Annotated in this window: 49 protein-coding genes and 1 pseudogene (2 of these 50 cut by a window edge); 28 read left to right on the top strand and 22 right to left on the bottom strand. The window is 68.6% G+C overall.

The genetic code is table 11. From position 1 onward, the window contains the following. A protein-coding gene (locus EV648_RS06745) for a cell wall metabolism sensor histidine kinase WalK (RefSeq protein WP_158293919.1) crosses the window boundary here: on the bottom strand, nt 1–134 show its 5' end (the start). The gene continues 1,174 nt to the left of window position 1, outside the view; 134 of the gene's 1,308 nt are visible here — the first part of the coding sequence; it begins with the start codon at nt 132–134; the stop codon falls past the left edge of the window. Nucleotides 135–146: 12 nt separating this feature from the next. Next, nucleotides 147–824 carry a response regulator transcription factor gene (locus tag EV648_RS06740; protein ID WP_132286244.1) on the bottom strand — a complete coding sequence of 226 codons (678 nt, stop codon included), beginning with the start codon at nt 822–824 and terminating at the stop codon, nt 147–149. Between the two features lie 99 nt (nt 825–923). Here EV648_RS06740 and EV648_RS06735 point away from each other — a divergent pair, with 99 nt between their 5' ends. From EV648_RS06735 to EV648_RS06725, 3 genes are read left to right on the top strand one after another with little or no spacing between them, the layout of a single operon-like run. After that, on the top strand, nt 924–1,655 hold the full coding sequence (locus tag EV648_RS06735) for an ABC transporter ATP-binding protein (RefSeq protein ID WP_132286241.1): 732 nt from the start codon (nt 924–926) through the stop codon (nt 1,653–1,655). Then, nucleotides 1,652–2,452 (top strand): ABC transporter permease, encoded by an 801-nt coding sequence (locus tag EV648_RS06730; RefSeq protein ID WP_132286238.1) that lies wholly within the window; start codon nt 1,652–1,654, stop codon nt 2,450–2,452. Before EV648_RS06735 ends, EV648_RS06730 begins: the two co-directional genes overlap by 4 nt. Continuing rightward, a complete protein-coding gene (locus EV648_RS06725; protein ID WP_132286235.1) occupies nt 2,449–2,928 on the top strand; it encodes a hypothetical protein in 480 nt (159 codons plus the stop codon). Before EV648_RS06730 ends, EV648_RS06725 begins: the two co-directional genes overlap by 4 nt. Before the next feature lie 29 nt (nt 2,929–2,957). Here EV648_RS06725 and EV648_RS06720 read toward each other — a convergent pair whose 3' ends face one another. The 3 genes from EV648_RS06720 to EV648_RS06710 all read right to left on the bottom strand — a co-directional run bounded on the left by EV648_RS06720 (nt 2,958) and on the right by EV648_RS06710 (nt 7,683). Further along, on the bottom strand, nt 2,958–3,743 hold the full coding sequence (locus EV648_RS06720) for a hypothetical protein (RefSeq protein WP_241994937.1): 786 nt from the start codon (nt 3,741–3,743) through the stop codon (nt 2,958–2,960). A 223-nt stretch (nt 3,744–3,966) separates the two neighbouring features. Further along, a complete protein-coding gene (locus tag EV648_RS06715; RefSeq protein ID WP_132286232.1) occupies nt 3,967–6,873 on the bottom strand; it encodes a M36 family metallopeptidase in 2,907 nt (968 codons plus the stop codon). Between the two features lie 417 nt (nt 6,874–7,290). Beyond that, a complete protein-coding gene (locus EV648_RS06710; protein ID WP_132286229.1) occupies nt 7,291–7,683 on the bottom strand; it encodes a VOC family protein in 393 nt (130 codons plus the stop codon). 123 nt (nt 7,684–7,806) lie between these two features. On the opposite strand from EV648_RS06710, the gene EV648_RS06705 reads away from it, so the two are divergent. Continuing rightward, the gene (locus tag EV648_RS06705) at nt 7,807–8,697 is read left to right on the top strand and encodes a sigma-70 family RNA polymerase sigma factor (protein WP_132286753.1); all 891 of its coding nucleotides are present in this window, start codon (nt 7,807–7,809) and stop codon (nt 8,695–8,697) included. Here EV648_RS06705 and EV648_RS06700 read toward each other — a convergent pair. Then, nucleotides 8,694–9,875, bottom strand: a complete 1,182-nt coding sequence (locus EV648_RS06700; RefSeq protein WP_199234454.1) for an MFS transporter — start codon at nt 9,873–9,875, stop codon at nt 8,694–8,696. The two genes, EV648_RS06705 and EV648_RS06700, sit on opposite strands and share 4 nt — an antisense overlap. Nucleotides 9,876–10,028: 153 nt before the next feature. On the opposite strand from EV648_RS06700, the gene EV648_RS06695 reads away from it, so the two are divergent. Then, entirely contained in the window at nt 10,029–10,442 is a 414-nt protein-coding gene (locus EV648_RS06695; RefSeq protein WP_132286226.1) for a metalloregulator ArsR/SmtB family transcription factor, read from the top strand. Further along, the gene (locus EV648_RS06690; RefSeq protein ID WP_132286223.1) at nt 10,439–11,473 is read left to right on the top strand and encodes a cation diffusion facilitator family transporter; all 1,035 of its coding nucleotides are present in this window, start codon (nt 10,439–10,441) and stop codon (nt 11,471–11,473) included. The genes EV648_RS06695 and EV648_RS06690 overlap by 4 nt, the downstream gene beginning before the upstream one ends. Nucleotides 11,474–11,535: 62 nt before the next feature. On the opposite strand, the gene EV648_RS06685 is transcribed toward EV648_RS06690, so the two are convergent. Together EV648_RS06685 and EV648_RS06680 are read right to left on the bottom strand one after the other, a co-directional pair. Next, nucleotides 11,536–12,738 (bottom strand): RNA polymerase sigma factor, encoded by a 1,203-nt coding sequence (locus tag EV648_RS06685; protein WP_132286220.1) that lies wholly within the window; start codon nt 12,736–12,738, stop codon nt 11,536–11,538. Then, the gene (locus tag EV648_RS06680) at nt 12,735–13,079 is read right to left on the bottom strand and encodes a YciI family protein (protein WP_132286217.1); all 345 of its coding nucleotides are present in this window, start codon (nt 13,077–13,079) and stop codon (nt 12,735–12,737) included. The genes EV648_RS06685 and EV648_RS06680 overlap by 4 nt, the downstream gene beginning before the upstream one ends. A gap of 159 nt (nt 13,080–13,238) precedes the next feature. Here EV648_RS06680 and EV648_RS06675 point away from each other — a divergent pair, with 159 nt between their 5' ends. From EV648_RS06675 to EV648_RS06660, 4 genes are all read left to right on the top strand, one after another. Continuing rightward, complete coding sequence (locus tag EV648_RS06675; protein ID WP_199234453.1) at nt 13,239–13,616, top strand: hypothetical protein; 378 nt, start codon at nt 13,239–13,241, stop codon at nt 13,614–13,616. Further along, nucleotides 13,606–14,187: a carboxymuconolactone decarboxylase family protein gene (locus tag EV648_RS06670; RefSeq protein WP_132286214.1), complete on the top strand. Its 582-nt coding sequence runs from the start codon at nt 13,606–13,608 to the stop codon at nt 14,185–14,187. Before EV648_RS06675 ends, EV648_RS06670 begins: the two co-directional genes overlap by 11 nt. A gap of 64 nt (nt 14,188–14,251) precedes the next feature. Next, nucleotides 14,252–15,325 (top strand): alpha/beta fold hydrolase, encoded by a 1,074-nt coding sequence (locus tag EV648_RS06665; protein ID WP_132286211.1) that lies wholly within the window; start codon nt 14,252–14,254, stop codon nt 15,323–15,325. A 163-nt stretch (nt 15,326–15,488) separates the two neighbouring features. Continuing rightward, nucleotides 15,489–16,361, top strand: coding sequence for an alpha/beta fold hydrolase (locus EV648_RS06660; RefSeq protein ID WP_158293918.1), 873 nt, complete (start codon nt 15,489–15,491; stop codon nt 16,359–16,361). 85 nt (nt 16,362–16,446) lie between these two features. Here the strand turns inward: EV648_RS06660 and EV648_RS06655 are convergent, their stop codons facing one another. Beyond that, nucleotides 16,447–16,959 carry a copper chaperone PCu(A)C gene (locus EV648_RS06655; RefSeq protein ID WP_132286205.1) on the bottom strand — a complete coding sequence of 171 codons (513 nt, stop codon included), beginning with the start codon at nt 16,957–16,959 and terminating at the stop codon, nt 16,447–16,449. 399 nt (nt 16,960–17,358) lie between these two features. Between EV648_RS06655 and EV648_RS06650 the strand changes: the two genes are divergently transcribed. The 4 genes from EV648_RS06650 to EV648_RS06640 all read left to right on the top strand — a co-directional run bounded on the left by EV648_RS06650 (nt 17,359) and on the right by EV648_RS06640 (nt 21,421). Continuing rightward, on the top strand, nt 17,359–18,039 hold the full coding sequence (locus EV648_RS06650; protein ID WP_206751929.1) for a sensor histidine kinase KdpD: 681 nt from the start codon (nt 17,359–17,361) through the stop codon (nt 18,037–18,039). Between the two features lie 126 nt (nt 18,040–18,165). Beyond that, nucleotides 18,166–19,899: an alpha-amylase family glycosyl hydrolase gene (locus EV648_RS06645; protein ID WP_132286199.1), complete on the top strand. Its 1,734-nt coding sequence runs from the start codon at nt 18,166–18,168 to the stop codon at nt 19,897–19,899. A gap of 204 nt (nt 19,900–20,103) precedes the next feature. After that, nucleotides 20,104–20,733 (top strand): hypothetical protein, encoded by a 630-nt coding sequence (locus tag EV648_RS42460; RefSeq protein ID WP_158293916.1) that lies wholly within the window; start codon nt 20,104–20,106, stop codon nt 20,731–20,733. Beyond that, complete coding sequence (locus EV648_RS06640; protein ID WP_158293915.1) at nt 20,711–21,421, top strand: DedA family protein; 711 nt, start codon at nt 20,711–20,713, stop codon at nt 21,419–21,421. Before EV648_RS42460 ends, EV648_RS06640 begins: the two co-directional genes overlap by 23 nt. Nucleotides 21,422–21,506: 85 nt before the next feature. Here the strand turns inward: EV648_RS06640 and EV648_RS06635 are convergent, their stop codons facing one another. The 4 genes from EV648_RS06635 to EV648_RS06620 all read right to left on the bottom strand — a co-directional run bounded on the left by EV648_RS06635 (nt 21,507) and on the right by EV648_RS06620 (nt 26,392). Then, entirely contained in the window at nt 21,507–22,370 is an 864-nt protein-coding gene (locus EV648_RS06635) for an aldo/keto reductase (RefSeq protein ID WP_132286193.1), read from the bottom strand. A 51-nt stretch (nt 22,371–22,421) separates the two neighbouring features. Next, nucleotides 22,422–22,676, bottom strand: coding sequence for a hypothetical protein (locus EV648_RS06630; protein ID WP_132286190.1), 255 nt, complete (start codon nt 22,674–22,676; stop codon nt 22,422–22,424). Between the two features lie 268 nt (nt 22,677–22,944). Beyond that, nucleotides 22,945–25,473, bottom strand: a complete 2,529-nt coding sequence (locus EV648_RS06625) for a GAF domain-containing protein (RefSeq protein WP_132286187.1) — start codon at nt 25,471–25,473, stop codon at nt 22,945–22,947. 235 nt (nt 25,474–25,708) lie between these two features. Next, complete coding sequence (locus EV648_RS06620) at nt 25,709–26,392, bottom strand: DNA-3-methyladenine glycosylase (protein ID WP_132286184.1); 684 nt, start codon at nt 26,390–26,392, stop codon at nt 25,709–25,711. A 121-nt stretch (nt 26,393–26,513) separates the two neighbouring features. Here EV648_RS06620 and EV648_RS06615 point away from each other — a divergent pair, with 121 nt between their 5' ends. Beyond that, nucleotides 26,514–27,641 (top strand): alkaline phosphatase family protein, encoded by a 1,128-nt coding sequence (locus EV648_RS06615; protein ID WP_132286181.1) that lies wholly within the window; start codon nt 26,514–26,516, stop codon nt 27,639–27,641. 10 nt (nt 27,642–27,651) lie between these two features. Beyond that, entirely contained in the window at nt 27,652–29,283 is a 1,632-nt protein-coding gene (locus EV648_RS06610; protein WP_199234452.1) for an ATP-dependent DNA helicase RecQ, read from the top strand. A 16-nt stretch (nt 29,284–29,299) separates the two neighbouring features. On the opposite strand, the gene EV648_RS06605 is transcribed toward EV648_RS06610, so the two are convergent. Further along, a complete protein-coding gene (locus EV648_RS06605; RefSeq protein ID WP_132286178.1) occupies nt 29,300–30,211 on the bottom strand; it encodes an SDR family oxidoreductase in 912 nt (303 codons plus the stop codon). Between the two features lie 90 nt (nt 30,212–30,301). On the opposite strand from EV648_RS06605, the gene EV648_RS06600 reads away from it, so the two are divergent. From EV648_RS06600 to EV648_RS06585, 4 genes are all read left to right on the top strand, one after another. Next, nucleotides 30,302–30,862, top strand: a complete 561-nt coding sequence (locus tag EV648_RS06600) for a TetR family transcriptional regulator (RefSeq protein WP_132286175.1) — start codon at nt 30,302–30,304, stop codon at nt 30,860–30,862. A 148-nt stretch (nt 30,863–31,010) separates the two neighbouring features. Continuing rightward, entirely contained in the window at nt 31,011–31,991 is a 981-nt protein-coding gene (locus tag EV648_RS06595) for an ABC transporter ATP-binding protein (RefSeq protein ID WP_241994936.1), read from the top strand. Continuing rightward, nucleotides 31,988–33,346 (top strand): ABC transporter permease, encoded by a 1,359-nt coding sequence (locus tag EV648_RS06590; protein WP_132286172.1) that lies wholly within the window; start codon nt 31,988–31,990, stop codon nt 33,344–33,346. Before EV648_RS06595 ends, EV648_RS06590 begins: the two co-directional genes overlap by 4 nt. Before the next feature lie 3 nt (nt 33,347–33,349). Further along, nucleotides 33,350–36,112, top strand: coding sequence for an alkaline phosphatase family protein (locus EV648_RS06585; protein WP_132286169.1), 2,763 nt, complete (start codon nt 33,350–33,352; stop codon nt 36,110–36,112). A 71-nt stretch (nt 36,113–36,183) separates the two neighbouring features. Here EV648_RS06585 and EV648_RS06580 read toward each other — a convergent pair whose 3' ends face one another. The 3 genes from EV648_RS06580 to EV648_RS06570 form a co-directional block, all read right to left on the bottom strand. Then, nucleotides 36,184–36,495, bottom strand: coding sequence for a hypothetical protein (locus EV648_RS06580; RefSeq protein WP_132286166.1), 312 nt, complete (start codon nt 36,493–36,495; stop codon nt 36,184–36,186). A 67-nt stretch (nt 36,496–36,562) separates the two neighbouring features. Continuing rightward, the gene (gene ftsH, locus EV648_RS06575) at nt 36,563–38,524 is read right to left on the bottom strand and encodes an ATP-dependent zinc metalloprotease FtsH (RefSeq protein ID WP_132286163.1); all 1,962 of its coding nucleotides are present in this window, start codon (nt 38,522–38,524) and stop codon (nt 36,563–36,565) included. A gap of 102 nt (nt 38,525–38,626) precedes the next feature. Further along, a complete protein-coding gene (locus EV648_RS06570) occupies nt 38,627–39,286 on the bottom strand; it encodes a Bax inhibitor-1 family protein (protein WP_132286160.1) in 660 nt (219 codons plus the stop codon). Between the two features lie 337 nt (nt 39,287–39,623). Here EV648_RS06570 and EV648_RS06560 point away from each other — a divergent pair, with 337 nt between their 5' ends. The 5 genes from EV648_RS06560 to EV648_RS43030 are packed head-to-tail and all read left to right on the top strand — an operon-like array spanning nt 39,624 to nt 47,975. Further along, the gene (locus EV648_RS06560; protein ID WP_132286157.1) at nt 39,624–42,203 is read left to right on the top strand and encodes a DUF4118 domain-containing protein; all 2,580 of its coding nucleotides are present in this window, start codon (nt 39,624–39,626) and stop codon (nt 42,201–42,203) included. A 36-nt stretch (nt 42,204–42,239) separates the two neighbouring features. Then, a complete protein-coding gene (gene pta, locus EV648_RS06555; protein WP_132286154.1) occupies nt 42,240–44,354 on the top strand; it encodes a phosphate acetyltransferase in 2,115 nt (704 codons plus the stop codon). Further along, nucleotides 44,351–45,544, top strand: coding sequence for an acetate/propionate family kinase (locus tag EV648_RS06550; RefSeq protein WP_132286151.1), 1,194 nt, complete (start codon nt 44,351–44,353; stop codon nt 45,542–45,544). The genes pta and EV648_RS06550 overlap by 4 nt, the downstream gene beginning before the upstream one ends. Nucleotides 45,545–45,604: 60 nt before the next feature. After that, nucleotides 45,605–47,530: a molybdopterin-dependent oxidoreductase gene (locus EV648_RS06545; protein ID WP_199234451.1), complete on the top strand. Its 1,926-nt coding sequence runs from the start codon at nt 45,605–45,607 to the stop codon at nt 47,528–47,530. Beyond that, on the top strand, nt 47,448–47,975 hold the full coding sequence (locus tag EV648_RS43030) for a molybdopterin dinucleotide binding domain-containing protein (protein WP_199234450.1): 528 nt from the start codon (nt 47,448–47,450) through the stop codon (nt 47,973–47,975). Before EV648_RS06545 ends, EV648_RS43030 begins: the two co-directional genes overlap by 83 nt. A 15-nt stretch (nt 47,976–47,990) precedes the next feature. On the opposite strand, the gene EV648_RS06540 is transcribed toward EV648_RS43030, so the two are convergent. Continuing rightward, nucleotides 47,991–49,079 (bottom strand): NAD(P)/FAD-dependent oxidoreductase, encoded by a 1,089-nt coding sequence (locus tag EV648_RS06540; protein WP_132286148.1) that lies wholly within the window; start codon nt 49,077–49,079, stop codon nt 47,991–47,993. Nucleotides 49,080–49,090: 11 nt separating this feature from the next. Then, nucleotides 49,091–52,444 carry a LodA/GoxA family CTQ-dependent oxidase gene (locus EV648_RS06535; RefSeq protein ID WP_132286146.1) on the bottom strand — a complete coding sequence of 1,118 codons (3,354 nt, stop codon included), beginning with the start codon at nt 52,442–52,444 and terminating at the stop codon, nt 49,091–49,093. Between the two features lie 162 nt (nt 52,445–52,606). Here EV648_RS06535 and EV648_RS06530 point away from each other — a divergent pair, with 162 nt between their 5' ends. Further along, on the top strand, nt 52,607–53,359 hold the full coding sequence (locus tag EV648_RS06530) for an FHA domain-containing protein (RefSeq protein WP_132286143.1): 753 nt from the start codon (nt 52,607–52,609) through the stop codon (nt 53,357–53,359). A 5-nt stretch (nt 53,360–53,364) separates the two neighbouring features. Continuing rightward, nucleotides 53,365–53,517: pseudogene (locus tag EV648_RS45075) on the top strand (hypothetical protein); the annotation flags it as partial. A gap of 8 nt (nt 53,518–53,525) precedes the next feature. Here the strand turns inward: EV648_RS45075 and EV648_RS06525 are convergent. Then, nucleotides 53,526–54,260, bottom strand: a complete 735-nt coding sequence (locus tag EV648_RS06525; protein ID WP_132286140.1) for a bifunctional 2-polyprenyl-6-hydroxyphenol methylase/3-demethylubiquinol 3-O-methyltransferase UbiG — start codon at nt 54,258–54,260, stop codon at nt 53,526–53,528. 165 nt (nt 54,261–54,425) lie between these two features. On the opposite strand from EV648_RS06525, the gene EV648_RS06520 reads away from it, so the two are divergent. Further along, a complete protein-coding gene (locus EV648_RS06520; RefSeq protein WP_199234449.1) occupies nt 54,426–54,902 on the top strand; it encodes a hypothetical protein in 477 nt (158 codons plus the stop codon). A gap of 32 nt (nt 54,903–54,934) precedes the next feature. On the opposite strand, the gene EV648_RS06515 is transcribed toward EV648_RS06520, so the two are convergent. Then, complete coding sequence (locus tag EV648_RS06515) at nt 54,935–56,383, bottom strand: MFS transporter (protein WP_132286137.1); 1,449 nt, start codon at nt 56,381–56,383, stop codon at nt 54,935–54,937. Beyond that, nucleotides 56,380–56,683, bottom strand: the 3' end of a protein-coding gene (locus EV648_RS06510) for an alpha/beta fold hydrolase (protein WP_132286134.1). It continues 1,070 nt past the right edge of the window; the window shows 304 of its 1,374 coding nt (coding positions 1,071–1,374); its start codon lies beyond the right edge, outside the window; its stop codon occupies nt 56,380–56,382. Before EV648_RS06510 ends, EV648_RS06515 begins: the two co-directional genes overlap by 4 nt.

The raw sequence follows: 56,683 nt of genomic DNA, 5'->3' as shown, positions 1-56,683 counted from the left end.
CTCTCCCGGGCATCTGCACAGACCTGATCGGTCAGCACTGACCCGAGCAGTGCGACCAGAATCAGGGCACCAGCCACCAGCGCCAGCCCGACAACGAGTATCGCGGCAAGAGTCACCCGGACTCGCACCGTCATTGCCATCGCCCCCTATCCGCCATCGGCCGCCAGCCGGTAGCCCGAGCCTCGCAGTGTCGCGATGGACGATCGCCCGAATGGCCGGTCGATCTTGTTGCGGAGGCGCCGTACGTAGACCTCGACGATGTTGGGATCGCCCTCGAAGTCGTAGTCCCAGACGTGTTCGAGGATCGTCCGCTTCGACACCGTCACGCCCTGGCGGCGAATCAGGAATTCCAGCACCGACAGCTCACGCGTGGTCAGGTTCAGCTCGGCCTCGCCTCGCCAGGCCCGCCTGCCCGCTGGGTCCACCCGCAGATCGCCGGCCTCGAGGATGACCGGCCGTGCGACAGCGCCTCGGCGTACCAGCGCTCGCAGCCTCGCGACCAGTACGGCGTACGAGAAGGGCTTGGTCAGATAGTCGTCCGCGCCGGTGTCGAGTGCCTTGACCTGGTCGGTGTCCGCGTCGCGTGCCGTCAGCATCAGGATCGGGGTCCAGATGCGTTCGGTCCGCAGCGTGGAGCAGATCTCGAACCCGTCGATCTCCGGCAGCATCAGATCCAGCAGCAGGACGTCGTAGCTGTGCTCGCGGGCCAGCCAGAGTCCGTCGGTGCCGGTGAGCGCCACGTCGACGGCGAAGCCCTCCGCCTCGAGGCCGTTGCGCAGACCGGCGGCGAGCCGCAGTTCGTCCTCGACCACGAGCGCCCGCATCCCGCACCTCCTCTGCGGCGATCCTGACCCATTCTCGCTGAACGCGGGCTGAATCCGGCGTTCAGCCGGGGTTCAGGACCGTCGTCCTACCGTCGGGCCATGCCCACACTCGAAGCAGTCGGCCTGAGCAGACGCTACGGCCCGCGCAGCGCCGTAGAGGGCCTGAGCTTCGTGGCCGAGCAGGGTGACATCGTCGGTTTGCTCGGACCCAACGGCGCGGGGAAGACGACCACAATCCGGTTGCTCACCACGATCCTCCGGCCGTCCGCCGGTTCGTTCACTGTGGCGGGGATACCCGACCGGGAGCCGGCGAGGATCCGGGCGCGCATCGGTGTTCTCCCCGAGAGCGCCGGCTATCCCGCGCGCCAGAGCGGCACGGCGTACCTGAGGTACGCCGCGAGGTTGTTCGGCCGGAGTCGGTCCGAGTCCGCGATGGCCGCCCAACGCTTGCTGAAGGAGGTCGGTCTCGGTGATCGGGCCGGCGCCTTGATCTCGACCTACAGCCGCGGGATGAAGCAGAGACTGGGCATCGCGCGGGCCTTGATCAACGACCCTACCGTCGTGTTCCTCGATGAGCCGACTCTCGGGCTGGACCCCGCCGGCCAACGCGAAATCCTCAACACGGTCGCTCTGATCGCCGGGGAACGTGGCGCCACCGTGGTCTTGTCCACGCACACCCTGGCGGAGGTCGAACAGGTGTGCAGCAGTCTCCTGATCCTGGATCGCGGCAGGCTTCGCGCCGCCGGTACGGTCTCCGAGGTCAAGGCGGCCGTCGGTGCGGAGAGCCTGAACGATGCGTTCCTCAGCCTCACCGAGGGGAGCGACCGATGAAGCTCGACGACACCCGTACGCCGGGCAGCCGCTGGCTGGTGGTCGCCGAACAGGAGAGCCGGGACCTCTGGATCGGGGGACGCGGTCCGCTGCTCGTGTTCGCGTACAGCCTGCTGCTCAGCGCGATGACCTACCTGGCGGCCACGAACCGCGCAATGAACTTCCTCGAGCAGCGGGAGGCCGTCAACCTCACCGTGCAGGTGGCTCTGTCGGTCGGTGTGCTGCTCACGCTGGTGGTCAGTGCGGACGCGATCAGCGGTGAACGCGAACGCGGTACCTTCGAGGCGCTGCTCCTGACGCCGGTCTCACGGCGGGGGATCGTAGGCGGAAAGCTGGTCGCGGCCACGACCCTGTGGTTGGCCTGTTTGGTCGTCGCCATTCCCTACCTGTGGGTGCTCGGACGCGGTGTCGCGGCGACGGGGCAAGCCGCAGTACTGGCTTTGTGCGTCGGGACGTTGGTGGCCTTGGGCCTGGCCGGCCTGGGGTTGTTGATCAGCGCCCTGACGAACTCGAACAAGACCAGTCTGGTGGTCAGTCTGCTGCTGTTGTTGGTGCTGTTCGCCCCGACGCAGATCCCCGCGTTGCCGAGAACAGGCTTCGGTGAACTACTGGTCCGCATCAACCCGATCGGGTCGGCACTGCACTACGTCTCCCAGGTCCTGGTCGGCCGTCGCACCTGGACGCACGACCTCAGCTATCTGGTCGCGCCGGCCGTCCTGGCTGTGCTGGTCTGCGCCCTGCTGATCGTGATCGGTCCTCGCATCGTCAAGCTGACCGCAGGAGTGGGGTCCGAATGAATCCGCTCAATCTCATCGCCACCGTGCTGCTCGCGGTCCCACCCGCACCACCAGCGCCCGTCATCACGATGAACCAGAGCAGCCTGACCGCCGTCACGGGTCAGACGCTGTCGCTGGAATCGGTCGTCACCGGGGAGCTGAAGGAGCCGGCGATCGCCCACCTCAACGTCGCCAGCCTCGACGGCGTGTACGTCGACCTCGAGGACTGGACGTCAGAGGTCACCAAGCCGGTCCCTCCGGGCGCGGAGACCCAACTCGACTGGGAGGTCCAGGCAGTCAACCCTGGGCACTTCGCCCTCTACATCGTCTTGATTCCCCAGAACGGCTCGCTGGTCGCCGGGCCACCAGTTCATCTGACCGTGTCCGCCCGACAGACCCTCGACACGGCCGGTGCACTCCCGGTCGCGCTCGCAGTCCCCACTCTCCTCGGCCTGGCAGCCCTCGCCGGCCGCGTTCGCCCCTTCCGCCGAAGCTGACACGCCGATCCGCGGTGTCGGCGGTCAGATCACTTGCTCGACTTTGCCTGGGGTAGTGCGAGTTTGGCGGCGGCGAGGGCTTGGGTGATGAGTTCGTTGCGGGCGTCTTGGCCGTACGGGACGGTGGTGTGGACACCATCGCTGAGGTACGCGGTGAGGCGGGTGGGTTTGGCGGCGAGGTATTCGGCCCAGTGGACGATTCGCAGGTTGGGGTATCTGCGTTGCGCGTCGGCGAGCTGGAGGTTGATCCAGGCGCTGTTGCGCTGATCGGCGATTTGCATCGCTGCTGTCCTGGCGGTCCGGCACATCTGGGTGTTGACCCAGACCACAGTCCGGTTCGGGCCGACGATGCTCATCGTGCGGTTGATCTGGGCGGTGACGACGGGTGGGTTGAAGACGTCGTTGGTGCCGGTGGCCATCAGGATCCGGCGTGGCATGCCGTACTTGGTGGCCCAGTCCTGGAGAGCGTCGACGGCTTGGGTGGTGGGGCGGCCGGACCAGTTGTGGACGGCCAGGCTGTCGCCGGTGCGGCCGGCGAGGCGGATGGCGAGGGACTTTCCGTCCTGGACGGCGATGCTGTCGCCGAACATGAAGACGCCGTCCTTGGCGATGACGGTCTTGATGATGGTCTCGGGCGAGATCGCTTTGCTGAGGACCAGCCAGTTCGCGATGACTCCGGAGCCGTAGGGGCCGCTGTCGGCGGCGTCGCTGTGGCTGGCGGCGACGATGGCGCCGGTGGTGCCGGCCACGGCCACCGCTCCGGTCAGCAGAATCTGGCGCCGGTTGGGCTTCACGGCGCTCAAGCGTTTCCTCACGAGGGGGAACTGTGAGGCCGACAGACACCGGAAAGCAAGCCTTGCGGTCAAGGCGCGCACGTCATTTGCAGCTTGTTGCAAGGTCTGTAACGCGACACGCTCCGTGAGCGATAGAGCCGTTACTCAATCCACTGGGTGACCATCTGTAGTCATCCGTGTCGTGGCGAGATCTGCAGCGTGGATCGGGGCCGGGAACCCGAGGTTCCCGGCCCCGAGCAGCTGGCTACTGGGTACCGAAGACCTCCAGTTCCATCATGTCCATGAACTGGCAGCCGGCGAACGGGCCGTTCGGGCAGTTGTTGGTGATGTCCGGGACCTGTGGGCTGAGCATCCAGAACTTGACGAACTTCACGCCGGCGGTGGCGCCGGTCGGCGTGACCTCGTTGTACCGGCCGCGGTTGGCCGCGCCGAAGGTGCCCTCGGCCGCGGTGGCCCAGGTCGTACCGTCGGCTGACGTCTCGATCCGGAAACCGCCGGTGGCCGCGCTGCCAGGATCGCCGCAGGTCTGCGTCGGGTCGACCGCGAAGGTGGTGATGTTCACGGTCGACGGCAGCGCCACCACGATGAACTTCGGGATCGGGGTGTTCGTCGGCGTGCCCTGGTTGTCGCCCGTGGTGCTGCCCCAGCCGGTGCCCTGGGACAGGTCGATCGCGTACGGCGGTGTGCAGGCCGGCGCGAAGTCCGGACCGTTGAAGGCCGTGATCGAACCTCCACCGGCAGCGGCCGCCCAGTCACGGCGTGGTGCGAAGTTGACCGTCGAACCGCCGGGCGCGACCGTGACAGCCTGGTTCAGGATCTCGTAGGGACCGCCGGCCACGACCAGCTTCGGGTACGTCCCCGGCAGCACTCCGTCGATCAAGTACTTGCCCTGGGCATCGGTCACGTCGGAGTAGTCACCGGAGTAGCCGGAGTCGTGCCCGGCGATGAACACCAGCGCGTTCGGTACCGGCGCGCCGGTGAGCTTGTCCGTCACCGTGCCCTGCAGGGTGGCCCCGGCACCGGTCGGCGGCACGTGGAAGTCCTCCGCCGGGACCGTATCGGCGGCGTCGACGACGCCGGCGAACCAGCCCATGCCGCGGGCCGCGAAGATCCGCCAGAGAGTGGCGACATCCTTGCCACGGTTGACGACCTGGTCGGCCTGCAGGATCGCGTTGCGCATGTCCAGCAGCGACGGGTCGGGCGGGGACAGCTCCATCGCCCGGGTCACCAGCGAGATCGTCCTGGTGTGACCGAAGCGTTCCCGGACGTCCCAGAGCACCTGTGCCCAGAACTCGCCGATGTCGTGCACCTCAGGCCCACGCAGGCCCAGGTTCGGGAAGTCGGCGAAGGTGTAACCGCCCTGGGTACCGTCGAGCGCGACACAGGTCGAGGCGGTCGAACCGACCCGGCAGTCCATCGCCTCCTTGCGGAACAGCCCGCCGGCCACGGTGTACGTGCCTTCCCGGACCTCGCCGTCGCGCCGGCCGCTGTTCGGCTGGAAGCCCTTGGCGACCAGGTTGTCCATCGCGTAGAAGTCGCTCCAGCCCTCGCCCATGCCGCCGGCCTGCACGCTGTTCAGCGTGGAGTTGCCGGAGGCATCGACCACGAGCCGGTTGGACAGACCGTGGGTGTACTCGTGGTACAGGATGCTCGCGTCGTTCGCCGAACTGGTCGGCACGAACCGGTCGTCCGGGTTGGCCGGGTTGTGGAACAGGTACATCTGCATGGTCGGCGAGGTGCCGTCCGGCGGAGTGTTCATGTTCGCGTTGTCGACGTGGCCGCCGTCGGGCAGGCCGTTGAGGGTGTTCGCGCCGTCGATCGCGTTCAGCAGCACCGGGTCGCTGCCCGTGGTCTCGAAGTTTCCCGCCGCGGCGGTGAACCCGATCGGCGACCGCCGCAGGTAGTCGTGGAAGTTGCTGGCAAGGTAGAACGCCTGGGTCACGTCCTGGTTCAGGTTCGTCCGCCAGGAGTTCGCGGTCGCCGGGTCCCAGGTGCAGACGAAGGCGGGCGAGCACTGTGGGTTGCTCGCGAACGGCACCAGCCGGTACTCCGCGGTGGTCCTCGTGCCGGGCACCTTGACGGTCTCACCGGTGTTGGCCAGGTCGTCGTCGTTGATGTCGGCGAACGCGTTGACCGATGTACCGTCCTGGAGCGTCTGGGCGCCCTTCTGCAGGTAACCGGCCTTGAAGAAGTTGACCTTCCGCTGGGTGCCGCCCTTGGCCGCGCCTGGGTAGTAGTCCGTCACCAGGCCATCGCCGTTGGCGTGGTCGACCAGCGGCCGGCGGTACAGGACACTGCCGGTCGACGCGTCGATCACATGGCTGTAGATCAACGTGCCGCCGGCCTGGGTGTAGGTCGCCCAGCCCATGCGCAGCCCGGCCTGTGTGTAGAACCAGACCCGCTTGGCGTAATCGCCGTTGCCCCACTTCTTACCGTCGGCGACGGTCTTCGCGCTGGTCGCGGCCGCCTTGCCGCCGACGTCCTTGGCAGCAGCCGCGCGGGCGCTGTCCGCGGTCACCGAAGCGGCACCTGCCCGGGCGGCGAGCCCGGCCAGACCCGGCACCGGCGAGCCCATGATGGCGATCAGCTCACCGCGCTTGGTGACGTGCCCGATGATGCCGTTGCCGAAGAGCGGGGTGCCGTTCACCCACTGCTCCCAGGAGAGGTGGTGGGACCCGGCCACGTCGCGGTAGTCCTTGCGCAGCCGCAGCGTCCGCAGGTCGTTCTCGGTCAGCCGGAAGATCTCGGGATGCGCCCGGATGTAGTCGAAGACGATCCGCGCCGGCGGCTTGCTGCTCGGTCCGGTGAGGAACCCGTTGAGCTTGGCGACCTGCTTCGGAGTACCGGTCGCCGGGTCCACCGAGACGATGCCCTGCGGGCCCAGCGAGTCGCGGAACTTCTCCGCGGCAGCGCCCTCCTTGGCCATCGTCTTGGCGGCTTGTGCGTACGTCGCACGCGCGCTCGGCGTGCGCGCGTCGTAGAAGCCCTTCGTCTCTCGCTGGCTCGGTTCGGCCTGGACCGCGGGCGCGTCCGGGTCGGCCTTCGGCAGCGAGCCGGCGGCATTGGCGCCTGAGCCCATGGTCATGGCGAGAACGGTGGTCGTCACCACACCGATGGCCAGGAGCCCCCTCCCTGTGCGTGCAGTTCTCATGGCAACGCTCCGTAGAGATTGTTGCGGGCGGGCACAAAGACCCCTCGGCCGGACCATATGCCCGCACCCGCCGGCGGTGAAGGGATCGCGACCCGGCGGCGAACGATCAAGGGGATTCATGGACGCTACGGGCCCGTGGGAGCACGCCGGCCATCAGCCGGCAGCGCCGGTGTGTTGGTGCTGCGGTGGATTCAGCGGCAGAGCACGGGTCCGTCAGGCGCTCAGTCTTCACGGGGTGCCGCCGGCTGGTTGGCCGGCCGCGGCGATCGTCGTAGCTCAGCGTCTCGGGGTTCACTCCGGCCTGGTCGGCCGGCTCGGTGGTTCGCATGATCCCATCGTCAACCCTGGACCCAGCTACGGAGTCAGCCTGTGAGCGCGAGTACGGGTGTGGGCTGGGAGGAAGTGGCCGATCGGCGATCAGTCGCGGGCCTGTTGGAACAGCTCCACGACGTTGCCGGATGGATCTTCCAGCAGGATCTGCTGTCCGCCCGGGCCGGTGACGATGTCGTTGCGGAAGTCGACGCCCGCGGTACGGAGACGATCTACTTCGGCCGCGAGGTCGCTCACAGTGAGGTGGATACGGTTCCACCCGCCTGGGCCGGGGACGGTGCCGTCCGGCATCGCTCGGCCGGCTGAGCTCGTTGGCCCGCTCAGAAGCAGCCGCAGATTGCCCCTGACTACGTCGGCGAAGGCCGGCGCGGCATTCATTCTGAGCGTGAACCCGAGGTGGCGCGTGTAGAAATCGAGCGAGGACTCGACGTCGTTGACCATGTAGCGCACTCCAACCAGGTTCTGTTGGTTGTCGGACATCGCTATCTCCTTCCGCTTTGCTCGGCTCGTCCACGGGGGCAGGCCTTGCCCCGAGTATGTGGTCACAAACCGCCTCTCGGCGGGCTCACCCTGGATGAGCCCGATCAGGGGGAAGGTGTGACTGTGGACGAAAGCGAGTGGCTCGCCGACCGGTTCGAGGAGCAGCGCCCGCGGCTGCGGGCGGTGGCGTACCGCATGCTGGGCTCGGTCGCCGAGGCCGAGGACGCCGTCCAGGACGCCTGGCTGCGCCTCAGCCGGGCCGACGCCGGACAGATCGACAACCTCGGCGGCTGGCTGACCACGGTTGTCGCCCGGGAGTCGCTCCACAGGCTGCGGTCGCGTGCACGCCGGCGCGAGGATCTCGTTGACACCCTCGCCAGGCCGCTGCCGGACCCGGTCATCTCAGCGGCCGGCGTCGACCCCGAGGAGGAGGTCGTGCTCGCCGAGTCGGTGGGTCTCGCGCTGCTCGTGGTCCTTGACTCGCTCACCCCGGCCGAGCGGCTGGCGTTCGTGCTGCACGACATGTTCGACCTGCCCTTCGACGAGATCGCCCCACTCGTCGGCCGCAGCTCAGTGGCTGCGCGACAGTTGGCCAGCCGCGCCCGCCGACGAGTCCGCGGCGTCGACCTTCCCGCCCCGGACCAGGATCCCGTCCGGCAGCGCCAGGTCGTCGACGCGTTCTACGCGGCCGCGAACGCCGGAGACTTCGATGCACTCGTCGAGCTCCTCCACCCCGAGGTGGTGTTCCGAGCCGACTACGGCCCCAACCGGCCACCTGCGCAGTACCGGGGCGCGGCGACAGTCGCGAAGCAAGCACGACGCGCTCGCGGCGCCGACCTCCACCCGGTCCTGGTCAACGGTCTCCCGGGAGTGGTCACAGTCAGGAACGACCGTCCGGTGTCGATCATGGCGTTCACCATCGCCGACGGCTTGATCCTGGAGATCGACGGCATCCGCGACCCCCACCGTGTACGGCGGCTCGCGGCTGAGGTCGTCCGCCGGATGCATCCTTAGACGCGGGGGCGCCTCGCGAACGCCAGAACCAGGCTGAGAACCGGTCCGGCGGCGAGCACGATCGCGAGTGCGGCGTAGCCGTAGGTGAGAGTCGCCGCGGTGGCGACGCCCGCGACCAGGAGCGGCCCGCCCGCGTCGCCGAGTTCCCGCCCGAGCTCGGCGGTCCCCATCGTCTGACCGAGACGCGCCGGCGGCGTGGAGGCGGCCAGGGCCGCGAAGCCCAGCGGCGTGATCAGCCCTGTTCCGATCCCGATCAACACTGCAGCAAGCAGGACGCCGACGATCCCCGGCAGGGTGGCACAGCCCAGACCGGTCGCGGCTATGAGCAGGCCTACTGTCAGGCCGCCGCGCGCGGTGATCCGCCCGGCGTCCAGGGCGCGACCGGCGCGGGGCTGGACCAGCGCGGCGGTAGCGGCTAGCACGGACACGGCTGCGCCGGTGGCGACAGTGCCCAGCCCTGCTGCCGCGCCGGTCACCGGCAGGAACCCAACACCGACCGATAGTGCCGCGGTGGCCCCGGCCAGCGCAGCGGTCGGCCGCAGAAACAGCGGATCGGTGACCCGGCGGGCCAAATCGATCACAGTCTGCCGGGTCCGGGGCAGCGGCGGCACCGCCGGTACTGCGAGCAGTGCCCAGCCGGCCACCGCCAACGCGAGGACGGTCATCACCGCGAACAGCAACCGGAATCCACCCAGCCACACCAGCCCACCGCCGAGCAGCGGCCCGAGGGTGTAGCCGATGCTCTTGTAGAACCCGTAACTGCCGAACGCGCGGCCGTGCTTGGCCGCCGGATTCAGCCGCGCCACCAAGGCGGAGGCTGACGGCGAGAACGCCGACGCCGCCGCCCCTTGCCCGAGCCGCGCGACCCACAGCCACCCAGGGCTGTCGGCCACCACATACAGCCCGGAGGCGACTGCGAATCCGACCAGGCCGGCCAGCAGTACCGGCCGGGCACCGATCCGGTCGGCGATGGTGCCGAAGACCGGTTTCAGCAGTACCTCGGCGCCGTCGTACAACGCGAGTAGGAACCCGAGCGTCAGCAGCGACTTCACCGCGTCGTCGGAGAAGGCGCCCAGGTTGGCTGCCACCGCGTGCGCGCCGAACGCTGTCGTGAACCCGGCCGCATACAGCGGCCACATCTCGCGTGCGGCCGTGCTCGGTGCAGCGGGATTGGTCATCGCTCGCCGCTCGGACTGTCGTGCAGGACCCGCCCCTCGGCCGTCACATGACGATATGTATCACGCGTTACGTTGCCGATCTCCACCGCGGGACGACGGCGCTGAGCCGGCCTCTCCAGCGCCGAAGGCCGGCTAAAGGTCTATTATCTGCGTATGCGTGCAGATAGTGGAGGTTGTCAGCGGCGGCTCCCCGACGATCAGGTGGACCTGGCGGTCGAGGTGTTCCGAATGCTGGCCGATGCGACGCGGATCCAGGTGTTGTGGGCGTTGACGGGCGAGGAGTTGCCGGTCAACGAGTTGGCGACCCGGGTGGGGAAACCGGCGCCGTCGGTGTCGCAGCACCTGGCCAAGCTACGGATGGCCCGACTGGTACGGACCCGGCGCGAAGGAACTCAGGTCTTCTACCGGCTGGAGAACGATCACGTCGGCCGGCTGGTCGCGGACGCTGTCTACAACGCCGAACACGCAGGACCCGGAGTCCCCGCTCACCACCTCGGCGACGAGGAACTGGCCCAGCTCCACCCGGGCCGCGACATCACCAACGCCAGTGGGCAGACTGCGCAATGACCCATCAGAGAGCTCAAGAGCACCGCCACGATGCCGGCCATGGCCATGGCCATGGTCATGAGCATGAAGCCACCGGCGGCTGGTGGCAGCTGATCCGCGACACGGTGCGGCCGCACTCTCATGACGCCGCGGACTCGATCGACAGCGCGATCGAGTCCAGCGCGGCCGGGATCCGGGCCGTGAAGGTCAGCTTGCTGGCGCTCGCGCTCACCGCCGGCCTGCAGTTGATGGTCGTCGCGGTGTCAGGATCGGTCGCTCTCCTGGCCGACACGGTGCACAACCTGTCCGACGCGTTCACGGCGCTGCCGTTGTGGATCGCGTTCGTCCTCGGCCGGCGTGCCGCGACCCGCCGCTACACCTACGGCTACGGCCGGGCCGAGGACCTGGCCGGCCTGTTCGTGGTCGCGATGATCGGGCTGTCCGCCCTGCTCGCCGGGTGGGAATCGATCCGCCGGCTCATCGACCCGGTTCCGGTCCACAACCTCGGCTGGGTTGCCGCCGCCGGCGTGATCGGTTTCGCCGGCAACGAAGCGGTTGCGGTCTACCGGATCCGGATCGGCCGCAAGATCGGCTCGGCGGCACTCGTCGCCGACGGGCTCCACGCTCGCACCGACGGCATGACATCGCTCGCCGTCGTGCTCGGCGCGGCAGGAGTCGCCGCAGGCTTCCCGCTCGCGGACCCACTGATCGGCCTCGTCATCACCATCGCCATCCTCGCCGTGTTGCGCACGGCAGGCCGCGACGTGTTCCGCAGGCTGATGGACGCCGTCGACCCGGCCACCGTGGACACCGCCGAAAGTGCCCTCGCCGCCCTGCCCGGAGTCCGCTCGGTACGGCGGGTCCGGATGCGCTGGATCGGCCACGAACTCCACGCCGATGTCGACCTGGTCGTCGACGCTCGCGACAGCACCGAGGCTCACCGCCTGGCCCACGACGCCGAACACGAGCTGACCCATGCGGTGCCGCGCCTCCGTACGGCTGTGGTGCACGCCTATCCGGCAACCCACGATCACCCGGTACAAGAGAGCTGATCGCGGGTAGCGCGGGACCATCGGGCGCGGCGATGGCCGGCCGCGAGCGGGTGCAGCCGGGCTCAGTAGGCCGCTAGGCGATCGTGGAGGATGTCGAGCTGAGCTGGGTTGCTGGTCAGCTTGATGGCCTCTTTGTCGGCTTCGTGGGCTGCCGCGGTCCTGCCGTCGGCGCGGAGGAATTCAGCTCGAGTCGCGTGGAAGAGTGGATAGTTCTTCAGAGCGGCCTGGAGGTCGTCGAGTTCTGCCAGGGCAGCTTGTGCGCCGTACACGTAGCGGGCGGCAACGGCACGCTGCAGCTTGGTGACCGGGGTCGGCTGAAGGTGGAGCAACATGTCGTACAGGACGAGGATTTGCCGCCAGTCGGTGTCGGCCCAGGTGACGGCTTCACAGTGGCAGGCGGCGATCGCGGCCTGGAGTTGGTAGGGCCCGGGCGAGCGGTGGCGGCGCGCCGTACGGGTTAGTAGAGCTGTGGCGTCGGCGATGGCGCGGTGGTCCCACTTGCTTCGGTCCTGGTCCTGCAGAAGGACGAGTTGTCCGTCCGAAGTGAATCGCCCGGCAACGCGAGCTCGGTGCAGGCGGATCAGAGACAGGAGTCCGGAAGCCTCGGGCTCGTTGGGGAGCAGGCCGACGAGGAGCGCGGTGAGCCACTCGGCGTCGTCGACCAGGTCCCGGGAATGTGCTCGGTCGCTGGTGCTGGACAGGTAGCCCTCGTTGAAGAGCAGGTAGATGACAGTCAGTACTTCGCCGAGTCGCTCGGCCAACTCGTCGTCGCGAGGGATGCGGTAGGGGATTCCGGCGTCGGCGATCTTGCGTTTGGCTCTGGTGATGCGTTGCGCCACGGTTGATTCCGGGACGAGGAACGCTGCGGCGACCTGTGCGGTGGTGAGGCCGCAGACCACTCGGAGAGTGAGCGCGATCTGGGCCTCGCGAGCGAGTGCGGGGTGGCAGCAGGTGAAGATGAGCCGGAGCCGGTCGTCCGGGGCGCGGTGGATCGGCCATTGCAGCTGGGCGAGTTTGGAGCGGTAGTTCTGCTGCCGGCGGAGTACGTCGAGGCCGCGGCGGCGAGCCACGGTGAACAGCCAGCCGTCGGGCCGGTCGGGGATCCCCTCTTCGGGCCAGCGCTTCAGCGCGATCTCGATGGCGTCCTGGACGAGATCCTCGGCGGCGGAGAAGTCGCCCAGCAGCGATACCAGGGAGGCGGCGAGCTGGCCCGCATGTTCGCGGACCACGCGGGCCAGCTCGTCGGCAGCGGGATCTGCGTTCATGACTCCACGGGGCGGATCTCGACCACAGGGCACGCGGGCCAGGTCTTCACCATCCGCAGTGCCTCGTCGAGATTCTCGACCTCGATCTCGGTGAAACCGGAGATGACCTCCTTGCCCTCCATGAACGGGCCGTCGGTGGTGACCGGTTCGGGCCCGTCAAGCCGTACGGTGGTCGCCGACGAAGCGCCCTGGAGCTTGCTGCCGCTGTTGCGGATCTTGGCCGCGTGGTCGATGAACCACTGGTTGACCCGTTGATAGACGTCTTCCAGCTCGGCGGGGCTCAGCGCCTCGAGCTCCTTGGCGTATTCCTCGGTGTCGACAAACATCAGCACGTACTTCACGCGCGTCACCTCCTGGTGTCATTGTGGCTGGTTCATTGGGGAGACGATCGGTGCGCGACCGGATGCGACAGCCCGCCCGCCGAGTTTCCGGGAGAATGCGGAGTCAGTTCTTTTCTTCGGCCGCGTGTCGTATTCGGCGGCGCGCCGATCGTCGTACAGATGACGGCAGATAGCCGAGCTGCAGAGGAGGCGGAGGACGCCGTGCCGGATAACGACAAGTTGCGGGCAGCGCACCGAGCCCTGGTGGATCGCGTCTTGAACGGAGAGGGCAGGGCATCGGCGCAGCAGCGAGCCCGTGCCTTCAGCAACGAGGGCCTTTCCCCGCCGGTGGACGCGCTGATCGGCAAGGTCGCCACGAGGCCGACGCAGGTCACCGAGGCGGACTTCGCTGCGGCAAAGGCGTCGGGCTTCAGCGAGGACCAGCTTTTCGAGCTGGTGATCTGCGCTGCGGTCGGTCAGTCCACCCGGATGTATGAAGCTGGACTGGCGGCCCTGGCCGAAGCAACCGTCGACGAGAGGCCGGACAATGCGACTTGACATCCTCGACCGCGGCTACCGTCCCTCGACCAAGCTGCTCTTCGCGCTCATCCGGCTGTTCTCCGGGCACCCGGTGCCAGACGCCGCCAAGCTGGTCTTCTACCGGCCCGATTTCTACGGCGCCCAGGCCAAGGCGTTCACCCACGAGGCGATGCGCGGGCCATCCGCCTGGTCGGTAGGCGACCGGGAGCTGATGGCGGCGTACGTGTCCAAGCTGAACGAGAGCGCGTTCTGCATCGGCGCGCACACCGCGACCGCAACGCAGGCGTACCAGGACGGGCCACGGGTCGCGGCGGTACTGGCCGACCTGGAATCGGCCCCCGTCGAGGAGCCGCTCCGGGCAACGCTGCGGATGCTCGGCAAGCTGACCGCCGAAGGAAAACTAGGCGCCGAGGACATGCGGGAAGTGCTGGCCGCCGGCGTTTCACCCCAGCAGGTCAAGGACTCGCTGGCGGTCTGCGCCGCGTTCAACACGACCGACCGGCTAGCCGACGCCTTCGGCTTCGAGGTGCTCACCCCCGAGGGCTTCGACGCAGGAGCCAAGTACCTACTCAAGCGCGGCTACCGATAGTGCGTGCTTGGACCGGCTGGTTCGGCTCGGCGCGCGGAGGGCGCAAGGTCGGTACGATCAGCAGGTGAGCCAGAAGGTCGGCTACTGTGCGGCGCCGGATGCGGTGAAGCTGGCGTATGCGGTTCACGGTGACGGTCCGCCGATCGTGAGGGTGGCGACCTGGATGACCCACCTGGAGTTCGACTGGGAGAGCCCGGTGTGGCGCCACTGGCTCGAAGCGCTCGGGGACGGTCACACGCTGGTCCGCTACGACGAGCGTGGATGCGGGCTCTCGGATCGCGATGTCGACGACATTTCGCTCGATGCCTGGGTGGCCGACCTCGAGAGCGTGGTCGACGCTGCGGGTGTCGACCGGTTCGCGCTGCTCGGCGTCTCGACCGGTGCGGCTGTCGCGGTCGCATACGCTGCCCGTCATCCCGAGCGGCTCACGCACCTCGTCCTCTACGGGGGCTACGCGCGCGGCCGGACACTCCGAGGTGCAAGCGAGCGAAGGCTGCAGGACGCGCTGGTCGCGGCGATCTCCGCCGGCTGGACCAATCCCGATCCCACCTTCCGCCACCTGTTCAGCATGCTGTTCCTCCCGGCCGCCACGGCGGAGCAGATGGGGTGGTACGACGACCTGCAGCGACAGTCCACATCGGCGGCGACCGCGGTCCGTCTGTACCACGCGCGCGGCCCCCTCAACGTGGTCGAGCTCGCGGCGCAGGTGAAGACAAAGACGCTGGTCGTGCACGCACTGGGGGACCGGGTAGTTCCGGTCGACGAGGGTCGGCTGCTCGCCACCCTGGTACCCGGAGCGCGGCTGGTCGTCCTGGAGTCGGCGAACCACATCCTGCTGTCGGATGAACCCGCGTGGGCGAGCTTCGTCTCGGAGCTTCGCGCCTTCCTGGGGACCGAACGGGCAACCACTCGGCCCGGAGTCGGAGTCGGAGTCGAGGAGCTCAGCCCGCGGGAGCTGGAGGTCCTCGCACTCGTCGCGGCAGGACTGACCAACGAGGCGATTGCGGAGAGTCTGAGTCTCAGCGTCCGCACTGTAGAGCGTCATCTGACGAACACCTACGTCAAATTGCATGTCTCCGGCAAAGCGGGACGCGCGGCCGCGGCGGCCAGGTTCTCCGAGACGTTGCGGCGTCCCTGATCCGGCCGGTCGCCGCTGCGTGTAGACCGCCAGCCCGCCTCAACGGGTTTGCGTGCTGGCTCCGATGCCGGCGACTCCTGCCGCTGCCTACCTTCACAGCTATCAGGACAAGCGCCCGGGGTCCCGGGCAGTTCCAGGGAGGCATTCGATGGAGCACATGGTCATGCCTGACAGGGCATCGGCGGTTCTCGCCGAGCCGTCAGCGACGTACGACGTCCGGGGCGGGGGAGGTGTCAGGCTGCACGCCCGGGAGTGGGGGAACCGGCAAGGGCGTCCGGTCCTCTTCATTCACGGATGGTCGGCCAGTCACGTGTGCTGGGCGCGGCAGATGGAGGGCCGGCTCGCGCAGGAGTTTCGCCTCGTCGCGTTCGACAACCGGGGTCACGGCATGTCTGAGAAGCCGATGGACCCTGAAAGCTATCGCGACCCGCAGTTGTGGGCGGACGACCTCGCCGCGGTCATCGATCAGTTGGGCCTGGACCGACCGGTACTGGTCGCCTGGTCCTACGGCGGGTTCATCGTCACCGACTACGTCCGGGCGTACGGCGAGGACCGGATCGGTGGCGTCAACCTGGTCGGGGGCGCCGTCATGCTGACGCCCCCCACCTTCGACCACATCGGCCCCGGTTTCCTCGAGAACGCACCGGACGCGAGCCTGCCCGACCTGGCCACGAACATCGCCGCCATCAGACGCTTTCTCGGGGTCTGCACCGTCGAGCCGCTCGCGCCGGACGACTGGAGCGCTGCCCTGGGTTGGAACATGGTCGTTCCCCCCGAGGTCAGGGGGGCGTTGATCTCGCGCGAGATCGACGGCGACGACGTACTGTCCAGGCTTTCCGTGCCCGTGCTGGTGACACACGGACGCTCCGACACGATCGTGCTGCCCTCGATGGCCGAGCACGTCCTCGACGTCTGCAAGACCGCCAGACCGTCCTGGTACGACGGTGTGGGTCACATGCCGTTCAGCGAGGACCAGCCCCGCTTCGACCGCGAGCTCGCCGAGTTCGTGGAGGAGTCTGCCAGGGAGATGTCGTGATTCGATGGTGCCTGTGAGGCTGGAGTTGTACTTGCGGTAGGCGAGGAGCTGGGTGCCGACGTCGCTGGCCCCTGGGGAGCTGAAGCTACGAGGTTGCCGCGAGGGGGCCGGCGCAGGCCTGGGTGGTCACCGGGCCGGCGTTGGCGAACGTGAGCGTGATCGGGAACCACTCGCCGGCGCGCAGGTTACGCCGTACGTGTTCGAGTACGACGCCGTTCTGCCGTTCGAGATCGACCTGGGCCCCGGCCGGGATCGCGATGGTCTTGACGGCCTGCCCGGAGCTGACCAGCGCGGTGTGCTCGGCGATCGGGGTGGAGACCCCGACGAGGGTGTCGGCCACGGTCGGAGACTCGTTGGTCAAGGTGAGCCGCAACGGCGCGTCGGTGCCCTCGGTAAGGCCCTGCGGGCCCTGCACCCAGAGGTCCGTCACGACGATCGCGCCGCTGGTGGCGTCGACGCCGCCCTGCGGAAGGCTTTGGTACGGGTCGGGCGACGAGCACGCGGTCAGCATTCCGACGCCCAGCAGGGCAGCCGGCAGCCAGCGAAGCACGCGCCGGCCTGGAAGCCGCCGGGTGGTTCCAGTGGTTGTTGTCGCCATCTTCGCCTCCGCGAGGAAATCCGGAAAGTGCTTCCAGCTTCGCGAAGCGACTGGTTCCCGTCGTCACTGCCAGCGGTCGTTCCCACCCCCGGCTAGCCGGAAGCCGAGGCCGGAAGCTCGCAGCACATCGACGTGCCGCCGCCCGGCGGGCTGTCCAGGGAGAAGGTGCCGCCCAGCGTCTCGATGCGGTCTTTCAGCCCGAGGAGCCATGAGACCCGCAGCGGGTCAGCGCTGACCGGCCTCCGGCTCGGCGCCATCCGGTGTGAGCGCGGCGATTCCAGCTAGTGGGCGGGTCGGGATACCGGCCAGCAGGTCATCGGCTGGGTGCTCACGTCGACGACAGCACCACGCCTGCCGCGCGATGCTCCGATGATGCGATCGGTCTGCAGCCTCGAGCACGTGGTGACTGCTGACGCTCGGTTCGCCGCGGACATCAGCCACGAGCTGCGGACCCCGCTGACGACCATGCTGAACTCGATGGAACTGATCCACAACCATCGAGACGAGCTGCCCGCTGCCGTGCGCGAACCGGTCGAGTTGCTCGGCGAGGACCTCGAGCGGTTCCGGCGGCTGGTGGTCGACCTGCTGGAGATCTCCCGCGATGACGGGGAAGACGAGGGCAGCCGGGATACCGTACGCATCGCCGACCTGATCAGGGTCGCGGCCGACACCGCCGCTGGTCGCCCGGTCACGGAGGTTTCCGCCGATGCGGCAGCCCTCACCCTGAGGGCCGACAAACGCAGGCTCGAGCGAGTGGTCGCGAACCTCGTCGAGAACGCCGAAGGCCACGGTGGTGGTTGCGTACGCGTGTCCGTCGAGGCGGGCGGCCTTGGTGTCATCGTCCAGTTCGACGACGCGGGGCCCGGCGTACCGGTCGCCGACCGGGACCGGATCTTCGAGCGGTTCTGCCGTGGTGGTTCCGGTGGGCGACCGGCTCAGGACGCCGGGGCCGGCGGGATCGGTCTTGGTCTCTCGATCGTGGCCAGGCATGTGGCGTGGCACAACGGGACGATCCGGGTCGAGGACCGCCCCGGAGGCGGCGCCCGCTTCGTCCTCGAACTCCCGGCGAAGCCCGGCTGACGGGGCCCCGGGATTCCGGCTAGCAGGAAGCGGGGTTGGGCGCTGGTGGTGAAGACCTGAGCGATCTGCCAGGCGATGGTTGCTTCAGGATGGCCGCGCAGCTGGCGGCCGAGGGAGTGATGGTCCATGGCATACAAGGCGACGGCAGTCTTGCGAGACGCGGCCGGACTCGGCGTCGACAGCGTCGCGTTGCCCACCACGGCAAGCACCTGGCTCCGACCTGGCTGGTGGGGGAGTGCGGTGGTGTACCAGATCTACCTGCGAAGCTTCCAGGACTCCGATGGCGACGGCATCGGTGACCTGGCCGGTGTCCGCGCCAGGCTGCCGTATCTGCGGAGCCTCGGCGTCGACGGCATCTGGCTCAACCCGTTCTACCCGTCACCGCAGTACGACCATGGGTACGACGTGTCCGACTACTTCGGGGTGCAGCCCGAGTACGGCACGCTCGAGTCCTTCGACCAACTGGTCGTCGACGCGCACCGGCTCGACCTCAGGGTGGTCATCGACATCGTCCCGAACCACTGCTCGATCGAGCATCCCTGGTTCGCCGCGGCGCTGGCCGCCGGTCCGGGCAGCCCGGAACGCGAGCGGTTCCACTTCGCCGACGGTAAGGGGGAGTACGGCGACCTGCCGCCGAACAACTGGCGCTCCATCTTCGGCGGATCAGCCTGGCAGCGCGTCACCGAACCGGACGGGACACCGGGCCAGTGGTACCTGCACAGCTTCGCGCCCGAGCAGGCCGACTTCAACTGGCGGCACCCGGACGTCGCGGCGTACTTCGACCAGGTACTGCGGTTCTGGTTCGAGCGCGGCGTGGACGGGATCCGGATCGACGTGGCCCACGGGCTCCACAAGGCCGACGGGCTGCCCGACCACGAGAACGCCATGGACGACGAGCTCACCGGCGACCCGCTCAATCCTTACGCGTGGAACCAGCCCGAGGTGCACCAGGTGTGGCGCCGGTGGCGGGCCATCGCCGAGGGATACTCCGTACTGACCGGCCGCGAACGGGTGCTGATCGGCGAAGTCGGCGTACTGGACGCCGAACAGCTCGCGCTGTACCAACGCCCGGGCGAACTGCACCAGAGCTTCTACTTCGAGTTCCTGCGCGCTACTTGGGACGACCAGATCCTGTACGACGTGGTGGATCGCGGCCTGGGCACGATCGCCGGCTCGGACTCGTCGGTCGCCTGGGTGCTGAACAACCACGACATGCCCCGGTCGGTGACCCGGTACGGCGGCGGCGCTCCTGGCCTCGACGCCGGCGATGTCGATCTCGGTACCGTCCGGGCCCGGGCGGCCGCCTTGCTGATGCTCGCACTGCCGGGCGCGGCGTACGTCTACCAAGGCGAGGAACTCGGCCTGCCAGAGGTCACGGATCTCCCGGTCGAGCTACTGGCCGACCCGATGTTCCACCGCACCCAGGGCGCTCGACGCGGCCGAGACGGCTGCCGGGTCCCGTTGCCGTGGGCCACGTCCCAGCACAGCTTCGGATTCTCACCCGCCGACGCGTGGCTGCCGCAGCCCGACTGGTTCGCTGACCACGCCGTGGACCGGCAGCTGTGCTCGGGCGAGTCGATGCTGCACCTCTACCGCGAAGCACTCGCGTTGCGGCGGCGACTTCCTGCCCTTGCCTCGAGCGAGTTCCGGTGGTTGCGGACGGAACCGGGCGTGCTGGCCTTCACCCGCGGCGACGGCTTCGGCTGCGTCGTCAACTGCTCGTCGCGGGTTGTCTCCGCGCCGGTGGACGGTGAGCTGCTGCTGGCGAGCCACCACGAGGCCGAGGACAAGCTCCCGCCGAACAGTGCCGCGTGGTACCAGCTGGCGCCGGCGGTCGCATCAGTGGCTGAGGCGGCATAGACCGGCGGACCCGGTGTCTTGAGTACTCACCCCTCGGCGCCGGGTCCGCCGCTCCACCACCTGCTTCCCCGAGCCTGGGACGGCACGGTCGGGACGATGAGACTTCGAGAGGTGCGAGCTGCATGGTGAAGATGATGCTGGAGGCAACGGCCGCGGCGCCGGCCCTCGATCGCGGGGCAGTTGGCTCCCCCCGCGGAGATTGAGATGAGCTTGGGCGTCTACCGCCTCGTTGCGGCGTACAGGCTCTTGTGGGGCGCGTTGTCCGGCTTGGTCGGTGTACTGGGCTTCGTGGCGGGAGTGTTCCTCGTGCCGGCCGGCGGGATGCTTCCCCTACTCTTCGTCGCCACCCTCATCGGAGTGTCCGTGGCCGGCACTGCTTGGTCGCACACGGCCGCGTCCGCGATCTCGGCCAGATCGGGGAGATCTGCTGTCATCGCCGTCGCGGTGATCTCAGCGATCGTCGCGTTCGCAGGCGATGTCGTCCTCCTGGGCGCCGCTGCTCCAGGTTTGGTGGTGGTCCTCGGTGTCACGTCACCAGCCGCGATGCGCTGGTGTGGTCGCCGGCTGGGGCACATTCCAGGCAGGCACCACGGCAGCCTCACTACGGCGGAGTTGTGCCGGCAGTGGCAGGACAGCTACAAGACCCTCCGGGACGCGACCACGGCGGCCGCTCGACTGCGCATCGTCGAAGCCCGGCAGCTCTATCTGGACGAGCTCGAACGACGCGACCCCGTCGGGCTCAAAACCTGGCTGGGAGAGAGCGCCAGCGCCGCAGGCGATCCCAGCCGATTCCTGGCCAGGGATGGCGAGGATGCCCCTCCGGTCGACGGATGACGTCGTCGCCGTTGGTGGCCTCGGCCACGACCACCATGCCCTCGCGCAGCCGGTGTCGGCTGCGGAGCACCTGACGATGCTCGGATTCCTGCAGCAACTCGGCGGACAGCTCGGGGCGTGGTTCTACGTCATCGCCGGCGGTCTCGCCTTTGCCGAGGCCGCGGTGATGGTCGGGCTGGTGCTCCCCGGCGAGACGGCGCTGGTGGTGGCCGGATTCGCTGCCCACCAGGGCTGGATCGCCCTGTGGCCGATGGTGGCGGTCGCGGTCGGCTCGGCTGCTCTCGGCGACAGCCTGGGCTACGAGGTCGGTCGCCGACTTGGCCCGAGGTTGCGCGCGTCCCGGCTGGGTGGCCGGGTCGGCGACGATCGGTGGCGGCGAGCCGATGACTTCCTTCGCCGGTACGGCGGACGGGCGGTACTGCTCGGCCGATTCACCGCGGGCCTGCGAGCACTGATGCCGGGCATGGCAGGCATGGCCCGGATGCCGTACCTGCGCAAGTTCCTGCCGTGGAATGTTGCCGGCGCCGTGGCCTGGGGTGCGGGCTGCGTACTGCTCGGCTACGCCTTCTCTGCCTCCCTGGCAGCGTTGGCTCGCGCTCTCACCTATGCGCCGCTGGTCCTGATCGCCTTGGCTGCGGCCGTCCTCGTCCTTCTCCGCATCCGGAAGAAGCGCCGCCAGGTCCGCTGACGACCGCGATTTACCGCCAGCCGGTACGGCGAATGGCCGCTCGCCGTGACACCGCACACCGATCCAACCCTCGGTTCGCTGTGACTCAGGCGGCGTCGCCGGTCACGGAGGCGACCTCGGCCGGGGTCAGCTTGATCGACACGGCGGCGAGGTTGTCCTCCAGGTGTGACACCGATCCGGTGCCCGGGATCGGCAGGATGGACGGCGACCGCGCCAGCAGCCACGCGAGCACGATCTGGCGGGGCTGAGCGCTGTAACGCTGGGCCAGCGCCTGCACGGGCTGGTTGTTGTCGAGATCCTGGATCGGCGCCCAGGGCAGGAACACGAGCTGCTCCTGCTCGCAGAGGTCGGCCAGCGACTCCGACTGGCGGTCGTCGACGTTGTAGCGGTTCTGGATCGATGCGATCGGGGTCAGTCGCTGTGCGCGCCGCAGCTGGTCCTCGGTGACGTTGGACAGCCCGATGTGCCGGATCTTGCCCTGTTCCTTGAGGGTCACGAGAGCACCGATCGAGTCCTCCAGTGGCACGTCCGGGTCGGGCCGGTGGAACTGGTAGAGCGGAATCTGTTCGAGCTTGAGTCGGCGCAGACTTCCCTCGCAGGCCTCGATCAGGTGCTCCGGCCGGCCGTTGGTGGGCCATTGTCCCGGCCCGGTGCGCTCGAGGCCGCCCTTGGTCGCGATCACCAGGTCGTCCGGGTACGGGTAGAGGGTCTCGCCGATGAGCTCCTCGCTGACGTGAGGCCCGTAGGAGTCGGCGGTGTCGATGAAGTTGACGCCGCGCTCGACCGCTCGGCGCAGTACCGCCTTCGCCTCGTCGCGGTCGCTGGGCGGACCCCAGATCCCGGCACCGGTGATCCGCATGGCACCGAAGCCGAGCCGGTTGACCGTCAGGTCTCCGCCCAGATCGATCGTGCCGGCCATTCCGGCGTCCACGGATTCTGACTCAGACATGGATCATCACTCCTTTGATTACGGCGCTGTCCGTTTCCGTGCTCGTCCAGATCATCGGGTCGCCTCCTGATAGGGGATGCCGAACGGTGCGAACACCTCGTACAGCTGGCGGTCGCTCTCCTCGTCGTACCTCACCGTGTAGACGCCGGCCCGGCGGAGTTGCCCGATGGTCAACGCGACGCCTGCCTTGCGGGCGATGTGCATCTCCACGGCCGTGTGCATCGCCACGACGGACGGCAGCTCCGACGCCTGTCGAGCGGACTGCCAGATCCTCAGCCAGACGGGCCTGGTCGTTGCCTCAGGCATCATCGAAGGCCACCGTCGGCGATGTCCGGATAACTGGGCGAGGGCGAAGCTGATCCCGTTGACCAAGGTTGCAGTCCGTTGTCCACACTGACCAGCATCGGCGGTCCGGTGTCCGGTCGGCATTACCACCAGCCGCCATTCGCAGTGCTGGCCAGGAGGGGGGTCCGCACCCCTGCTAGCTGGTGCACAATGAGCGATCTGACCGACCTCATTCCGCCTTCTGCAGTCCTGTCAGCGCGGCCGGCCACCGGCGGCATGACATCGAGGGCTATCGGCTCACGATCGGGAGTTCTACGCGCAGCGACGTGCCCCTGGTGGGTGGGCTCGCGATGCCGATCGTGCCGCCGAGCGCCGTGACACGGTCTGTCAGCCCGGTCAGCCCCGATCCCCGCGCTGGATCCGCTCCACCCACGCCATCGTCACCGATCGTCAGCCGCAGGATGCCGTCGTCCACCTGGGCACTGACCTCGACTGCCGAGGCCCGCGCGTGCTTCGCGGCATTGGTGAGCGCTTCGGAGACGACGTAGAACGCCGCGACCTCGACGTGGTCTCCGAGCCGCTCGTCAATCGCCAGGTCGAGCTGCACCGGCACCGCCGACCGCCGGGCAAGCGCCTTCAGAGCCGGCGTCAGACCACCCTCGGACAGGATCGCCGGGTGAATGCCGCGCGACAGATCCCGCAGTTCGTCGAGGGCGCCCACAAGCCCCTGGTTGATCCGCGCCAGCTGTGCGGCGAGCAGGTCGTTGTCGGAGGGTGTGATCGCCTCCGCGCCCTGCAGGTCCAGTGCAAGCGAGACCAGGCGTTGCTGCACGCCGTCGTGGAGGTCGCGCTCGAAGCGCCTGCGGGCGTCGTCCGCTGCCGCGACCAGGCGCGCGCGGGAGGCGATCAGCTCAGCGCGGCTGTCGGCGTTCGCGATGGCGGTGTCGACCAACTGGGCGAAGAGAGCCATCCGTTGCTCGGTGTCGGCCGGCGGCGAGTGCTCCCAGTTCCAGCCCGCCGAGACGACTCCCCAGAGCCGGCCGTCCACGACGATCGGCGCTCCGACGGCCACCCGCAGGCCTGCGGCGCGGGCCAGTTCGGCGATCATTCCGCGCGCTCCCTCGTAGTTCTCCATCCGGGCGGAACGCCCGGACCGCCGCACCACCGCCTCCACGCTGTCACCCTCGTGGCTGATCCGCACACCTGGCGGCACCTCCTCAGCGCTCGAGCCGCGATGCGCAAGGACGGTGAGTTCGATGCCGGGCTCGTAGCGACACACCAGGAGGTGATCGGCGTCCAGCAGGCTCCCCATCTCCCCGGCCACGGCGTCGAAGACCACGGGGGGCGCCGCGCCTTCGGCGACGAGCGTCGCCACCCTTCGCAGCGCTGCCTGCTCCTCGGCCAGCCGCGCTACCTCCGCGCGTGCCTCGGTGTTGGCGATGGCCGTGGCCACCAGGTCCGCGAACTGCGCGATCCGCGCCTCGGTCTCCGGCGGGAGCGGCTCGGGTTCGGGCCTCGCCACGACGATCGCGCCCCATCGACGCTCACCGACCACGACCGGACAGCCGACCGCCGAGCCGATTCCCCGCTCACGCGCGCCGGCAGCGACAGCACCGGGGGCTGAGGAGTAGTCGTCGATCCGGCGTGCCCGTCCCTCCCGGAGCACCAGCGCCGCGACGCCGTCGCCGTCGACCGGTAGCCGGGTGCCGACCCGGTAGCGGGCGGCCATGCCGACGCCACCGACAGCGACCACGTTCGCGGTCCCGTCGCCTTCGTCATGGAGCAGCGCGCAGTCGACCTCGCCGAACACCCCCGCCGCTTCTTCGGCGACCTTGGCGAACACCTCCGTCGGCGACGACTCCTTGGCAACGAGCGTCGCCACCCGCCGCAGCGCGGCCTGTTCGTCGGCCAGCAGACGGAGATCCTGGTGCGCCTGGGCGTTGGAGATCGCGGTCGCCACCAGTTCCGTGAAGGCAGCGATGTGCTCCTCGCTGCCGACCGGCAACCCATCCGGCCGGGTCGTAGCGGCCACCACGGCGCCCCACAGCCGACCGTCGACGGTGATCGGCGCGCCTACCCCCGACCGGGCACCGAGCTGCGCAAAGCAGTGTGCGATCGAACCCTCCGTGCCCTCGAACCGCTCCGTGCGCACCGGCCGGCCGGTCTCCACCACCATCGCCGCCGCGCCGGCACCCTCCAATCGCAACCGTGCAGCATGGGGAAACTCCGCGCCCGGCACGCTCCACAGTCCGACGACGGTGCCGGTGCGATCCGACTCGTACCGGAGCACGACCGTGACCTCCGCGTCGTACAAGTGGCCGATCTCCGCGGCCACGAAGCCGAATGTCTCGGCCGGTGCCGCTCCGCGGGCGACCAGCGTCGCAACGCGCCGAAGGCCGGCCTGCTCGTCAGCGATCTCACCTCGGGCACGCTCCGCAGCGGCCGCGCGGCGAGCCGCATGTGCCGCCAGGCCGCCCAACAGGACTGATACCGCCAGGTAGACGACCAGATCCAGCAAGTTGACGGAATCCGGGAACTCGAGCGGGTGCGTCGGGGGCAGGTAGAACCAGTCGAAGGCGAGCATGCCCGCCATCCCCACCGGGACCGCGTAGGCGATACTCGCGAACCGGGCGATCGCGATCACGACGAGCAGGTAGACAATGCCCAGGAGGCCGGCGACGACGGGAGCGTCGACACCCGCGAGAACCAACGCCGACAGGGTGAAGGTCCCGGCGCCCGCTGCGAACGACAGCGCGATCTCCGCCGCGAGCGGGAGACGGCGGGCCCGCTCCCATCCGGCCGCCAATTGAGGCTCCACCCGCAGCAGACTGCCGCCATCTGGGCAAGCACGCAATGCCCGGCCGATCTGCTCCCAGCGCCGATGTCGCTGTAGTTGCCTCGGTCAAGGATGTTCATCGCCGCCGGCGTGGGCGCCGCAGCGGTGGCGCCGGCATCATCAGGAGGTCGAAGTGCACGTCGCTGATGGTCGAGGACGGGCACCGATCGCCTCTCCTGACTCCGGCGGCAAGACCCGGTTCCGAAGCAGCACGCCGCTAGGCCGGTCTGGAGGTTTCCTTCCATTGCCAGAGGTAGAGGCAGGCGAGTGTGCGGTGGGGGCGCCAGGGTTCTGCGATCCGTTCTACCTCGGTGGGGCGTGGCAGGCCGGGGAGGCCGTACTGTCGCTCGACTGCACGGCGGATCTCGAGGTCGCCGGAGGCCAGGACGTCGGGGCGGTTCAGGTGGAAGATCAGGAAGATGTCGGCGGTCCAGGTGCCGATGCCCTTCACCGCGACGAGCTGTGCGACCACTTCCTCGTCTGGTAGCAAGTGCACGCGTTCGAGGTCGAGTTCACCGCTGACGATGTGTTCGGCCAGCGAGCGGAGGGAGGCCGTCTTGGCTTTCGAGAGCCCGGCGGCCAGCCGCAGCTCGTCGGGATCCGCCGCAAGGATCTCCTCCGGCGTCGGGGGATTGCCGCCGAAGCGCTCCCGCAGTCGCTGGTAGATCGCGCGCGAGGCGAGGTTCGAGATGTTCTGGCTGACGATGGCGCGCAAGAGGACGCCGTAGTGGTCGGTCGGCATGTTCGGATCGGCCGGGAGCGCCGGGTCGGGGGCCGTCGTCACCGGGCCGCCGTTGTCTTCGATGACCTGGTCGATGATCGCGCCCAGCACGGCGTCGGCCTGGCGCAGGTGCTCCTCCGGGGCGACCCGCTCACCCGCTGATGTCATTCCACTGGTCATGGAAGCCTCCTAGGCCGGGTAGCCAAAGTTACTCTCGCAGGTACGGCTGGTCTCGCCGGCAAAGCGAGCTGAGCGAGCAATGGGATGGCGGTGGCCTATCAAGATCTCCGAAGAACGACCGATGACACTGGCTGACGTCGGGCCGTCCGTGCTGGCCGCGCTGGGTGTACCCGGCATGACCGATGTACTCGGTCTGCCTGCCGCGCCCAGGGTGTGCCTGCTGCTGGTCGACGGACTGGGCTGGCAGCTCCTCAGAGCGCATGCCGCCGACGCGCCGTTCCTCTCCTCGCTGGCAAAGGATTGCGAGCCGATCGTGGCGGGGTTCCCTGCGACGACAGCGACGAGCCTCGCGACGCTCGGTACCGGACGGCTGGCCGGCGAGCACGGGGTGGTGGGTTACTCGTTCGCCGTCGACGGTGAACTCCTCAACGCGCTGGGCTGGCACCGGCAGGCTGAAGGACGTCCGATCGACCTCCGCGATCGGCTCGTACCCGAGCAGATCCAGCCACACCGGACCATTTTCGAGCGGGCTGGTGATGCGGGGGTGCCGGTTCAGCTGGTCGTCCCGCGTGACCTCGAAGGCAGCGGACTCACCCGCGCCGTACTGCGTGGCGGACAGTTCCGGAGTGCCTACGCACTCGGCGACCTGATCAGCCAGGTACTGCGAGCTCTGCGCGAGCACGAGCGGATCCTCTGCTACGCCTACCACGCGGATCTCGACGGGCTCGGCCACGGTTACGGACCGGGGAGCGACGCGTGGTGCCACCAGTTGAGCGTCGTCGACCAGGTCGCGGCAACGATCGCGGCCGGGCTTCCGAAGGACGGCGTGCTGCTGGTCACCGCCGACCACGGAATGGTCGCCGCGGCGGACCACGACCGGGTCGACTTCGACGCGGAGCCGGAGCTGCGCTACGGCGTACGGATGCTGGGCGGTGAGGCCCGGGTCCGCCACCTCTACACCGAAGCCGGTGCGCTGGACGACGTGGTCGAAAGGTGGCGCGAGCACCTCGGCACCAGAGCCGTGGTGCTGCGTCGCGACGAGGCGATCGGCCAGGGCTGGTTCGGGCCGCGCGTCGCCGACACCGTGCGCCCACGCATCGGCGACGTCGTGGTCGCTGCGCAGGGATCGACGGTGGTGGTCCGATCGAAGCTCGAAGCCCGCCTGAGCCGCTTCGTCGGTCACCACGGCTCGCTGACCCCCGAGGAACAGCTCGTCCCACTCCTCGTAGCCTCGAACACGAACGAGTGAGGGTCGGGCGATGGCGAAGGATGATGAACGGATGCTGGGGTTCTCGGAGATCGCCGCGCTTGCTCGCGATCGGCTCGGTTTCGACGCGTTGCGCCCAGGCCAGGGCGAGTCGGTACGGGCGGTGCTCGAGGGTCAGGACACGCTTGCCGTCCTTGCGACCGGAACTGGCAAGACTGCGATCTATCAACTCGCCGGGTTGGCGTTGGGTGGATTGACGGTTGTGGTCAGCCCGCTGGTGGCTCTGCAACGCGATCAGTTGCGGGCGCTGTCCGAGCATCCAGCAGGTGTTGAAGTTGCCGAGTTGAACGCCAGCGACCACGCTGGGCAACGCGTGGCCCACGAGATGCTGACGCAGCGGCGTCCGGGATTCGTGCTCATGTCGCCGGAGCAGCTCACCCACGCGGCTGTACTCGAACTGCTGGCGTCGTCCCGGCCGCATCTGGTGGCCGTGGACGAGGCCCACCTGGTCAGCGAGTGGGGACAGGACTTCCGGCCTGACTATCTGCGACTGGCCGCGGCCATCCGCGCTATGGGCCGCCCGCCGATCCTCGCGCTGACTGCCACCGCGGCCCCACCGGTCCGGAAGGAGATCATCCACCGGCTCGAGATGCGCGCCCCGTCCGTGGTGGTCGGCGGGTTCGATCGGCCTAATCTCAACCTCTCGGTGTTCACGTTCGCCGACGAGGAGACCAAGGGCCGCCGCCTGCTGAGTCATGTCCGGTCCTCGCGCGGACCGGGTGTCGTCTACGTCGCGACGCATCGCCATGCCGAGGATCTGGCCGCTGAGCTCGAAACTGCAGGCGTCTCCGCACAGGCGTATCACGCGGGCCTGTCCGCCCGGCAACGCCGCGAAGTACAGGACGGTTTCCTCGCCGATCGGTACCGGGTCGTCGTCGCCACCATCGCGTTCGGGATGGGGATCGACAAGCCGGGCATCCGTTGGGTCAGCCACGCCGAAGCTCCTGGCTCGATCGATGCGTACTACCAGGAGATCGGACGTGCGGGCCGCGACGGCGAGCCGGCCGACATCGAACTGTTCTACCGCCACGCGAACCTGGGACTCAACCGGTTCTTCGCCTCAGGTGGCGTCAGTGACGAGGACCTTCTCGCCGTCGCCACCGCGATCGACGAGCACCACCCCGCGGACATCGCCGAGCTGGCCGCCACCAGCGGGCTCAGCCCGGCCAGGGTCGAACGCGCACTCGGCCGGTTGACGGATGCCAGGGTGGTCATCGTCGGGCACCGCTTCCGTCTGAAAGCGCGAACTGATGTCGAGAAGGCCGTCGCAGCCGCATCGGCGGTCGAGCACGACCGTCGCGAGGTCGCCCGCTCCAGGGTCGAGATGATGGCTGCCTACGCCGAGCACGGTGGCTGTCGGCGCGAATGGCTGCTCAACTACTTCGGAGAGCAGTACGAAGGTCCCTGCGGCAACTGCGACAACGACTTGAACGGCCACACGGCCGCACCGGCTCCCGATCAGCCGTTCCCGGTCGGCAGCCGAGTCAAGCACCCCACCTTCGGGTCCGGCCTGGTCGAGCGTTACGACGGCACCACCATGACCGTGCTGTTCGACCGCGTCGGCTACAAGGAACTCCGAACCGCCTTCATGACCTACCGCCATCTCCTCGAACCCGAAACCTGACCGGCTGCTTCACTCGTCAGTTCGCCGTGCGGAAGTAGTGCCCGTCGGCCAGGTCGGCGAGCAGTCCCAGGTGCGTCGGCTGCCAGTCGAGCAGCTCGCGAGTCCTGGTCGCTGACGTCGGGTTGTCCAGGGCAACGAACGAAGCCAGGAAGCCGACGTACTCGGCCGCCTGTTCCGCGTCGACCGAGCGAACAGGCAGCTCGAGACCCGCTCCGATGGCCTCGGCGATGCGGCGGAACTCGATCCCCTCGTCGCCGACGGCGTGCAGGCGCGTGCCGGCCGGGGCGGACTCGAGCGCGAGCCGGTACAGCCGCGCGGCGTCGAGGGTGTGGACGGACGGCCAGCGGTTGGAGCCGTCGCCGACGTACGTCGACACGCCGTGCTGCCGGGCGAAGGTGATGAGCGACGGCGCGAAGCCCTGGTGGTCGAGCGTGCTGTGGGTGATCGGCGGCAGTCGCACGACCGAGGATCGAATGCCCTTGTCCGCCAGGCCGATGACGAAGTTCTCCGCGTCGATGCGGTAGCCGCTGGGCAGGAAGTCCTCCTCCGTCCCGGTCCGGTCCAGCGAGGTGTGGGCGAGCAACCCCGTTCCCGACGTACCGACGAGTGGCTTGTCCGAGCCGGCGAGGGCGTCGGCGATCGCCCGCAGTGCGGCCAGATCGGTTTCGGCCGCGCCGGACCTGTCGCCGGCCTGCATGGCGTCGTGCCGGAACGCGAGGTGGACGACGCCGTCGGCCGCACGAGCCGCGGCATACAGGCCGTCGAGGTCATCGAGGTCGCCGCGGACAACCTCGCCGCCCCAGCCGGTGATGCGTTCGGCGGCCGCGTCGGAGCGGGCCAGGCCGACGACCGAGTGCCCGTGGTGGAGGAGTTCCGGGACGAGGGCGGAGCCGACGTGGCCGGAGGCCCCGGTGATGAAAACGCGCATGAAGCTGTTCCCTTCAGTGATGTCATTGAGTGACATCACCGATGCTACACCTCCGATGTCACTCGATGACATCAAGTAGGATCAGGCGGCATGGGGCGTTGGGAACCGGATGCGGCCGGCCGGCTGCGTGAAGCGGCGATGGCGCTGTACGCCGAGCAGGGCTTCGACGGCACGACCGTCGCCGACATCGCGGACCGGGCCGGCGTGACCGCGCGGACGTTCTTCCGCCACTTCGTGGACAAGCGCGAGGTGCTCTTCGCCGGCTCCGAGGAACTCCAGCGGCGCATGGTCGACGCCCTGACCGGCGCGCCTCGGGACGCGGAACCGATGGATGCCATCACGATCGCGCTGCTCGCGGCGGCCGAGTTGTTCGCCGACCGCCGGGACCACTCCCGGCGTCGGCAGGCCGTCATCGCGGCGACGCCCGAACTCCGCGAGCGCGAGTTCATCAAGATGGCATCGCTCGTCACGGCGTTCACCGAGGCTTTGCGGCAGCGAGGTGTCGAGCCGGACACCGCGTCGCTCGCGGCAGAGACCGGCATCGCGGTCTTCCGAGTGGCATTCGAGCGCTGGGTCACCGGACCGGAAGACGCGGACCTGGCCGACGTCATGCGAGGCACCCTCGCAGACCTCTCCGAACTCACTGCCTGACGTCCTGGGTGGGTGACCTCGCTGTGCGCCAGCGGGGTTAACAAGTGTTCACCTTCGGGTCACCCGCTGGGTACTGACCCGGCGGGAAGTTGGTGACAACGTTGCCAGGCAGCCCGCCACATTGTTCCGCCCCTTCGGAGTGCGCTTGATGAAGAAAAGTCTGCCCGCGACCTCGGTCGCAGGCCTCGGTCGGATGGACGAATCCGTCGCCGTCAGGGCTCGTGGAGTCGTCAAGTCCTTCGGCGAGGTGATCGCGCTCGACGGCATCGAACTGGACGTGCCGCAAGGGCAGATCCACGGGTTGGTCGGACCGAACGGCGCAGGAAAGACGACCCTGCTCGGGCTGCTGCTGGGTCTGGCTGTCGCCGACAGTGGCACCCTCGAGATCCTGGGTACGCCGGTCGGGCGCGCGCTCGCCGCTCCCGACGGTGTGACGGGTTTCGTCGACGGTCCCGGCCTGTACCCCTCGCTCACGGCCAGGCAGAACCTCGCCGCGCTGGCGGCGTTGCGTGGTCGCGAAGCGCGGACGGCGGGGATCGACGATGTGCTCGGTGAGGTCGGGCTCACCGATGTCGCCGACGATCGGGTCCGCGGCTTCTCCCTCGGCATGCGCCAACGCCTCGGGCTCGCCGCGGCCCTACTCACCAAGCCCCGGTTGCTGGTGCTCGACGAACCGTCCAACGGGCTCGATCCGGCCGGCAAGAAGCACGTCCACGGCGTCCTCACCCGGCTCGCGGCCGACGGAACCTCCGTGGTGCTCTCCAGCCACCGGATGGACGACCTCGAGGCGCTGTGCTCCGAGGTCACCATCCTCGCCACCGGGCGGGTCGTCTTCTCCGGCCCGCTGAGCAAGTTGGCCGCCGAGACCGATGAGCTCGGCTACCGGCTCCTCACCTCCGACCCAGAGGCCGCCCGCCGGGTGGCGGGCGAAACGGCCGGAGTACGCGTCGCCGACGACATCGGTCAGAACGCCGCGGTGTTCGTGGTGCACGCGATGGTGCCGGCCCTCGACGAATTGGTGGTGCGGCTGGTGCAGGCGGGCATCGCGGTGCGCGAGCTCGCACCCGTGGTGTCGCCGCTCGAAGCCGCGTTCCTCGCCCTCACCGAGCAGCAGGAGTCGAACCGATGACCGCGACCGTCGCCGTTACTGACGTTCCCACTGCCGGCCGGGTGTCGGTCGCGCGCGGGTACCGCTTCGAGCTGGTCAAGATGATCTCGCAGTGGCGGGTCCGCTTGCTGGTTCTCGTCTGCTGGATCGCGCCGGCGCTGTTCGTCGCCGCGGTGAGTCAACAGGGCTCGCTCCCCGTCGACACCCTCTTCGGTCGCTGGATGCACGCCACGGCCTGGGCCGGACCGGTGGTGGTGCTCGGGTTCTCGGGCACCTGGGCGCTTCCACTGCTGACCTCGTTGGTCGCCGGTGACGCGTTCGCCTCCGAGGATCGGCTCGGCACCTGGCGCCACCTGCTGGTGGCGGTCCGGTCGCCCCGCCGGATCTTCGCGGCGAAGGCACTGGCCAGCCTCACCGTCATCGTGCTGCTCGTGGCCGGACTGGCGATCTCCAGCACGGTCGGTGGGCTCATTGCGATCGGCAACCATCCGCTGATCGGCCTCGACGGCCACCTGCTGACACCGGCGGACGCCGCGGGCAAGGTCCTGCTCGCCTGGGTCTGCGTCCTCGCCCCGACTCTGGCCCTCGCCGCCATCGGACTGCTCGGGTCCGTCGCGCTGGGGCGGTCACCGATGGGACTCCTGCTGCCCGCGATCGTCGCGCTCACGATGCAGCTCGCCCAGATGCTGCCGATACCGGTCGCCGTACGCCTCGCTCTGCCCGGCTACGCCTTCACCGCGTGGAGCGGTTTGTTCACCAGCCCGGCGCAGCTCGGCCCGCTCCTGATCGGTATCGGGGTGAGCCTGGTCTGGGCCGTGGCCGCGACAGCCTTGGCCTACCGGTTGTTCGTGCGGCGCGACTTCACCAACCTGACTGATGACGGCGCGGGCCGGCGTGCGCTCACTGGCGGTCTCCTGCCGCTGGTCGTACTGCTCGGCGTCTCCATCGGTGTCGTCACCCCGGCGACCGGGGCCACCGGCTCCGGGATCGAGCAGGAGAAGGTGCAGCAGTCGGTCGCCACGGCCTTCGCCCACCTCTACCGCCTGCAGACCAAGCAGCTCAACCGGCCCGACGTCACCGAGGCGCAGTTGAAGGCCACGGCGGCGTGCACGAAGGGCGGCGACCAGGTCGCCGCCCAGGGCGCAGGTAACGACTGGCGCTGCGTCGTGACCTGGCATCTCCCTGACGTCGAGGCCGCGGGGACGGCCGTCTACCAGCTCGACGTCACCCCTGACGGGCGGTACGTCGCCGACGGCGACGGACCGAAGGAAGTGAACGGCTTCTTCCTGGTGCGCACGCCGCAAGGCGACGCACCGAACCCGCTTTGGCAGTTCGACGCCAAGCTCGAACTGCTCTCCGCCACTCCGAAGGAGTAATCCATGCAGGTAACACGCCGCCGCCGGCGTGACGAGGAGGGCCAATCAGGCCTGCTCGGCCGACGCATCGGACGCCGCGTATCACGGATCACAGCAGGTACCACCGCTGTCGCCGTGGTAGCCACCGGCTCCGGAATCGCATTCGCCTCGACGCGCATGTTCGGGACCGACCAGGTCGGACAGACCACTGACAAGGGTCTGGTCGTCTCCGGCGACCAGTACGTCAACCCGATCGGTCAGCGCCTCGTCATCAACAACGGCAAGATCATGTCGTCCTCGCTCAGCCCGGACGGCACCCACGTAGCGGCCTCGGTCACCGACGGTGGGATGGCACTGGGCATCGTCGACCTGAAGACCTGGAAGGTGCAGCAGCTGGTCGGCAACAACGCCGCCGCGAATCTGCGCATCCCTGGCAACGACATCGGCCAGGAAGGCCCGACGTACTCACCCGACGGTTCGCAGCTGTGGCTGGGCCAGACCGACGGTTACCGCAGGTTCACCGTGAACCCGGACGGCACCGTCGCCAACCCGACCTTCGTCTCGATCGCGGCGGACGGGCCCAAGCACGCGCTGGTGGGTGAGGCGGTGTTCTCGCCCGACGGCTCCACCGTGTACTCCGCGGTCAACGGCCAGAACCGCGTCGTCGCCATCAACGCGGCGACCGGCGCCATCCAGCAGAGCTGGACCGTGGGCAACGCCCCGCGCGACCTGATCAAGGTCGGCGACAAGCTCTATGTCAGCAACGAGGGCGGGCGTCCGGCGAAGCCGGGCGACACCACGATGAACTCGTACAACACCCAGGTCCCGGCCAACCCGTCGACCGGTGCCACCACCACCGGCACGGTCAGCGTCATCGACCTGGCGAACTCCGCCGCCGCCGTCACGAGCATCGACGTCGGGCTGCACCCGACCGCTCTGTACGCGAAGAACGGCGCGCTGTTCGTCACGAACACGGCGACCAACGACGTCTCCGTCATCGACACCGCCAAGAACAAGGTCGTCCAGACCATCGCCACCCGCCCGTGGCCGGAGGCGTCGGTGGGCTACGAGCCCGACGGGGTGACGCTGACGGATGACGGTCACCTGCTGGTGACGCTCGGCCGCGCGAACGCGGTCGCCGTCTACCGCTACCAGAACCCGCTGGAGCCGGTCAGCTATGTCGGCCTGCTGCCGACGGACTACTTCCCCGCGGAGATCACCACCGTCGGCGACGACGTACTGGTGTCGAACACTCGTGGAATCGATGCCCGCCGCCCGACGACGGCCGCCGGGCACGGCACCCACGACACGACGTCGAGCCTGCAGCGGTTCAAGCTGCCGGACGACCACGCCATCCGTGCCGGCACGGCCAAGGTCTTCCAGCAGAACGGCTGGACCAAGAACTCGGTCGAGGTTGCCAAGGACAAGGGCAACAAGAAGCCGGTACCGGTCCCGCAGCGGCTCGGCGACCCGTCGACGATCAAGCACGTGTTCCTGATCGTCAAGGAGAACCGGACCTACGACCAGCTCTTCGGCGACATCTCCGAGGGCAACGGCGACCCGGCGCTGGCGCAGTACGGAGAGAACGTGACGCCGAACCAGCACGCGCTGACCAAGCAGTTCGGGCTGTACGACAACACCTACGACATCGGAACGAACTCGGCCGAGGGGCACAACTGGCTGATGCAGGCCGACAACCCGGAGTACACCGAATCCTCGGCCGGTGAGTACCTGCGCAGCTACGACACCGAGGACGACGCTCTCGGCCACCAGCGGACCGGCACCATCTGGAGCGGTGCGCAGGACGCCGGGAAGACCGTGCGCGACTTCGGTGAGTTCCAGCAGTTCCTGACCAAGCCGGCCGGCGCGAGCTGGCAGAACCTGTACTGCGACACCAAGAACATGGCGGCGACCGGCGCGAACACCGCCTACCCGCTGATCTCGTCATCGCCGATCCCGTCGCTCAACGACGTGTCGGTGCACGGCTTCCCGAAGTTCGACACCGCGGTACCGGACATCTACCGGTACGAGATCTGGAAGCAGGACTTCCAGAAGAACGGTCCGGCGAACCTGAACATGTTCTGGCTCTCCAGCGACCACACCGGTGGTCCGCCGAACGGAGCCGCCCAGGTCGCCGACAACGACCTCGCGGTCGGCAAGATGGTCGACACGATCTCGCACAGCAAGTACTGGAAGGACTCGGCGATCTTCGTCGTCGAGGACGACTCCCAGGCTGGTCTGGACCACATCGACGGCCACCGGGCCCCGATCCAGATCATCAGCCCCTGGGCCCAGCGCGGCGCGGTCGACAGCCACTACTACTCGCAGATCACGATGATCCGGACCATCGAGCAGATGCTCGGGATCAAGCCGATGAACCAGAAGGACAGCGCGGCCACCCCGATGGCCGGGGCGTTCACCAAGACGCCCGACTACCGGCCGTTCACCGCACTGCCCAACCGAACCTCGCTGACCGCGGGTCTGACGGCACTGCCTTCCTGCGGCGCTGACGTTCCGGCGGCCCAGAACCCGCTGGCGGCGGCTGCTCCGAAGGCGACCGTGCCTGCGGACCAGCAGGATGTCGCGGCGAAGTGGGACAGCTGGAAGTCGCAGCAGCGGCTCACCGGCCCCGACGCCAGGGCCGACTTCGCCAACCCCGCCCAGATGAACCACCTCAGCTGGTACGAGGCGCACGACTGGACCAAGCCGTACCCCGGCGAGGACAAGATCGTCGCACCGGAGAATGTGCCGGGCGCCCTCATCCCGTCAGCGGAGAACGACGGCTGACCTAGCTGGATCACAGAGGAGACCCCTGGCCGGCTCCACCGCCGGCCAGGGGCTTCTGTCTCTCCGGCCGATCAGGACTTGTCGTAGTGGCTGGGTGGGAACGGGTGTCGTTCGGTCAACGGGTAGAGCTCGCTCTCCTCCGTCTCGCGTTTGATCTCCGCCTGTTCTTCTCGGTACTCCTCTGTGTCGGTCAGATCGTCCGGCGCGGGTTCATCGGTGGCCGGTGGGACGTCATCGGGGTCGTAGTCGTCAACACCAGCCTCAACCCGCTCCTGCTCGGTGCGGCGGGCGAGATCGTCTTCGTCCGGGTGCAGCGGCATGCCGCCGTGCTCGCGCCGGTCGCGGTGAACTTCCTCCGACGTTTCGAAGGGTTCTTCAGTCATCGTTACCTCCATTGATCCGACGTCGCTGGTGGTGTGTTTTCCGAGCCTACTCGCGGCCCGCACGTGGTCAGGTCTTGGCGTTGTGGGGGACGCCGGCCGCGGCGTACACGTCTGTCTCGTCGAGTGATTCGTGCTCGAGGAGTTGTTCGGCGATGGCGTCCAGGCGATCGCGGTTCTCGCGCAGCAGTCGCCTGGCCTCCTGGTAGCACTCGTCGATCAGTCGCCGGACTTCTTCATCGACGGTGTTGAGGAGTTCCTCGGAGGCGCCGCCCAGCCGTGGGTCGCCGTCGGCAGGCAGGACGGAGACCGGGCCGACAGCCTTGGACATGCCCCAGCGGCCGACCATCGAGCGAGCGATCCTCGTCGCGCTCTCCAGGTCGCTCTCGGCGCCAGTGGTCACTACGCCGAGAACTTCCTGCTCGGCCGCCATCCCACCGAGGGCGCCGATGATGCGCCCGCGCAGGTAATCGGCGTCGTAGCCGTACCGATCCATCTCCGGCGTGGAGAGCGTGACACCGAGCGCGCGACCGCGGGGGATGATCGAGACCTTGCGGACCGGGTCGGCGCCGACCTGGATGATGCCGAGGAGAGCGTGCCCGCCTTCGTGGTAGGCCGTACGGCGACGCTCTTCCTCTCCCATCACCACGTTGCGCGCAGTACCGAGCTGGATCTTCTCCAGCGAGTCAGTGAGGTCATGCTGCCCGATCTGCGACCGGTTCTGGCGCGCGGCCGCCAGGGCTGCCTCGTTCATCAGATTGGCGAGGTCTGCGCCGGTCATGCCGGGGGTGGATCGCGAGAGCGCGGCCAGGTCGACGTCCGGCCCGAGCGGTTTGCCCCGCGCGTGGACCCGGAGGATCTCTTCCCGGCCCTTCTGATCGGGGGCGTGGACCGTGATGGTGCGGTCGAACCGGCCGGCCCGCAGCAGGGCCGGGTCGAGCACGTCCGCGCGGTTGGTGGCGGCCAGGACGATGACGCCCTCGGTGCCGGAGAAGCCGTCCATCTCGGTGAGGATCTGGTTGAGCGTCTGCTCTCCCTCATCGTGACCACCGAACGAGCGCGCACCGCCCCGAGCGCGGCCGATGGTGTCGATCTCATCGATGAAGATGATCGCCGGCGCGACCTTTCGTGCCTCGCCGAACAGGTCGCGGACCCGGCTCGCGCCCACGCCGACGATCGCTTCGATGAACTCCGAGGCGCTGGCCGAGAAGAAGGGCACTCGCGCCTCGCCGGCGGTGGCCCTGGCGAGCAGGGTCTTGCCCGTACCGGGTGCGCCGGCGAGCAGGACACCCTTCGGAGCGCGGGCGCCGAGCCGCCGATACTTGTCGGGGTCCTTCAGATAATCGACGATCTCCGCGATCTCTGTCTTGACCTCATCGATGCCGGCGACGTCGTCGAAGGTGGTTCGGACGCTCTCGGGATCTATCGGCTTCTTCTGACCTCCACCGAGAAGGCCGCTCAGCCCGCCCGCGGCCGCACGTTGTTGCCGCCTGAACAGCCAGAGGTAGAAGCCGACCAGCAACAGGATCGGCGCGAAGGAGATCAGCAGGTTCCAGAGCACCCCTCGCTGCTGGGTGACCGGAGTGGCCCGCACGGTGGCTCCGCTCTTCTCCAACGCGCCGAACAGATCGTCCGTGGCGAACGTCGGTCGTTCAGTGGTGAATTTCGTGTACGTCGCGTCGCTCTTGCCCGGGACGGTTGCCGCGTTCTTGAGCGTGCCCTGGATGGTGTCGCCGCGGGAGAACACCTCGGCGACGTTGCCCTTCTCGACCTGGATCGTGAACTCTGTGTAGGCGACGGTCTCCGTTCCGCCCGACATCTGGTCCTGCATCGTGGTCAGCAGGAACAGCAGCAGGTAGCCGCCGGCGATGAACGCCGCGAACCGAAGCCACCGCGGCCGGCGAGGTGGTTTCCCGGCGCTCGGCGGCAGGCCTTCCGCGCGCCACGGCTGATTGCCCGGCCGCCGGCCGTCGGTGCGACCGTCGCGGCCGGGCGAGTTCTGCTGGGGCGGGGTCTGGTCCTGCTCACTCATGGTCGGCTCCGCTGATCAGTGCACGCGCGTCCGAGTTCGCGCCCTCCGCCCAACATAGGACTTCAGGGGCAACCTGTCTTTGCCCTCACCCAAGGCCACCGCTCAGGCCTCCCGGCGGGAGAAGAGCTGCAGGAAGAAGAGGAATACGTTCAGGATGTCGAGAAAGATCGACGCGGCCATCAGCGGCGCGGAGTTGATGTCCGTCGACTGCCGCAGCCGCTGGAAATCGACCATCGTCAGGCCGGCGAAGATCACCAGTCCGAGAATCGAGTAGATCAGAGCGCCGCCGGGAATCTGCACGAAGATCAGCACGATGCCGAAGACGACCAGGGCCACCAGAGCCCAGGACCCGATTCGTGCGATCGCGGTCAGGTCGCGCCGGGTGGCGTAGCCGGCTGCTCCGAAGCCTCCGATGAACAATGCGGTCGCGCCACCTGCCTGCCAGAGGGCCTGCGGATCCGCGCTGGCGTAGTACGCGAGTGTCGGTGCGGTGGCCAGACCCATCAGCAGGCCGAAGGCGGCGAGGAGTCCGACGGTCAGGTTGAGCGACTTGCGGACCGCGAACTGCATGCCGATCAGGCTGGCGAAGGCGGCGATGAACGCGACGATGCCGACTCCGCCGACGAGGTCGCGGCCCAGGTAGGCGCCGAGCGCGAACAGGCCGGCGGTGAGCGCGACGTACCACATCGTCTGCGCGAACAGGGTGTGGGTCCGGTCTCGGGCTGTCGCCCCGGCCGGCGGGTAGGCGATTGACTCGCTCATGGCATTCGGCTTCTCCTCGTGTTGGTTCGCGTTCAGCTTGGGTCACATCCAGCCTCGTCGGCTTGACCATGCGTCGAACCAGGGAAACTCCCTGGTCGATCCCGTGTGCCCGTGTAGGCCGCCGCGGCAGGTGTGCACACATCGTGACCGCCCGAGCCCGGGGATCGGCTGAGCAACGGTGCAGGCGTAGCAAGCGCTCACGAGGTGCGGTTTGGAATAAGCCGCGGGCGTCGGTGATTTCCAGCGGGCGCACGCTCGGGTTCCTCGGGAAGCCGACCGTCAATGTGGTCACGCTCAATCGTGATCTCGCCTGCCTGAATTGAGCCACGATGGGTACATGAGCAGCGGTCGCGGGCATCTGAGGATCTACCTTGGCGCCGCACCTGGCGTGGGCAAGACCTACAAGATGCTCGAGGAAGGAATGCGGCGGGAGGAGCGCGGTACGGACGTGGTGGTCGGTTTCGTGGAAACCCACGGCCGGTCACACACGGCCGCGCTGCTGGCCGGATTGGAAGTCGTGCCGCGGCGCATCCTGGACCACCGCGGCGCGAGCTTCACCGAGCTGGACCTGGATGCGCTGCTCGCCCGGCGGCCCGAGGTCGCGCTGATCGACGAGCTCGCCCACAGCAACGTGCCCGGCAGCCGGCACGCGAAGCGCTGGGAGGACATCGACGAACTGCTCGGCGCGGGCATCAACGTGATCTCCACGGTGAACATCCAGCACCTCGAGTCGATCAACGACGTGGTCGAGAAGATCACCGGCGTGCCACAGCGCGAGACCGTGCCGGACCGGGTGGTCCGTGCGGCCGACCAGATCGAGCTGGTCGACATGACCCCGGAGGCGCTACGCCGCCGAATGGCGCACGGCAACATCTATGGCGCCGACAAGGTCGATGCTGCCCTGGGCAACTACTTCCGGGTCGGCAACCTTTCCGCTCTGCGGGAACTCGCGCTGTTGTGGCTGGCGGACCGCGTCGACGTGGGGTTGCAGCAGTACCGTTCACAGCACGAGATCGACTCCACCTGGGAGGCGCGCGAGCGGGTCGTCGTCGCGCTCACCGGCGGACCCGAAGGCGAGACCCTGATCCGGCGTGCCGCCCGGATCGCCGCCCGTTCCTCCGGCGGCGATCTGCTCGCCGTTCACGTCACCCGCTCGGACGGACTGACCGGGGCGGATCCGGGCCGGCTCGCCCAGCAACGGCAGTTGGTGGAGAGCCTGGGCGGTACCTACCACCAGGTGGTGGGCGAGGACGTCCCGGTCGCGCTGTTGTCGTTCGCCCGGGCGGAGAACGCGACGCAGTTGGTGCTGGGCGGCAGCCGCCGGTCCTGGTTCTCCGCGCTGTTCGGGCCGGGCATCGGGGCAAGCGCGATCCGCGAGTCCGGCGACATCGACGTCCACATCGTCCGGCATTCGGAGATGGGCCGGGGCCGGTTGCCGCGACTGCGCGGAAGCCTCTCGCGCCGGAGGCAGGCTTACGGGTTCGTGCTTGCGGTCGGGCTGCCGCCGCTGCTGGCGCTGGTGCTCGGACTCGGCGGCGACACGCTGAACCTGACCAGCAACGTATTGGCCTTCCTGCTCGGCGTGGTTGTCGTGGCGCTCGTCGGAGGGCTCTGGCCCGCCTTGCTCACGGCAGTAGCAGGCTCGCTGGTGCTGAACTACTTCTTCACCCCGCCGACCGGCACCTTCACTATCGCCGACGCCAACGACGTACTGGCACTGGCGATCTTCGTGCTGGTGGCCGCCTTGGTCAGCTCGGTGGTCGACCGGGCCGCGCGTAGGACCCGGCAGGCAGCGAGGTCGGCGGCCGAGTCGCAGACCCTGGCCACGTTGGCGGGCACGGTGCTGCGTGGACAGACGGCCCTGCCTGCGTTGCTGGAGCGAGTCCGGGAGGCCTTCGGAGTGGAGAGTGCGGTCCTGCTGGAACGGCTCGAGACCGACGAGCTCACCGAGAGTTGGCGACCGATCGCTTCCGCCGGCACCACGACCAGCGTGCGGCCCGAGGACGGTGACGTCGTGGTTCCCGCTCGAGACGACCTGGTGCTGGTCCTGCGAGGTCGGTCGCTGGCTGCTGACGAGCGCCGACTGGTCGGTGCCTTCGCGGCGCACGCTGCCGCACTCGTCGATCGTGGTCGGCTGACCGAAGAGGCCGCGGAAGCCAAGCCGCTCGCAGCGGCGGACAAACTGCGTACGGCGTTGCTGCGCGCTGTCAGCCACGACCTGCGGTCACCGCTCGCGTCGGCCAAGGCAGCTGTCACCAGCCTCCGGAGTTCCGACGTCGACTGGACCGATGACGAGCAGGACGAGTTGCTCGTGACGGCCGACGAGTCACTTGACCGCCTGAGCCGACTGGTCGATGACCTGCTCGACCTGAGCCGCCTGCAAGCCGGCGTGCTCCCGGTCTTCACGCGGTCGGTGGCGATCGACGAGATCGTGCCGGTGGTGATGGCCGGACTCGGTGACGATGCCGTCAAGGTGACGGTGGACATTCCGCCCACGCTTCCGCTGGTGGCGGCGGATCCGGTCCTGCTGGAGCGGGTGCTCGCGAATCTGCTGGCCAATGCCGTGCGCTACTCGCCTCCCGGCGGGCCGCCGCTGGTGACCGGCAGCGCGCTCGGGGAGGTCGTCGAGATCCGGGTCATCGATCGCGGTCCGGGGATCCCGGCCGCTGAACGGGACCGGGTCTTCGCGCCGTTCCAGCGGCTCGGCGACACCGACAACACCGTCGGCGCCGGACTCGGGCTGGCACTCGCCCGCGGGCTCGCCGAGGCGATGCACGGCAGCGTGGAACCGGAGGAAACGCCTGGCGGAGGTCTCACCATGGTCATCTCGATGCCGGTGGCGCCGAGCAGCGCGGATGACACGCCGGTACCGGGCAGCCGTGAGCGCGCCGTGCCAGAACCGGGGGAGCGCGACTGACACCGATGCGAGTGTGCGACTGGTTAGGGTTCGTCCATGGGTAGCAGCGTGTACATCGCGTCGGTGGAGGGTTACACCGGGAAGTCCACTGTGGCTCTGGGGGTGCTGGAGCAGTTGTCGCGGCGGGTCGAGCGGGTGGCTGTGTTTCGGCCCATCGTGCGGCCGGACACGGCGCAGTACGGGGGGCGCGACTACGTGCTGGATCTCCTCACCTCCCACGACGCCGTCCCGCTGTCGTACGACGAAAGTGTCGGAGTCACCTACGACGAGGTGCACCGGGATCCCGATGCCGCGCTGGACCGCATCGTGCAGCGCTACCGTGATGTGGCCGACCGGGGTGACCCGGTGCTCATCCTGGGCAGCGACTACACCGACGTGGGCACGCCGACGGAGTTCGCCTACAACGCAAGGATCGCCGCCAATCTGGGTGCGCCCGTGCTGCTCGTGCTGAACGGTTCCGGCCGTACTCCGGAGGAGCTGCACACGTTGACCGAGCTGGCCTCTGCCGAGCTGGCGGCCAACCACGGCTCGTTGTTCGCGGTGATCGCCAACCGCGTCGACGAGGATCAGCTCGCGCCGACCACCGCCGTACTGGCGGGCGCGGGCGTCCCGGCGTACGCCATCCCTGAGGAGCCGCTGCTCAGCGCACCCTCGGTCGCGGACCTGATGCCAGCGGTTGCCGGGCAGTTGCTGAGCGGTGACCCGCAGTTGCTGTCCCGTGAAGTCAGTGGGCTGGTGATAGCCGCCATGACCATGCCCAACGTGCTCGATCGGCTGTTCGAAGGGGCGGCCGTGGTCACCGCGGCGGACCGCCCGGAGGTGGTCGTCGGCGTACTGATGGCGCATGCCTCGCAGAACTTCCCGCAGGTGTCGGCGATCTTCCTCAACGGCGGGTTCGCACTGCCGGACCAGGTTCGGCGGCTGATCGAGGGCGTCGGGGTCACCCTGCCCATCATCGAGACCGACCTGGGCACGCATGCGGCCTCCACCGCGCTGACCGCAGTACGAGGCCGAGTCACCAAGGACTCTCCGCGCAAGGTGGACATGGCGCTCGCGCTGTTCGATCGGTACGTCGACGGCGCCGCGCTGCTGGATCGACTCGCGGTGGCGCGGAGTAGCGCGGTGACCCCGCTGATGTTCGAGCACCAGGTGATCGACGAGGCGCTGGCCGACCTGAAGCACATCGTCCTGCCGGAGGGTGAGGAGGAGCGGATCCTGCGGGCGGCGGACGCGCTCCTGCGCCGCGGCGTGGCGCGGCTGACCCTCCTCGGGGATCCGATCGCGATCAGCGCGAAGGCGGCAGCCCTCGGTGTGGAAATCTCGGCGGCGCAGATCGTCAGCCCGGACGGCGACGAGGTACTGCGGGAGCGGTTCGCCCAGGAGTACCACCGGCTCCGTCAGCACCGTGGCGTCGACCTCGACCGGGCTCGCGACGTGGTCAGGGACGTGTCCTACTTCGGCACGATGATGGTGAAGCTCGGGCTGGCCGACGGCATGGTGTCGGGTGCCGTCCACACCACCGCGCACACGATCCGGCCGGCTCTCGAGGTGGTGAAAACGCTGCCCGGGGTGTCCGTGGTGTCGTCGGTGTTCTTCATGTGTCTGGAGAACCAGGTCCTCGTGTACGGCGACTGCGCGGTGAACCCCGACCCGACCGCCGAGCAGCTAGCCGACATCGCGATCTCCTCCGCGGCGACCGCGGCGGCTTTCGGCATCGAGCCGCGGGTCGCGATGCTGTCGTACTCCACCGGCGCCTCCGGCACGGGCACGGACGTGGAGAAGGTGTCCAAGGCAACCGGGATCATCAGAGAGCGCGCGCCCGAATTGCTGGTGGAGGGGCCGATCCAGTACGACGCCGCGATCGACGCCGCCGTGGCGAAGACCAAGCTGCCTGGTTCGCCGGTGGCAGGCCGGGCGACGGTGTTCATCTTCCCCGACCTCAATACCGGCAACAACACCTACAAGGCGGTGCAGCGATCTGCCAACGCGGTCGCTGTCGGGCCGGTACTGCAAGGCCTGCAGAAACCGGTGAACGACCTCTCCCGAGGGGCAACGGTGCGAGACATCATCAACACGGTCGCGATCACCGCCATCCAGGCGCAGCAGGAATCGGCGACGGCGGCAATGAGCGCGGGGAGGACCCACCGATGAGCGATCACGTGCTGGTGATCAACGCGGGATCCTCTTCCCTGAAGTACAGCCTGGTCGACGCCGCGTCCGGGGAGGCTGCCGCGGTCGGTCTCATCGAGCGCATCGGTGAGTCGGAGGGCCACCAGATGCACCGCGGCCCGAGCGGCGAGACCAGTACTGCGCTGTCGATCTCGTCCCACGAGGACGCGCTGAAGGCGGCGATCAACGCCTTCGAGACGCAGGGCCCTTCCCTCGACGATCTCGACATCGTTGCCGTGGGCCACCGAGTCGTGCACGGCGGATCGTGGTTCGCCGACCCGGTCCTCGTCGACGACGAGCTGATCACGAAGGTCACCGAACTCGTGCCGCTGGCCCCGCTCCACAACCCGGCCAACCTCGAGGGCATGCGAGTGGCTCGCCGGCTCTTCCCCGACCTGCCGCAGGTGGCGGTGTTCGACACGGCCTTCCACCAGACCCTCGAACCGGAGGCTTACACGTATGCGGTTCCCCACGAGTGGCTGAAGGAGCACGGGATCAGGCGGTACGGCTTTCACGGCACCTCGCACGCGTTCGTCTCCGGGGAGGCCGCACGCTTGCTCGGGCGTGATCCGGCGGACGTGAACCTCATCGTGCTCCACCTGGGCAACGGTTGTTCCGCCACGGCGGTGCGTGGTGGCAAGTCGGTCGACACCTCGATGGGGATGACCCCGCTCGAAGGCCTGGTGATGGGAACGCGGTCCGGCGACCTGGACCCGGCGATTCACGGGCACCTGTCCCGCGAGCTCGGCCTGCCCCTGGACAAGATCGACCGTCTGCTCAACTACGAATCCGGGTTGAAAGGCATGAGCGGCGAGAACGACTTCCGCGAGCTGTCGAAGCGGCGGGCGGCCGGCGACGGCCGAGCACAGTTGGCCTTCGACGTCTATTGCCACCGGATCAAGAAGTACGTCGGGGCGTACTACGCCGTACTGGGGACCGTCGATGCGATCGTCTTCACTGCGGGAGTAGGCCAGAACGCCGCAGAGGCACGTGCCGCCTCACTCGAGGGCCTCGAACGCCTCGGCATCCAGATCGACGACGAACGCAACACCGCCTCGTCAGACAAGGCTCGCGTCGTCTCCACTGACGACAGCGCCGTGACCGTCCTGGTCGTCCCTACCAACGAGGAATGGCAGATCGCCCGCGAGGCACTCAGCGTCATCCGCCCTTGACGACTTGGTCTCGGAAAGCCTTGCTAGTAGTAGTACCTGGGCCGGGCGGACGGAGGAGCAATGGCATCGCCACCTCACGAGAGGCATGACGCGCAACAGCGGATGCTTGGCGCAGTACCGGGGGAGCCTGCGCTCGGGCGGGGGCCCGCGCCTGGCGGTGACTATTCATGCCACGACTACCACCACCCCGCTGCGGGGTGGGGTGCGGCACGCAGTGTCGGGAAGGTGCTCGAGCGGGCGGGGGAGCCGATGGAGGGCTTCCGGGCGCTCTTCGTGATGAACCAGGAGGACGGTGGCTTCGACTGCCCGGGCTGCGCGTGGCCGGACGATCCGCACGGGCTCCACCTCGACATCTGTGAGAACGGGGTCAAGCACGCCACCTGGGAACTCGCTCCCGCGAAGGCCGACCGCGAGTTCTTCGCCGGTCACACCGTCGCCGAGCTGGCCGAGTGGAGCGACTACGACCTGGAAGCGGTCGGACGGCTCGCGGAACCGATGAGCTACAACCCGGCGACCGACAAGTACGAACCGATCTCCTGGGATGAGGCATTCGCGCTGGTCGGCGGAACCCTGCGGCAGTTGGAGACTCCGGATCAGGCCGCGTTCTACACCTCCGGGCGGCTCAGCAATGAGGCGACCTTCCTGTACCAGCTGTGGGTGCGCGAGTTCGGCACGAACAACCTTCCGGACTGCTCGAACATGTGCCACGAGGCGAGCGGCCGGGCGCTGACCGCGGCGATCGGGAGCGGCAAGGGCACCGTCGATCTGCACGACTGGGAGATCGCGGACGCGATCTGGCTGATGGCCGACAACGCCGCGACGAACGCGCCGCGGATGCTGACCTGGCTGGCCGAGGCCGACCGGCGCGGCGCCCAGCTCGTCCACATCAATCCGCTGATCGAAGCGGGCTCGCGGCGGACGATCATCCCGCACGAGTTCGCCCACCTGGCGACGTTCCACGCGACCTCGACCGGAACGATGAACGTGCAGGTGCGGATCGGCGGAGACCTCGCCCTGCTGCGCGGCGTCGCCAAGGCCGTCTTCGAGGCGGCCGAGCAGGATCCAGACGTTCTCGACCACGAGTTCATCGAGCAGTACACCCACGGCATCGACGAGTACCGCGCGCAGGTCGAGGCCACCGCCTGGGCGGACCTGGTCCGCGATGCCGGCGTGGACGAGGCCGGCATCCGCACGCTCGCCGACTCGTACCTGGCGACGAAGCGCGTCATCATCGCGTGGTGCCTCGGCCTCACGCAGCACGAGCACGGCGTCGACACGGTGCGCGAGGTCGTCAACCTGCTGCTCCTGCGCGGCAACCTCGGCCGGCCGGGTGCGGGACCTTGTCCGGTCCGCGGGCACAGCAACGTGCAGGGCAACCGCACCTGCGGGATCAACAACCGCCCGGACCAGGCGTTCCTCGATCGGCTGGCCGAGGTCTGCGGGATCGACCCGCCGCGCGAAGCAGGACTGGGCACGGTGGGGACGATCGAGGCGATGCAGAGCGGCGACGTGAAGGTGTTCGTCGCCCTCGGCGGCAACTTCGCCCTCGCCAGCCCTGATCTCCCGTACACCTTCGAGGCGCTCCGGAAGTGCGAGCTCACCGTGCAGGTGAGCACGAAGCTCAAACCGCAGCCACATCGTGCACGGCGGGAGGGCGCTGATTCTTCCCTGCCTCGGCCGCACCGACAGGGACGTGCAGGCGGGCGGCGTCCAGGGGATCACCGTCGAGGACTCGATGTCGATGGTGCACATCTCGTACGGGATGAAGGAACCCGGCTCGCCGCAGCTCCGCTCCGAGTGCGCGATCCTGGCCGGCCTGGCCCAGGCCACGCTGCCGGAGAGCGGGACGCCGTGGCAGAGCTACGCCGACGACTACGACCGCATCCGCGACACGATGGCGCAGGTGCTGCCCGGGTTCGAGGACTTCAACACGCGTGCCCGCGGCCCGCACGGCTTCCGTATCCACCAGCCGGCCCGCGAGCGTGACTTCCGGACTCCCTCTGGCCGCGTCGAGTTCTCCCTGGCGGCGCTGCCGGACGACGTCGATCCGGGTGAGGGCCGCCTGACGCTTGCGACGGTCCGTTCGCACGACCAGTTCAACACCACGATCTACTCCAACGACGACCGGTACCGCGGGCTAAAGGGCCTGCGCACCGTCGTCTTCATGAACGAGAACGACCTGCGTGACCGCGGCCTCGAGGAGTTCGACCTGGTCGACATCACAAGCTTCTTGAAGGACGGCACGAAGCGCACGGTGCACGGCTACCGAGCCGTCCGCTACGAGGTCCCACCCGGCTGCGCAGCCGGCTACATGCCAGAACTGAACGCCCTCTGCGGCATCGCCGACTACAGCACCCAAAGCGACCAGCCCGTCACCAAACACCTCGTCGTCGAGGTGACACCTAGTCGCGCGGTCGGACCCGTCGACTGACACCTTCGCGCCAGATCAGGCTGCAGCGTGGAGCTTGCGCCGGTTCCAGAACGGGGTGGGATAGCGGCGTACGGCGTTGTAGTAATGGGCGCGGTCGATGAGATAGGTGGTGCATTCGGTGTCGCGCGCCGATTCGTACTGCGTGATCAATGTCGCGACGTCGCCAGGCCTGTCGAGTACGCCAATCAGCGTGTCTGCTGCACCAGCGGCAGTTCGTAGCGCTCTTAGTACTCCGCTGCCGGAGATCGGGTCGACGGACAGGGCCGCGTCGCCGACCGCGAGCCATGGTCGGACGTCGTGCAGGCGGGTCGTGCGCCGGCTCGCGGCCGGGTAGACCAGCAGTGCCGATGATGCCGACCGGGGACCGACGCGTTCTGCCGTGGCGGTCGTTGCCCAGAGGCGGTCGTGCCACGGTCCGGCGGAGGCCAGACGGTCGCGGCGGCACAGGTCGGCGTCGGTCATGAGCATCCCGACCATTGCGTCCCCGGGCAGCGGCGCTGTGTACCACCAGCCGTCCGCAGCCGCTTCGACCAGCAGGTACTGCTCGTCGGTCACCTTGACTCCATGCCACTGCGCGGTGATCCCGACGAGCCGGTCGAAGGCGAGGCGTCGCGCGCCCAGCGAGCGGCCCAGGACAGCCGATCGGCCGGTGGCATCGACCACCAGCCGCGCGACCAGTCGGCGCTCGCCGGAGCAGGCCACGTCCCAGGCAGCGCCGTCGTACCGGCAGTCCACGAGTGACGTGCCCATCAGTACGTCGGTGCCGGCGTCGGCGGCTGCGTCCGCGAGCATCCGGTCGAAGGCGCGGCGGTCGACGTGCCAGCCGCTGGAGTAACCGCTGGCCAGGTGCGACTGCGCGGCCGGTTCCGGGTCGTCCCAGATGCTCCGCGTGCCCCAGGAGGGCAGCGGCCGCAGCGCGCAGTACCGATCCCAGACGCCCAGCTCACGCAGCAGGGGTTGGACGGCCGGGGCAAGCGTCTCGCCGACCCTGGGGCGGTCGAAGCGGCTGCGTTCCAGCAGTGCCACCGACCTGCCCGTCGATGCCAGCCGCAGAGCGGTCGCAGTACCGGCCGGACCACCGCCGACGACGACCACGTCGTACATCGCGGGCACGGTCAGCCTTTCTCGTGATGGCCGCAGCCGCAGTCCTGAAGGCACTCGCGGGCCTTGTCCAGGTCGATGCCGAGCTTGCGCAACAGCTTCTCGTCGAAGACCCCGTCCTTCAGCAAGCAGGACAGCAGCTTGCAGAGCGCATCGTCGAGCTGGCCGCCGCCCTGACCACCGGTGGAGCCGCTGTCGTCGCCGCCACGCCAGACCGCCGCGGTGACGGTGCGTTCCCGAGTGAACGGTCGCCCCAGACGGGTGCGTCCGCGGGCGCGGACCCGCACCCGGTAGACGCCGGGCGCGGTGGTGCCGAAGCTCCCCGCGAACTCCCCGGGTCCGGTCGGATTGAGTGTCAGCGTGGCGACAGACCGGTCCGGGCGGGTGACCTCCGCCCAGACGTACGGGTCTCCGTCTACTGGCACGCCCGACTGGGTCAGCGTGGCGCTGACAGCCACGTGGGCGCCTGGCTCGTACGACCGTTGGTTTGCGGTGGCCCGGAGAGAAACGTTCGAGTACGAGTGCACCACCAGGCTGTACGGCAAGCCACGCCGTCCGGTTGCGCCCTCGTCGGCGGCGAGCTCCGGCACGGAGGTCGGCTGGTTCGTCTCCTGCGCGACCGCGAACGCCCGCTCGAACTCGAACGGTCGCCGCTGCGGCCGGGCCGGCCGTTCCCTGCCGCTGGCGCGTCCCCTCAGAATCGAGAGGTCGGCCCCGTCCGAGTCGTCCGGAGTCGGTTCGGTGTGCGGTCGGCCGATGGTCAGCAGCGCGTGCCAGGTGCCGGCCTGGTCGAAGCGGTTGGGCCGCAACTGGATCGGAAGCGCGATCCGGTAGTAGGCCACCCCCGCGCCGGTCTCGTACCGCATCGCAGGCTCGAGCTGTGCCCGCCACGGCTCGATGAGCAACCCGTTGGGCGTCTGCAGGCGGAAGTCGACGGCATCGGGCCGGGACGTGAGCAACACGACCTCGACGCCGGAGTCGGCATCGCAGAGCTGGAACGGGATGCGGTGTACCGCGCCCCGGGTGAGCTCGCCGTCAGGGTCGAGGACCACCTCGGCATTGCTGATCCCGGCAAGCACCTGCAGGAAGTACTTCTGCAGCAGGAACCGGTTGTCACCCGTGATCGCGCCGGTCACGAGCAGGAAGCCGCCGTTGTTGCCGGACACCGTCTGCAGGGCGGGCACGCTGATGTTCTGCGGCTGGCCGAGACCGACGGCGTACGTCTGCTCGTTGATCTGGCCGGCAACGTCGGAGATGGCGCGTGGGCTGTTCTCGATCCCGTCGGTGAGCACGACCAGCGACTTGACGTCGAACGGCGGAGCCGCGGTGAGTAGCGCCCTTCCTTCGAAGATGCCGTCGCCGATGGAGGTCGCGCCCTGTGGGTCCAGGGCATTGCTGTTGATCACGTCGTGGGTGGCGCCCCGGTTGAGGTCTCCCAGCCCTCCCGGCCCGAGCGGGAGCACGGACTGCAGCGGCTGGGCGTCCTGGTTGTAGCGGACGATGCCGACGCCGTCGCCTTCCAGCATGAGGTCGACGAAGATGTTCGCCGCCTGCTGGAGCGACGCGTGCTTGCTCTGCCCGTCGCCGCGGTCCTCGCTCATGCTGCCGGAGCGATCCAGTACCAGTGCGGTCGCCGCCGTCTTCCGTGCGACGGTGTTGCCGTCGACCGTCACCTGCCACGTCTGCCCGGACGCCGCCTCGCGCACGGTCAACGTCTGAGGCGGGATGGCGGACGGCGCGACCCCGGTCCGGTAGATGATCCACAGCCGCGCGGTTGCCACGGCGTTGGGCGCGGTGGGGCCGACGGTCACCGAGGTCGTGGCAGCGATGAGTTGCGGATGGGCCGGTGCTCCGCCGGGTGCGTAGTCGAGGGTGACCGCGGAGCCGGGGGAGACCACCTCGAACGAAATGGCGAGGGCCGCCTCGCGCACCATGCCCATCGGCCCCTGTGGCACGTCGATGAACCGCAGGCTCGGCGTGAGCAGGGTGATCGACGCCTCGTCGCAATGCTCGACCTCGACGTGCTCAGCTCCCTGCTGTACGACGAAGCCGAGGGTGTGCCACAAGGCGACCATGTCGTCCATGCTGGCGACGTCGCGATCCCAGCGGGCCGGGCTGCCGGAGTCCTGAGCGATGACGTCGTTCGGGCGAGGCACCGGCCACCAGTTGTCGCCGCACGCCCTGAAGTCGGCCTGCCAGGGCAGCGCCATGGCCTGACTGACAGTGCCGGCGGCGATCCCCGACGCCAGCCGGAACGCCTCGGCATACGGGAGTTCGATGATCGGACGATCACCCGCGGAGAGCCCGCCGGCTTCGATCCCCGGGAAGAAGGCTCCGCCCACGCACGCTTCGAGGGCCGCTCGGTCCAGGCCGTCGGGAGTCAGGTCGCTCTCCGGCTCCGGTACGCCGACCCAGTCCGCCGCGTAGATGCCCGCCTGCCAGCGTTGCAGGTGCGCCAGCTGGGTCGGCGTGAGCACCGAGTCGCCCCCGTTCAGCGCGGGCATGTCCCCGGACGGCCGGAGCCGCGAGAAGATCGCGTCGACGAGAGGCTGGGCGGTGACGGGATCGGGCCACGAGTGGGCCCCGAAGATCCCCTCGACCCAACGCATGTCCCGGGCTCGTTGCAGGATCGGATAGACGTCGCGCGTGTACGACGTCGTGGTCGGCGCGGCAAGCAGGCCCAGGTCGACCATCCTCTGCAGGACGCGGTCGTACAGGGTCGTCGGGCTGTCCTGGTGCGGCGCGAACTTCGGCGGCGCGACGATGACCCGGGCGCCCTCGACCACCGGCGACGAGTTGTCCGCCCGGAGGGTGATCGAGGCGGTCACCGGGCCATCGGACACGTCGTCGTACCAGCCTTCGTTCCCCCAGAAGCTACCGATCACGTTCCCCGCGGGTGATGCGGCGGTCCCGTGCCCACCCAGCACCAGCAGGTGGTTCGCGTCATCGCTGCGGATCTCACCGAGTGGCACCGTGACGACCGCTTCGCCGGAGAAGTGGATGGATCCGTTGTCGAAGAGCAGGCGCTGGTCGGGTCCGGTCAGGGTGCGTTGGCCGGGGTCGATGGTGAGGTCGCCGGCCGGTTCGCTGTTGCCGCGATCCGGGTGGGCTGCCTTCGCGTTGACCAGGTGAACCGTCCACGAGATGTCGGCGCTGTCGTCGTCGATCTCCTCGACGCTGCCGTCATCGTGGTGGGCGAAGATCCGGAAGCGAGCGGCCTGCCGCTTGACCCGGCACTGGTTGTCCTTGAAGCCGCCCGGAGGGTCCGGTATCTCCCCGACGCGCTCCGGTCCGACGAAGAACTCGTCCGGGCTGTTGCCGACCCGCGCGATTCCGATCGCCGGATGGATCTTGTACGTCGTCGCCATCGTCGTCTCCCTCGGCTTCGGGCCCTAACCTGAGGAGCCCCGACCCGGACAGGAAATACAGCGACCCCCCTTGACGCCCCTTGCCGGGGTGAATTGCTGGTGGTTTCCTGACTTTGGGGGAGTGCCGCGGCGAGGGCCTTCGTACTGCCCCGTGGAGCCGTGATGACGCAGCCGTCGACAACGAGACCGACGTACCTCGTCGTGGAGAGCGCCGGGGCGGATCAAGGGCGGCGGATCAGCCTGATCGGGAACAGCCTCACGGTGGGCCGGCTGCCGACCTGTGACGTGCGGTTCTCCGACGTCCACGTGAGTCGCACGCACGCGGTGCTCTGGCGGCGAGGTGGCCTGGACTACGTCGAGGACCTCGGTTCGAGCGGTGGCACGTTCGTCAACAATATCGCCATCACCGGCCCTCGCGAGCTCCATCATGGTGACACGGTCGCCTTCGCCGGTCTTCGGCTCCGGTATCAAGGCGAGGTGCCGACGCCTCAGGCGGTCCGCTACGACATCAGGGACCAGTGGGCGGACGAGCTCGACAATGCCGGGCGGGATCAGTACGACCTTTCGCAGTACGTCATCGAGGTACGGGAGAGCTTCTTCCGCGAGATCGCGGCAGCGCGGACGAAGGCACGCCGGCTGGTCTGGACGGGGCTCGCCCTTTTCGCGATCGGGCTGGGAATCGCTTATGCCGGTGGCTACAGCTTCTTCGAGCTGATCGTCGACGCGCCGTTGGATCCGTCCGCTCCATCAACGGATTTCATCGGCTCCCTGACGGCGGCGGTCGGTGGTGTGACTAACGCTGTCGGCCTTCTGCTGATGATCATCGGAACAGTGCTGCACGTCGTCGCGACCTCGCGTCGCAGGTTGGTCGACCGGGAACTGCCTCCGCCACCTGTGCAGTACCGAGGTCATTGAGAGGAGTGGCAGCTGACCTTCACCATCAACAGACGGTTGGTGGTCAGGGCAGGGCGGGATCCCTTCGACGCCAGGTGCCCGGCGGTCGGCCGCCCGCCCGCCTGGTGCAGCTCAAGCGCCGCGACGACCCGAACAACCCCTTCCGGATCAACCAGAACATCAAGCCTTACCGCTTCGTGGCCCGGACGACGAGGAGCCGGGAGTTGCCGAGCGGCGGCTCGTGGTGCCAGCCGCCGTGTACGGCGATGTCGGTGAATCCGGCGTGCTCGAGATCGGCGGTGATCTCCGAAGCTGTCCGGAAGTACAGGGTGGTGGTGTAGACGGCGTCGCTCCCGTCCGGGAAGACGTTGTGCGCGTCGAAGACCACGCGGCCGTGGTCCGACTCGGTGACGTCGATCCACTCGCGGAGGTGACCGGCCGGGGTGTCGCGTTCGGAGTACGTCGCGTCGCGGGTCCACTGCTCCCACGCGCGGGCTGCCGGGTTGCGGCTTTCGAAGCTGATCACTCCGCCGGGGCGCAGCGCGCCGGACAGCGAGCCGAGCACCGACGGGTAGGTCTCGGGGCTGAGGTGCATCATCGTGTTGCCGCTACTCACCACCAGGTCCATGTCGCCGGTGCCGTCGACGGCGGATGCGTCACCGTCGATCCAGGTGACGGCTTCTGCCCCGGGTTGCTTGCGTGCGTAACCCAGCATCGTCGGGCTCGGGTCGACTCCGATGACCACGCGCCCGGTTCGTGCGAAGGTTCGGGTCAGCAGCCCGGTACCGCAGCCGAAGTCGAGGATCTTCTTCGCCTCGATCTCGTCGGCGAGGGCGCGGTAGTACACGTGATCGTCCCCGGCGGCATTGTCCAGGTCGTACAGCTGTACAAGCCGCTCGTCGCGGTAAGGATCCTCGGCCACGCCGTGCACGCTATGTAGCCGCGCCCGGCGCACGCAACGCAATTACCGGTTCCCCCGCTATGGGTGAGGACAGGTGGGGCGGCGATGCGGATCATCGGACAGAGCGTGACGGCCACGAGGGGGCCAGGACGGCGGCTGCCTCGGTGACTCGACGAGGAGACCACCATGTCGGACCTGCATCCGCCGACGGCGAGGCACCAGGCGTCCACGCCGGGTGGGGAACTGACCCCGACGCCCTGGACCAGCCCGTGGGTCGGCTGGATCCTGTTCGCCGGCGTGATGATGATCGTCCTGGGCCTCTTCCACGCCTTCCAGGGATTCATCGCCCTGTTCGACGACGAGTACTACGTGGTCGGCAAGAGCGGCCTGACCATCCACCTCGACTACACCGTCTGGGGCTGGACGCACCTGATCCTCAGCCTGGTGGTCCTGGTCGGCGGTGTCGCGCTCCTCAACGGCAGGCTGTGGGGCCGGATCGTCGGCGTAGTCCTGTCCGTCCTCAGCATCGTGGTCAACATCGCGTTCCTCGCGGCGTACCCGATCTGGTCGACCATCATGATCGCCGTCGACATCCTGGTGATCTGGGCCCTCACCGTCCATGGCCACGAGATGAAGGCGATGAAAGAGGCGGCCGGACGCTGACGCGACCTCTTTCAGGACAGTGGGCAGCGACGTCAGTGCATGTGCAGGTGACCGCCACCGCCCGTGCCTCGGGTCTTCGGCATCCGGAGCATCGCGAAGACTGCGACCAGGGTCCCCATCGTGGCGGCACCGACGAATCCGCGGGAGAACGCGTCGGCGGCGCCTGCCGCCGTCGTGAGCGTGCCGGCCGTGCTGGCGACCGCGGAGAGGATGGCGACGCCGAGGGCGGCACCGATCTCGTGGCCGGTCATCAGGAACCCCGACGCGACACCTGCGTGGGAGGCCGGGATGCCTGCCATGGAAACCACCGAGACGGGCACGAACACCATGCCGACCCCGAGACCGAGGATGACCAGTCCTGGGAGGATGTCGACGCCGTACCGCGCGTCGCTGGTGGCGGTTGACAGCATCAGAGCCGCACCGATGGTGAGGACAAGACCCGCGGTCGAGATTGTGCGCGGTGACGCGTGGTTCAACAGGTGCTTGGCGACGACGGTGCCCGCCGTGATGGAGAGGGCGAACGGCAGGAACGAGATGCCGGTCCGCAGGGCGGAGTAACCGAGCACGGTCTGCAGGAAGATCGATGTCAGGAAGACGGTGCCGACCAGGATCCCGGTGACGCCGAGCATCACGGCGGTTCCGGACACCAAGGTGTTGAGCTTCCTGACGTGCGGCGGGAACAGGGGCTGGGCGGCACGCTGCTCGATCTTCAGGAAGGTCACCAGCAGGAGGAACGACAGACCGAAGGCCGCTGTCGTCTGCAGGGACCACCATCCGTGCTTCTCGGTGCCACCAAGGCCGTAGACCAGAGCGGCGAGTCCACCGAGTACCGCGAGGGCGCCCGGGAGGTCGAAGTCACGCAGCGAGGGGCGCTCGGCCCTGTCCTTTGCGAGGATCCGGCGGCCCACGAGGAGAGCGACGAGCCCGATGGGGCCGTTGACCCAGAAGATGAACTCCCAGCTGGACCACGTCGTGATGGCTCCGCCGACGAGTACGCCCGCAGCGACTCCGAGACTGCCGACTGCGCCCCAGAGAGCGAGTGCCGCCTTGCGCTGCGCACCGGCGTACGTGGTCATGATCAGCGACAGCGCGGACGGAGTGAGCAGCGCTGCGCTCAGACCTTGCACCGACCGGGCCGCGATGAGCTCGCCGCCGTTGCTCGCGAACCCACTGACCAGGGAAGCGACGGTGAACAGGCCGAGGCCGGTCAGGAAGACAGTACGACGAGACAGTAGGTCAGCGACGCGTCCGCCGAGCAGCAGGCCGCCGCCGGACATCATCAGGTACGCCGTGACCAACCACTGGAGGTCCCCGCCGCCGAGGTGCAGCGAGCGGCCGATCGAGGGCAGGGCGGTGTTCACGACCGAGATGTCCAGGACGACCAGGATCTGCGCGACCAGTGCGACGCCGAGCACGGCCCAGGACTTCTTCGTGCTGTTCTCCTCGACGACCTGGACAGGACTTTCCTGATGGGTGGTCATTTCGACTCCAGGTGGGATCCGGTGCGGATGGCGGAGATGACCTCGGTGATCGCGCGCGTCGACTCCGCCGCTGCGGGTTCGTCCTCCAGCAGTCCGAGGTGGGACGCCTCGACGACCTGGTGCATGCGGTTGCCGGAGAGGGTTGCTAGTTGATCCTGGGCCGCGGCCCAGCCGGTGTCCTTGAGCGTCTCCGACGCGGTGACGACGGCCAGCGGCAGGTCGTGAAGGGTGGTGAGCGCCCCGGCCTGAGCGAATACCTGATGAAGCATGGACACCTCGTCGCGCATGTTCCGGGCAGCG

It is taken from the genome of Kribbella sp. VKM Ac-2568, assembly GCF_004345365.1.
GTDB lineage: Bacteria > Actinomycetota > Actinomycetes > Propionibacteriales > Kribbellaceae > Kribbella > Kribbella orskensis.
This window is presented reverse-complemented; position numbering and strand designations above follow the sequence as displayed.

What these genes read in the sequence shown, in the direction of transcription:
- EV648_RS06630 (WP_132286190.1), bottom strand. Translation starts at nt 22,676, where the DNA reads ATGCCTGAGGCAACGACCAGGCCCGTCTGGCTGAGGATCTGGCAGTCC.
- EV648_RS06580 (WP_132286166.1), bottom strand. Translation starts at nt 36,495, where the DNA reads ATGACTGAAGAACCCTTCGAAACGTCGGAGGAAGTTCACCGCGACCGG.
- EV648_RS06615 (WP_132286181.1), top strand. Translation starts at nt 26,514, where the DNA reads ATGACACTGGCTGACGTCGGGCCGTCCGTGCTGGCCGCGCTGGGTGTA.
- EV648_RS06715 (WP_132286232.1), bottom strand. Translation starts at nt 6,873, where the DNA reads ATGAGAACTGCACGCACAGGGAGGGGGCTCCTGGCCATCGGTGTGGTG.
- EV648_RS06520 (WP_199234449.1), top strand. Translation starts at nt 54,426, where the DNA reads ATGTCGGACCTGCATCCGCCGACGGCGAGGCACCAGGCGTCCACGCCG.
- EV648_RS06730 (WP_132286238.1), top strand. Translation starts at nt 1,652, where the DNA reads ATGAAGCTCGACGACACCCGTACGCCGGGCAGCCGCTGGCTGGTGGTC.
- EV648_RS06610 (WP_199234452.1), top strand. Translation starts at nt 27,652, where the DNA reads ATGGCGAAGGATGATGAACGGATGCTGGGGTTCTCGGAGATCGCCGCG.
- EV648_RS06545 (WP_199234451.1), top strand. Translation starts at nt 45,605, where the DNA reads ATGGCATCGCCACCTCACGAGAGGCATGACGCGCAACAGCGGATGCTT.
- EV648_RS06535 (WP_132286146.1), bottom strand. Translation starts at nt 52,444, where the DNA reads ATGGCGACGACGTACAAGATCCATCCGGCGATCGGAATCGCGCGGGTC.
- EV648_RS06640 (WP_158293915.1), top strand. Translation starts at nt 20,711, where the DNA reads ATGCCCCTCCGGTCGACGGATGACGTCGTCGCCGTTGGTGGCCTCGGC.
- EV648_RS06740 (WP_132286244.1), bottom strand. Translation starts at nt 824, where the DNA reads ATGCGGGCGCTCGTGGTCGAGGACGAACTGCGGCTCGCCGCCGGTCTG.
- EV648_RS06710 (WP_132286229.1), bottom strand. Translation starts at nt 7,683, where the DNA reads ATGTCCGACAACCAACAGAACCTGGTTGGAGTGCGCTACATGGTCAAC.
- EV648_RS06595 (WP_241994936.1), top strand. Translation starts at nt 31,011, where the DNA reads ATGAAGAAAAGTCTGCCCGCGACCTCGGTCGCAGGCCTCGGTCGGATG.
- EV648_RS06695 (WP_132286226.1), top strand. Translation starts at nt 10,029, where the DNA reads ATGCGTGCAGATAGTGGAGGTTGTCAGCGGCGGCTCCCCGACGATCAG.
- EV648_RS06600 (WP_132286175.1), top strand. Translation starts at nt 30,302, where the DNA reads ATGGGGCGTTGGGAACCGGATGCGGCCGGCCGGCTGCGTGAAGCGGCG.
- EV648_RS06660 (WP_158293918.1), top strand. Translation starts at nt 15,489, where the DNA reads ATGCCTGACAGGGCATCGGCGGTTCTCGCCGAGCCGTCAGCGACGTAC.
- EV648_RS06725 (WP_132286235.1), top strand. Translation starts at nt 2,449, where the DNA reads ATGAATCCGCTCAATCTCATCGCCACCGTGCTGCTCGCGGTCCCACCC.
- EV648_RS42460 (WP_158293916.1), top strand. Translation starts at nt 20,104, where the DNA reads ATGAGCTTGGGCGTCTACCGCCTCGTTGCGGCGTACAGGCTCTTGTGG.
- EV648_RS06590 (WP_132286172.1), top strand. Translation starts at nt 31,988, where the DNA reads ATGACCGCGACCGTCGCCGTTACTGACGTTCCCACTGCCGGCCGGGTG.
- EV648_RS06735 (WP_132286241.1), top strand. Translation starts at nt 924, where the DNA reads ATGCCCACACTCGAAGCAGTCGGCCTGAGCAGACGCTACGGCCCGCGC.
- EV648_RS06645 (WP_132286199.1), top strand. Translation starts at nt 18,166, where the DNA reads ATGGCATACAAGGCGACGGCAGTCTTGCGAGACGCGGCCGGACTCGGC.
- EV648_RS06675 (WP_199234453.1), top strand. Translation starts at nt 13,239, where the DNA reads ATGACGGCAGATAGCCGAGCTGCAGAGGAGGCGGAGGACGCCGTGCCG.
- EV648_RS06540 (WP_132286148.1), bottom strand. Translation starts at nt 49,079, where the DNA reads ATGTACGACGTGGTCGTCGTCGGCGGTGGTCCGGCCGGTACTGCGACC.
- EV648_RS06570 (WP_132286160.1), bottom strand. Translation starts at nt 39,286, where the DNA reads ATGAGCGAGTCAATCGCCTACCCGCCGGCCGGGGCGACAGCCCGAGAC.
- EV648_RS06655 (WP_132286205.1), bottom strand. Translation starts at nt 16,959, where the DNA reads ATGGCGACAACAACCACTGGAACCACCCGGCGGCTTCCAGGCCGGCGC.
- ftsH (WP_132286163.1), bottom strand. Translation starts at nt 38,524, where the DNA reads ATGAGTGAGCAGGACCAGACCCCGCCCCAGCAGAACTCGCCCGGCCGC.
- pta (WP_132286154.1), top strand. Translation starts at nt 42,240, where the DNA reads ATGGGTAGCAGCGTGTACATCGCGTCGGTGGAGGGTTACACCGGGAAG.
- EV648_RS06530 (WP_132286143.1), top strand. Translation starts at nt 52,607, where the DNA reads ATGACGCAGCCGTCGACAACGAGACCGACGTACCTCGTCGTGGAGAGC.
- EV648_RS06620 (WP_132286184.1), bottom strand. Translation starts at nt 26,392, where the DNA reads ATGACCAGTGGAATGACATCAGCGGGTGAGCGGGTCGCCCCGGAGGAG.
- EV648_RS06560 (WP_132286157.1), top strand. Translation starts at nt 39,624, where the DNA reads ATGAGCAGCGGTCGCGGGCATCTGAGGATCTACCTTGGCGCCGCACCT.
- EV648_RS06700 (WP_199234454.1), bottom strand. Translation starts at nt 9,875, where the DNA reads ATGACCAATCCCGCTGCACCGAGCACGGCCGCACGCGAGATGTGGCCG.
- EV648_RS06670 (WP_132286214.1), top strand. Translation starts at nt 13,606, where the DNA reads ATGCGACTTGACATCCTCGACCGCGGCTACCGTCCCTCGACCAAGCTG.
- EV648_RS06585 (WP_132286169.1), top strand. Translation starts at nt 33,350, where the DNA reads ATGCAGGTAACACGCCGCCGCCGGCGTGACGAGGAGGGCCAATCAGGC.
- EV648_RS06685 (WP_132286220.1), bottom strand. Translation starts at nt 12,738, where the DNA reads ATGAACGCAGATCCCGCTGCCGACGAGCTGGCCCGCGTGGTCCGCGAA.
- EV648_RS06690 (WP_132286223.1), top strand. Translation starts at nt 10,439, where the DNA reads ATGACCCATCAGAGAGCTCAAGAGCACCGCCACGATGCCGGCCATGGC.
- EV648_RS06550 (WP_132286151.1), top strand. Translation starts at nt 44,351, where the DNA reads ATGAGCGATCACGTGCTGGTGATCAACGCGGGATCCTCTTCCCTGAAG.
- EV648_RS06605 (WP_132286178.1), bottom strand. Translation starts at nt 30,211, where the DNA reads ATGCGCGTTTTCATCACCGGGGCCTCCGGCCACGTCGGCTCCGCCCTC.
- EV648_RS06635 (WP_132286193.1), bottom strand. Translation starts at nt 22,370, where the DNA reads ATGTCTGAGTCAGAATCCGTGGACGCCGGAATGGCCGGCACGATCGAT.
- EV648_RS06515 (WP_132286137.1), bottom strand. Translation starts at nt 56,383, where the DNA reads ATGACCACCCATCAGGAAAGTCCTGTCCAGGTCGTCGAGGAGAACAGC.